Annotated in this window: 51 protein-coding genes (2 of these 51 only partly in view); 24 read left to right on the top strand and 27 right to left on the bottom strand. The window is 43.4% G+C overall.

The annotated features are described in order from the left end of the window. The 3 genes in view from epmB to AZH43_RS09275 are tightly spaced (at most 14 nt apart) and all read left to right on the top strand, a layout consistent with a single transcriptional unit that may run on beyond the window. On the top strand, positions 1–238 hold the final stretch of the coding sequence (gene epmB, locus AZH43_RS09285; RefSeq protein ID WP_067668963.1) for an EF-P beta-lysylation protein EpmB. The gene continues 779 nt to the left of window position 1, outside the view; the window shows 238 of its 1,017 coding nt (coding positions 780–1,017); its start codon lies beyond the left edge, outside the window; its stop codon occupies positions 236–238. A 14-nt stretch (positions 239–252) separates the two neighbouring features. After that, complete coding sequence (locus AZH43_RS09280; protein WP_067668961.1) at positions 253–1,998, top strand: GTPase; 1,746 nt, start codon at positions 253–255, stop codon at positions 1,996–1,998. After that, positions 1,980–4,130 (top strand): sensor domain-containing phosphodiesterase, encoded by a 2,151-nt coding sequence (locus AZH43_RS09275; protein ID WP_067668959.1) that lies wholly within the window; start codon positions 1,980–1,982, stop codon positions 4,128–4,130. Before AZH43_RS09280 ends, AZH43_RS09275 begins: the two co-directional genes overlap by 19 nt. 166 nt (positions 4,131–4,296) lie before the next feature. On the opposite strand, the gene rpmE is transcribed toward AZH43_RS09275, so the two are convergent. The 4 genes from rpmE to AZH43_RS09255 form a co-directional block, all read right to left on the bottom strand. Next, positions 4,297–4,524 (bottom strand): 50S ribosomal protein L31, encoded by a 228-nt coding sequence (gene rpmE, locus AZH43_RS09270; RefSeq protein ID WP_004752972.1) that lies wholly within the window; start codon positions 4,522–4,524, stop codon positions 4,297–4,299. Positions 4,525–4,725: 201 nt separating this feature from the next. Further along, positions 4,726–5,706 (bottom strand): bile acid:sodium symporter family protein, encoded by a 981-nt coding sequence (locus tag AZH43_RS09265; RefSeq protein WP_162492934.1) that lies wholly within the window; start codon positions 5,704–5,706, stop codon positions 4,726–4,728. 169 nt (positions 5,707–5,875) lie between these two features. Further along, on the bottom strand, positions 5,876–6,277 hold the full coding sequence (gene gloA, locus AZH43_RS09260; protein ID WP_067668957.1) for a lactoylglutathione lyase: 402 nt from the start codon (positions 6,275–6,277) through the stop codon (positions 5,876–5,878). A 2-nt stretch (positions 6,278–6,279) separates the two neighbouring features. Further along, positions 6,280–8,433, bottom strand: a complete 2,154-nt coding sequence (locus tag AZH43_RS09255; RefSeq protein WP_067668955.1) for an AmpG family muropeptide MFS transporter — start codon at positions 8,431–8,433, stop codon at positions 6,280–6,282. A 180-nt stretch (positions 8,434–8,613) separates the two neighbouring features. Between AZH43_RS09255 and AZH43_RS09250 the strand changes: the two genes are divergently transcribed. Continuing rightward, a complete protein-coding gene (locus AZH43_RS09250; RefSeq protein WP_067668953.1) occupies positions 8,614–11,259 on the top strand; it encodes a Lon protease family protein in 2,646 nt (881 codons plus the stop codon). A gap of 66 nt (positions 11,260–11,325) precedes the next feature. Here AZH43_RS09250 and grxD read toward each other — a convergent pair whose 3' ends face one another. Beyond that, positions 11,326–11,667 carry a Grx4 family monothiol glutaredoxin gene (gene grxD / locus AZH43_RS09245; protein ID WP_067668951.1) on the bottom strand — a complete coding sequence of 114 codons (342 nt, stop codon included), beginning with the start codon at positions 11,665–11,667 and terminating at the stop codon, positions 11,326–11,328. Between the two features lie 200 nt (positions 11,668–11,867). Here grxD and AZH43_RS09240 point away from each other — a divergent pair, with 200 nt between their 5' ends. Then, a complete protein-coding gene (locus AZH43_RS09240) occupies positions 11,868–13,079 on the top strand; it encodes an aspartate aminotransferase family protein (RefSeq protein ID WP_067668949.1) in 1,212 nt (403 codons plus the stop codon). A 92-nt stretch (positions 13,080–13,171) separates the two neighbouring features. On the opposite strand, the gene AZH43_RS09235 is transcribed toward AZH43_RS09240, so the two are convergent. The 3 genes from AZH43_RS09235 to surE all read right to left on the bottom strand — a co-directional run bounded on the left by AZH43_RS09235 (position 13,172) and on the right by surE (position 15,900). Then, the gene (locus tag AZH43_RS09235) at positions 13,172–14,101 is read right to left on the bottom strand and encodes a LysR family transcriptional regulator (RefSeq protein ID WP_067668947.1); all 930 of its coding nucleotides are present in this window, start codon (positions 14,099–14,101) and stop codon (positions 13,172–13,174) included. A 92-nt stretch (positions 14,102–14,193) separates the two neighbouring features. Next, on the bottom strand, positions 14,194–15,015 hold the full coding sequence (locus AZH43_RS09230; protein WP_067668945.1) for a peptidoglycan DD-metalloendopeptidase family protein: 822 nt from the start codon (positions 15,013–15,015) through the stop codon (positions 14,194–14,196). 108 nt (positions 15,016–15,123) lie between these two features. Beyond that, on the bottom strand, positions 15,124–15,900 hold the full coding sequence (gene surE, locus AZH43_RS09225) for a 5'/3'-nucleotidase SurE (RefSeq protein WP_067668943.1): 777 nt from the start codon (positions 15,898–15,900) through the stop codon (positions 15,124–15,126). A gap of 109 nt (positions 15,901–16,009) precedes the next feature. Here surE and AZH43_RS09220 point away from each other — a divergent pair, with 109 nt between their 5' ends. The 9 genes from AZH43_RS09220 (at position 16,010) to purB (ending at position 23,627) form a co-directional block, all read left to right on the top strand. Next, entirely contained in the window at positions 16,010–16,384 is a 375-nt protein-coding gene (locus AZH43_RS09220; protein WP_067669143.1) for an MCR_0457 family protein, read from the top strand. 172 nt (positions 16,385–16,556) lie between these two features. Continuing rightward, positions 16,557–16,937, top strand: a complete 381-nt coding sequence (locus AZH43_RS09215; protein ID WP_067668941.1) for an MCR_0457 family protein — start codon at positions 16,557–16,559, stop codon at positions 16,935–16,937. Positions 16,938–17,054: 117 nt separating this feature from the next. Further along, positions 17,055–18,203: a D-alanyl-D-alanine carboxypeptidase PBP5/6 gene (dacC, locus tag AZH43_RS09210; protein ID WP_067668939.1), complete on the top strand. Its 1,149-nt coding sequence runs from the start codon at positions 17,055–17,057 to the stop codon at positions 18,201–18,203. A 107-nt stretch (positions 18,204–18,310) separates the two neighbouring features. After that, the gene (locus AZH43_RS09205; protein ID WP_067668937.1) at positions 18,311–18,850 is read left to right on the top strand and encodes a gamma carbonic anhydrase family protein; all 540 of its coding nucleotides are present in this window, start codon (positions 18,311–18,313) and stop codon (positions 18,848–18,850) included. A 97-nt stretch (positions 18,851–18,947) separates the two neighbouring features. Continuing rightward, positions 18,948–19,487: a hypothetical protein gene (locus tag AZH43_RS09200; RefSeq protein ID WP_067668935.1), complete on the top strand. Its 540-nt coding sequence runs from the start codon at positions 18,948–18,950 to the stop codon at positions 19,485–19,487. 323 nt (positions 19,488–19,810) lie between these two features. After that, the gene (locus AZH43_RS09195; protein WP_067669141.1) at positions 19,811–20,296 is read left to right on the top strand and encodes an NUDIX hydrolase; all 486 of its coding nucleotides are present in this window, start codon (positions 19,811–19,813) and stop codon (positions 20,294–20,296) included. 4 nt (positions 20,297–20,300) lie between these two features. After that, positions 20,301–21,434, top strand: coding sequence for a tRNA 2-thiouridine(34) synthase MnmA (gene mnmA / locus AZH43_RS09190; RefSeq protein WP_067669139.1), 1,134 nt, complete (start codon positions 20,301–20,303; stop codon positions 21,432–21,434). A 15-nt stretch (positions 21,435–21,449) separates the two neighbouring features. Then, entirely contained in the window at positions 21,450–22,181 is a 732-nt protein-coding gene (gene hflD, locus AZH43_RS09185; protein WP_067668933.1) for a high frequency lysogenization protein HflD, read from the top strand. A 57-nt stretch (positions 22,182–22,238) separates the two neighbouring features. Continuing rightward, positions 22,239–23,627, top strand: a complete 1,389-nt coding sequence (gene purB, locus AZH43_RS09180) for an adenylosuccinate lyase (RefSeq protein ID WP_067668931.1) — start codon at positions 22,239–22,241, stop codon at positions 23,625–23,627. Positions 23,628–23,682: 55 nt separating this feature from the next. Here purB and AZH43_RS09175 read toward each other — a convergent pair whose 3' ends face one another. Next, the gene (locus AZH43_RS09175; protein WP_067668929.1) at positions 23,683–23,922 is read right to left on the bottom strand and encodes a hypothetical protein; all 240 of its coding nucleotides are present in this window, start codon (positions 23,920–23,922) and stop codon (positions 23,683–23,685) included. A gap of 307 nt (positions 23,923–24,229) precedes the next feature. On the opposite strand from AZH43_RS09175, the gene AZH43_RS09170 reads away from it, so the two are divergent. Beyond that, complete coding sequence (locus AZH43_RS09170) at positions 24,230–24,859, top strand: DUF2238 domain-containing protein (protein ID WP_067668927.1); 630 nt, start codon at positions 24,230–24,232, stop codon at positions 24,857–24,859. 572 nt (positions 24,860–25,431) lie between these two features. On the opposite strand, the gene sohB is transcribed toward AZH43_RS09170, so the two are convergent. The 5 genes from sohB to AZH43_RS09140 all read right to left on the bottom strand — a co-directional run bounded on the left by sohB (position 25,432) and on the right by AZH43_RS09140 (position 31,660). Beyond that, positions 25,432–26,394 (bottom strand): protease SohB, encoded by a 963-nt coding sequence (gene sohB / locus AZH43_RS09160; RefSeq protein ID WP_067668925.1) that lies wholly within the window; start codon positions 26,392–26,394, stop codon positions 25,432–25,434. Positions 26,395–26,823: 429 nt separating this feature from the next. Then, on the bottom strand, positions 26,824–27,750 hold the full coding sequence (gene pstB / locus AZH43_RS09155) for a phosphate ABC transporter ATP-binding protein PstB (RefSeq protein ID WP_067668923.1): 927 nt from the start codon (positions 27,748–27,750) through the stop codon (positions 26,824–26,826). A 13-nt stretch (positions 27,751–27,763) separates the two neighbouring features. After that, positions 27,764–29,155: a phosphate ABC transporter permease PstA gene (pstA, locus tag AZH43_RS09150; RefSeq protein ID WP_067668921.1), complete on the bottom strand. Its 1,392-nt coding sequence runs from the start codon at positions 29,153–29,155 to the stop codon at positions 27,764–27,766. Then, positions 29,155–30,534: a phosphate ABC transporter permease subunit PstC gene (gene pstC, locus AZH43_RS09145; RefSeq protein WP_067668919.1), complete on the bottom strand. Its 1,380-nt coding sequence runs from the start codon at positions 30,532–30,534 to the stop codon at positions 29,155–29,157. The genes pstA and pstC overlap by 1 nt, the downstream gene beginning before the upstream one ends. 100 nt (positions 30,535–30,634) lie before the next feature. Next, complete coding sequence (locus AZH43_RS09140; protein WP_067668917.1) at positions 30,635–31,660, bottom strand: substrate-binding domain-containing protein; 1,026 nt, start codon at positions 31,658–31,660, stop codon at positions 30,635–30,637. A 691-nt stretch (positions 31,661–32,351) separates the two neighbouring features. Here AZH43_RS09140 and AZH43_RS09135 point away from each other — a divergent pair. The 5 genes from AZH43_RS09135 to AZH43_RS09115 all read left to right on the top strand — a co-directional run bounded on the left by AZH43_RS09135 (position 32,352) and on the right by AZH43_RS09115 (position 37,866). Continuing rightward, the gene (locus tag AZH43_RS09135) at positions 32,352–33,290 is read left to right on the top strand and encodes a SphA family protein (protein ID WP_067668915.1); all 939 of its coding nucleotides are present in this window, start codon (positions 32,352–32,354) and stop codon (positions 33,288–33,290) included. A gap of 46 nt (positions 33,291–33,336) precedes the next feature. Continuing rightward, positions 33,337–34,149, top strand: coding sequence for a hypothetical protein (locus tag AZH43_RS09130; RefSeq protein WP_067668913.1), 813 nt, complete (start codon positions 33,337–33,339; stop codon positions 34,147–34,149). 44 nt (positions 34,150–34,193) lie between these two features. Next, entirely contained in the window at positions 34,194–35,213 is a 1,020-nt protein-coding gene (locus AZH43_RS09125) for a DUF1214 domain-containing protein (RefSeq protein WP_081406797.1), read from the top strand. Positions 35,214–35,271: 58 nt separating this feature from the next. Beyond that, a complete protein-coding gene (locus AZH43_RS09120) occupies positions 35,272–36,678 on the top strand; it encodes a DUF1254 domain-containing protein (protein ID WP_081406796.1) in 1,407 nt (468 codons plus the stop codon). A gap of 138 nt (positions 36,679–36,816) precedes the next feature. Next, positions 36,817–37,866 (top strand): Rieske 2Fe-2S domain-containing protein, encoded by a 1,050-nt coding sequence (locus tag AZH43_RS09115; protein ID WP_067668909.1) that lies wholly within the window; start codon positions 36,817–36,819, stop codon positions 37,864–37,866. Between the two features lie 47 nt (positions 37,867–37,913). Here AZH43_RS09115 and AZH43_RS09110 read toward each other — a convergent pair whose 3' ends face one another. From AZH43_RS09110 to AZH43_RS09100, 3 genes are all read right to left on the bottom strand, one after another. Then, positions 37,914–39,284 (bottom strand): MFS transporter, encoded by a 1,371-nt coding sequence (locus AZH43_RS09110; protein WP_067668907.1) that lies wholly within the window; start codon positions 39,282–39,284, stop codon positions 37,914–37,916. A gap of 159 nt (positions 39,285–39,443) precedes the next feature. Continuing rightward, positions 39,444–40,976, bottom strand: a complete 1,533-nt coding sequence (locus tag AZH43_RS09105) for a pyridoxal phosphate-dependent decarboxylase family protein (protein WP_067668904.1) — start codon at positions 40,974–40,976, stop codon at positions 39,444–39,446. 2 nt (positions 40,977–40,978) lie between these two features. Beyond that, the gene (locus tag AZH43_RS09100) at positions 40,979–42,352 is read right to left on the bottom strand and encodes a diaminobutyrate--2-oxoglutarate transaminase (RefSeq protein ID WP_067668903.1); all 1,374 of its coding nucleotides are present in this window, start codon (positions 42,350–42,352) and stop codon (positions 40,979–40,981) included. Positions 42,353–42,837: 485 nt separating this feature from the next. Here AZH43_RS09100 and AZH43_RS09095 point away from each other — a divergent pair, with 485 nt between their 5' ends. The 3 genes from AZH43_RS09095 (at position 42,838) to AZH43_RS09085 (ending at position 46,648) form a co-directional block, all read left to right on the top strand. After that, positions 42,838–43,539 carry an SIMPL domain-containing protein gene (locus AZH43_RS09095; RefSeq protein WP_067668901.1) on the top strand — a complete coding sequence of 234 codons (702 nt, stop codon included), beginning with the start codon at positions 42,838–42,840 and terminating at the stop codon, positions 43,537–43,539. 179 nt (positions 43,540–43,718) lie between these two features. Then, entirely contained in the window at positions 43,719–45,917 is a 2,199-nt protein-coding gene (locus AZH43_RS09090) for a TonB-dependent receptor family protein (protein WP_067668900.1), read from the top strand. A 134-nt stretch (positions 45,918–46,051) separates the two neighbouring features. Continuing rightward, entirely contained in the window at positions 46,052–46,648 is a 597-nt protein-coding gene (locus AZH43_RS09085; protein ID WP_067668898.1) for an undecaprenyl-diphosphatase, read from the top strand. Positions 46,649–46,717: 69 nt separating this feature from the next. On the opposite strand, the gene proB is transcribed toward AZH43_RS09085, so the two are convergent. The 4 genes from proB to AZH43_RS09065 all read right to left on the bottom strand — a co-directional run bounded on the left by proB (position 46,718) and on the right by AZH43_RS09065 (position 50,928). Further along, the gene (gene proB, locus AZH43_RS09080; protein WP_067668896.1) at positions 46,718–47,851 is read right to left on the bottom strand and encodes a glutamate 5-kinase; all 1,134 of its coding nucleotides are present in this window, start codon (positions 47,849–47,851) and stop codon (positions 46,718–46,720) included. Positions 47,852–47,896: 45 nt separating this feature from the next. After that, positions 47,897–49,111, bottom strand: coding sequence for an Obg family GTPase CgtA (cgtA, locus tag AZH43_RS09075; RefSeq protein ID WP_067668894.1), 1,215 nt, complete (start codon positions 49,109–49,111; stop codon positions 47,897–47,899). A gap of 257 nt (positions 49,112–49,368) precedes the next feature. Then, positions 49,369–50,493 (bottom strand): GGDEF domain-containing protein, encoded by a 1,125-nt coding sequence (locus AZH43_RS09070; protein WP_067668892.1) that lies wholly within the window; start codon positions 50,491–50,493, stop codon positions 49,369–49,371. Between the two features lie 57 nt (positions 50,494–50,550). Next, positions 50,551–50,928 carry a winged helix-turn-helix transcriptional regulator gene (locus AZH43_RS09065; protein ID WP_067668890.1) on the bottom strand — a complete coding sequence of 126 codons (378 nt, stop codon included), beginning with the start codon at positions 50,926–50,928 and terminating at the stop codon, positions 50,551–50,553. 129 nt (positions 50,929–51,057) lie between these two features. Between AZH43_RS09065 and AZH43_RS09060 the strand changes: the two genes are divergently transcribed. Then, positions 51,058–51,912: an SDR family oxidoreductase gene (locus AZH43_RS09060; protein WP_067668888.1), complete on the top strand. Its 855-nt coding sequence runs from the start codon at positions 51,058–51,060 to the stop codon at positions 51,910–51,912. 196 nt (positions 51,913–52,108) lie between these two features. On the opposite strand, the gene AZH43_RS09055 is transcribed toward AZH43_RS09060, so the two are convergent. The 6 genes from AZH43_RS09055 to uvrB all read right to left on the bottom strand — a co-directional run. Next, a complete protein-coding gene (locus AZH43_RS09055) occupies positions 52,109–52,789 on the bottom strand; it encodes a hypothetical protein (RefSeq protein WP_067668886.1) in 681 nt (226 codons plus the stop codon). Then, positions 52,789–53,532 carry an MFS transporter gene (locus AZH43_RS09050; RefSeq protein ID WP_067668884.1) on the bottom strand — a complete coding sequence of 248 codons (744 nt, stop codon included), beginning with the start codon at positions 53,530–53,532 and terminating at the stop codon, positions 52,789–52,791. The genes AZH43_RS09055 and AZH43_RS09050 overlap by 1 nt, the downstream gene beginning before the upstream one ends. 318 nt (positions 53,533–53,850) lie before the next feature. Beyond that, positions 53,851–55,308, bottom strand: a complete 1,458-nt coding sequence (locus AZH43_RS09045; protein WP_067668882.1) for a glyceraldehyde-3-phosphate dehydrogenase — start codon at positions 55,306–55,308, stop codon at positions 53,851–53,853. A gap of 452 nt (positions 55,309–55,760) precedes the next feature. Next, positions 55,761–56,696, bottom strand: a complete 936-nt coding sequence (gene rarD, locus AZH43_RS09040; RefSeq protein ID WP_067668880.1) for an EamA family transporter RarD — start codon at positions 56,694–56,696, stop codon at positions 55,761–55,763. A gap of 129 nt (positions 56,697–56,825) precedes the next feature. Then, positions 56,826–57,413, bottom strand: a complete 588-nt coding sequence (locus tag AZH43_RS09035) for a lipocalin family protein (RefSeq protein ID WP_067668879.1) — start codon at positions 57,411–57,413, stop codon at positions 56,826–56,828. Between the two features lie 140 nt (positions 57,414–57,553). Beyond that, on the bottom strand, positions 57,554–57,671 hold the 3' portion of the coding sequence (gene uvrB / locus AZH43_RS09030) for an excinuclease ABC subunit UvrB (RefSeq protein WP_067668877.1). 1,904 nt of this gene lie beyond the right edge of the window; only the last 118 of its 2,022 coding nucleotides appear in the window; the start codon falls outside the window, past its right edge; its stop codon occupies positions 57,554–57,556.

The following is a 57,671-nucleotide window of genomic DNA, read 5'->3' as shown; positions in this document are numbered from 1 at the left end:
TGCTGATGTATTGGTCAATTTAAGCTACCGCTTATTTGACGCTGGCGTAATGCCATATTATTTGCATGTTCTTGATAAAGTTAAAGGCGCTCATCACTTTGATCGTACGCCAGAGGACATAAACCAAATTTACACAGAAGTTTTAGCCAGACTTCCCGGATATTTGGTGCCTAAGCTAGTGCGGGAAATTGCGGGCGAAAAAAACAAAACACCGCTTTTTGGGGTTTCAACTTTTTGAGTTAAATAATAAAGATGACTAAGCATACTTCAGATATTTTTCAGAATCCGACAGAACTCAAGCTGGATAAACTGAGTTTTTGTCCGACCAATGCTAAAGGCCTGCAAGAATGGTTAAGCAATATCTCCATTCTGCAATTAGGCACGTCATCCCAATCCCTATTTAATGCCCTGCTGGAAATTTCCGAGCTGAAATGCCAAGAAATGCTCCGCTTTGATTTGGTTCAAATCCTGCATCCTACACTTGAAAGCATTTTAACCAGCCTAGAAAAGCATTTTGCCAATCAAGGCCTGATCACCTCAGACCGCAATGATCAGATTATTGAGTTGGCCATGCTGCTGCGCAGCCACTTTGCAAAAATCTATATTGATATCGCTAAACGCTGTGATCAGCAGCTGAGCCAGCAAAAGTTTTCTTTTTTTTCTTTTGGCCATAAAAAAAGCCTGCAAACCGCACGCATGGCATCTACCTATTATGCTATTCAGCAATTGATGATGCTGCTGTATCAGCAGCAGATGCTGTACACCACACCTATGCCGGGCCAATGGATGGCGGCGCATCAGCTGCTGGAATATGCAATCCATAATAATTTTTATCAAAGCAACTTAAATCAAATTTTAGGCACACAGCATCAAATTTCAACGATTTCTCAAGCCTATTCACAATTGATTCTGCTGGATATTTTTAATACCAATCAAATCCGTCCAGCTGAAATTCAAGGCTTATTCCTTTGCAGCACCGACTGGGCCAAATTGGTACAAATACTGCCAAAAGAAACAACCCTATCACGCTATACCGTTGATACATCAAAAGATCATCCGCCAGTGTTCAACACGCATCAGCCAGGCCACTATCAAGCCAGCATTTACATATCGACCCAAAACCTGTTGGACCATTTAACAGAAACTCAAACCAAGAATGGGCAATATTTATCTAAAAACGAGAAATTATTCCTAACCCCTGCCCTGCATTTTCATATTCATAATCTGCTCACCAACAATACCGAACGCCGTCATGAGCGTTATGAATACTCTGCGCAAATCAATATCTGTTTTGGCTTATCCGTGGCCCACTTCTATTTGTCCAATGGCAAAAATTTGCAAGAAACGCTGGACTTGGAAGCGAATTACAACTTCCATAATGAAAGCAGCTTTGTCAATTCAATGGATAACAGTATGCAGGTGTCATTATCCAATGCAAAAGCATTAGACAGGGAAGCGAAACAGATTCACTCCGCAGAAGTTTTAGATATCAGCGTCAATGGATACCGCATTAAATGGACAGGAGAAACGCCCGCCCAGCTTAAAACCGGTGAATTCATCTTAATTCAGGAAAATGCGCAAAGCCAATGGCGCGGCGGTGTCATCCGCTGGATTAAGCAGTCTACGGATAAAAGCCTGGAAATCGGCTTGGAAGTCTTGACGCAAGACATGTACCCTTGCGCCGCGCATATCCGCACAGACCGCAACACCCATAATTATCAGCCTGCGCTTCTGGCTCAAACCACTCAGCTAGACCTAATCACAACAACATTAATTTTGCCCGGGTCACATTTATTCAGAGAAAAACAAACAATTCATTTGCGCTTAGGCAAAGAAGAACTGAAGGTTTATTTAACAAAGGCACAGCTGATTACTCAAAGCTTCATCCGCTTTGAATACGAATTATTAAATGATCAGCAAGAAAGCACTGTGAACGATTTTATTAACAAACAAGTCAATGAAATCAAGAATCACGATTTATGGGAAGCATTGAAGTGAGAAATCCATTATTGTCTAAAAAGTTAAAACGTACTGAAACACGTTTGCTCATTATCGATGATAATCAAATCCGTTATAACCAGATCCGTGATCTTTTGACTGCCAGCGAACATGTCGTTCAAGCCACACTGTTAGATGATCTGCAAAATTTCGAGAAGCAGCTGAACTTAGCTTGGGATCTAGTTATTTTCGGCAGAGCCTATGATTTAAAATATGATCAGGCGCTCAGCTTAATCCGTTTATCTAAACAGCCGAATTTACCGCTGATCTTAATTGAACCTGAAGATTACAGCCCAGATCAATATGCAAATTATGTGCATAAAGGTATTTACGATATTCTCAATTTAGAAAATCTAGACTATTTCTACATTGGCTTTATCCGCGCGCTTTCTTTCAGCCGATTAACGCAGACTCAACAGCATTTAATGGATGAATTAGAAACCGCTCAAACTCAAGCGCAGTCTTTTGTTGAAGACAGCAATAAAGCGGTTGCAGTTATTCAGGAAGGCATTCATCTAGAAGCCAATGATGAATATTTAAAACTTTTTGGCTTTAAATCGGATGATGATATTATCGGCTTGCCATTGCTGGATCTTCTGCAACCAAAAGATTTAAATGATTTCAAAGCCCGCTTTAAAAAAATCAATCAGGGCCAGCTGGACTTTAGCCGCTTCGAACTGAATTCACTCAACAGCCATATTACAATTCAAAATCCGCTTAAAATTGAGTTCATTCCTGCTGCCGAAGATGATGCCCTGCAAATAGCCATTGATATTGGCAATGACAGCTCAAGCCAATCATCAGCCGACAAAGCGCCCTCGAAAGCCAATGCGTTTCAATTGCTGAACCGCACAATGACAAAACAGCCCTCTAATATTAATGCACTGGTCACGTTTTCAATGTCTTCTTGCAATGAAGACATTCTGCAAGCAGATTGGAATATCTTTACTGCCTATTTTCAGGGCATGAATAACTTCCTAAAAGAACAAACCAATGCACCTTTATTTAAGCTGGACAGCGGCATATATGCCGGCCTATTCCAAGCGGAATCTACAGCCAAACTCGAATCAAAATTGATTGGATTAAATTCATTAACCAAGCCACAGCTGATTACCGTTCATAATGACAGCTATCCGCTTAATTTGCGGATTGGGTACAGCATTCTTGACGGTGATATACGCGATGAATCACAGCTGGATCAATATGTGGCAAAAGCATTTTCTACTGCTTTGCCTAAAAGCCAGCCAGCGCCTGAATTAGACCTGTCTATACCGGAATTGCAATTTTCCATTCAGGAAGCTGAAGCGCCTAAAGCGGAACCGCTCAACATTAACTTTACAAAGCCTGAAGTTGAAGCTCCAGCGGTGATTCTCAATGAACCGGCCGTAATCAAAGCACTGCGCACCAGCCTAGAACGCGGTGAAATTCATCTTAAATACCAGCAGTTATATGATAAAGAAGACCTGCACCTTTATACCTATGAAGTAACCAGCGGCTTTATCTTTGAAAATAAATGGAAGGATATTACTTCACTGCGTGAACTGGCAGAGGATGAAGAACTCTCCATTAAACTAGACCGCTGGATATTAGTTGAATCATGCAAGCAGTTGCACAATTTCATTACGCAGTATCCAGATGCTAAATTAATCGTCAATTTAAATAAAGAAGTGCTGCTGCAAGACCGCACCTTCCCTGAATTTATTTCAAAGCTCATCACTATTATCAGAAGTAAATTGCAGTACCCGCTAATTTTGCAGTTCTCAGAATTAGACATCAGCCAAAACACTGCCGAAGCGCAGAAAGCGATTATTGAACTGCGTAAAAATGGCGCTGAGATTTCATTACGGGATTTCGGGCATTCAATGTACAGTGAAAATCTGCTGCGTCAGCTTGAAATTAACTGCCTAACACTGCATCAGAGCTTAACGCAAATGCTGAGCTCAGATAAGCAATGCGAAGAGCTGCAAGCAAAAATTACGGCCTATCATGAGATTCGACCTGTTCAAATTATGCTGCGTGAATTGAATGACATGACCTTATTTGCCAATGCTTGGAATGTAGATGCCCGCTTTATTCAGGGTGATTACTTCCAGAAAAAGCTGGACCATCTTATTGATGTGCAGGATCAGTAATAACTAAGCATTAAAAAAGGCCGATTGGTTTTCATTCGGTCTTTTTTTTATATCTTTTTTATTTTCACAATTTAGAACTTATTTAATATGCAAGGTTCAAACGCACTTAAGCATAAATAACAGACATAAAAAAACGGGCAATAAGCCCGTTTTTTCATTCTGATGATTAGTCGCGTTTGATAGAACGTGACATACCAGCAAAACGTTGTTTGAACTTGTCGATACGGCCGCCAGTGTCAACGTTCTTTTGCTTGCCAGTATAGAATGGGTGGCAAGCTGAGCAAACGTCTAGGTAAAGAGTTTCTTTACCAACAGCAGAACGAGTTTCGATAACGTTACCGCATGAACATGTAGCAACTAATTTTTCGTATTTTGGGTGAATATCGGCGCGCATCGTCGATTACTCCATAAAGTTTAAGAAGGTTTTGCTGCCATCGCAATTGACCACTCTCCTGCATGCAGGAGGAAATGCTGTAAACAGCAGATCAACACCATAACAGACCATTCTTTTGGCCCACCGAGACGGATGCCGTCAGGGCTAAGCGCAACAAGTGGACTGATTATACGCAAGAAACATCTACAAAGCGAACTATTCTTACAGCTTGCCCGAAGATTGTTTAGCCCAATAATTCGCAATCACCCCGCAAACCATTAATTGGATTTGATGAAAAATCATAATTGGCAACACAATCATTCCCAATGGCTGGCCAATAAATAAAATTTGCGCCATAGGCACTCCGCTGGCCAATGTTTTCTTTGAACCGCAAAAGAATATTGCCTTTTGATCTGCTCGGTTAAAGCCCATCCAGCGCGGTACATACAGCGCCAGCAGCATAATAACGGTCAAGAACACAGAACATGACAAGATTAAAAGAAAGAGCGTCATCCCGCTGACTTGTTGCCATAATCCGGCTACAACGGCACTGCTGAAAGCGCCATACACCACCATCAGAATAGAGCCTTGATCGAAAACCTTCACAATCTTTGGCATTTTCTGCATATAAGAAAAAACGTAAGGGCGCAAAATCTGCCCCAAAACAAATGGAACCAGCAGCAGAAGCGTAATTTGGATGATCGATGCTGTCGGGTCAAAGCCATGCTCAGACTCGCCCAAAATAAAAAAACTCACCAAAACCGGGGTAATGAACATACCCACAATATTAGAAAAAGAAGCGCTGCAAACAGCCCCCGCAACATTACCCTGCGCAACAGATGTAAATGCAATTGAAGACTGCACAGTGGATGGCAAAAAGCACATGAACAGGAAGCCCCAGTACAGCTCCTGCCCCAGCATAGGCACCAGCAGCGGTTTTGCCATAAGCCCTAAAATAGGAAATAGCGCAAATGTGAATGCAAAAACCAATGCATGCAGTTTCCAATGCATCAGCCCTTCAAGCACGGCTTCACGCGACAGCTTAGCGCCATGCAAGAAAAAAAGCACGGCAATGGCTGCTGTAGTAATGACGCCAAAAATTTCTGCAGCTTGCCCCGAAACTGGAATAATAGTTGCCAGAACAACCATCACGATCAGCAATATAGTGAATCTATCCAGCGCAAGCAGTTTCAATATATTCATATGCAACATCCTGTTTTTTATTTGAAAGTCATGATTTCACATCAGGGCGTAAAAAAGCCCAGTGCGATGAATTTACCTATTGATAAGTATTCATCTTACTGGGCTAGGACAATTAAGCCAGCCTTCAGAAGAAATGTTCAGTATTTACTTTAAACACTTAAGAACTTGCTTAATTGTTTTTTGCTTCACTGTCCTGCTGAATCAGCTCAATTTTATAGCCGTCCGGATCTTCCACAAAAGCAATGACGGTTGTACCGCCTTTCATTGGCCCTGCTTCACGCACCACATTGCCGCCGCGCGCTTTAATTTCTTCACAGGCTTTATATGCATCATCTACTGCAATCGCAATATGTCCATAAGCATTGCCGAGCTCATAGCTGTCTGTATCCCAGTTATGCGTCAATTCCAGCACGGTATGGCTGTCTTCATCACCATACCCCACAAAAGCCAATGTAAAACGACCGCCTTCATAATCACGCTTACGAAGTAAAGTCATACCGAGTACTTCAGTGTAGAACTGTAAAGAACGTTCTAAATTGCCTACACGTAACATGGTATGCAGCATGCGCATTGTTATTCACCTTTTTCATTCAATTGTGCGTTGTTGTGATCACGCAGTAATTTTCCAACCCAAACCACCAAGACTAGAATTGGAATGCCAATTAAAGTCGTCATGAGAAAGAATTTTGGATAGCCGATATTGCTGACTATAGTACCCGAATAGCCGCCCAAAATCTTAGGCGTCAAGGTCATTAAAGAGCTGAAAATTGCATACTGAACCGCAGTGAATGAGACACTGGTTAAGCTGGATAAAAATGCAATAAATGCAGCGCCGGCCAAACCTGAAGCCAAATTATCAACAATAATGGCAAAATACAGCCACAGTGAACTGTAGGATTTAATCACCTTGCCTTTGAGTTCAATTTGCCCCTGATCAGCTGCAGCTAAATTAATCGGCTGAATATCAATATCCAGCACGCCCGCCATATTGGCAGATGTATTTACTTGATATAGCCGCTCAATGCTGTTCTGAACTTGATTATCCTGAAGCAATTGCGCCGAGACTGAGCGGCTTGATGATTTTGCCAAGACTTCACCGGGAACCGCTGCACTGAAAATGCCATCTTTATCCAATTTGGCTTCAAAAGGCTTCCCATCCAAAACAACTTGAATCTTTTGATTTTCATTCAATGTCTGTGCAAACTGCCCGCGAACAACCACACTGTTTTGGCTTTCATGCGCATTAATCACGTTGTCTGCCGTAATCGGCAGCAGCAATAGCGGCTGCGCATTTATTCCATTCAAATACGGCATAGTGACTGTTACAGGGGATGATGTGTCGTTCTGATAGCTGGCGCGGGCCTGTATAGCTTGACCAGTTTTTAAATGCTCTGCCGGAACCTTTATTTTCCAAGCGCCGGTTTCATCTGGATGAACTGTATATGTCTGACCGCCTGCGGCAACTGTCACATCGCTTAAAGGCTGTCCTGATTTAACCAAACCGATGAAAATCAAATTTGTAGAACTCGCAAGAACTGCGCCCACAAACATGAGCTTCATAATATTCATGCGCTGCGCCAGCAACCCGCCTAAAAAGCCCCCGACCAAGCTGAAAATCACCCCGTAGACTTTGACGGCTTCAGCAATTTGTTCTTTGCTGAAATTCAGGTCCTGATAAAAAACATTTGAGATGACACCCGCAATAATATCTGAAATACGGTAAAAACCGATCAGCAACAGCAAGACCAATGCCAGCTTCATACCGTAGCGTTTAAAAAAATCAGCGATAGGATTGACCCATGTTTCATAGGCCATTTGCTGATTCACCGCCCCCATTTTCACCAAGAAAGCGCCGACTGCTAAAGCTACGGCGCCTGAACCGATGAATCGAACTGCTTCAAAACAAAACAGCAGGAATGAATCATTGATTTGCAGCAGCGCTTTTAAGGCTTCAACAGCTGTTCCTGAATAGATATAGCTCAACACAAAGCTGATCACAGCAACAAAAAAGACGGCCACCAAACGGTAATAATCTACCCGCTTATAATGTTTATGTATGCGTTCAACTTGAGGCTCACGAATAATCAGCGTCGTGATAATACCGACCAGCATGACACCTGCCATGGCAAGATAGGTGGTTTTCCATGCTTCGTAAATATAGTTGCCTTTCGCTGTGCCTAAATACGCAGCCAGAAATAAAGCGCCCGCTCCAGCGACAATCATGCCGATGCGGTAACCGGCATTATACGTCGACGCCAAAACAGTCTGCATTTCAGTTTCTGCCAGCTCGATACGGTAAGCATCGATGACAATATCCTGCGTCGCGGCAGAAAAACCCAGCAGCACAGCCCCAGCCGCCATTTGATATAAATAGCTTTGGCCTAACGATGGGTCTGAAAACGCCATAATACAAATGGCGCAAATGATTAAACACTGTGCAATGAGCAGCCAAGCGCGCCTGCGGCCTAAAATTTTAGTCAGAATTGGTACAGGCAGTTCATCAATCAAAGGCGCCCAAACAAACTTGAATGAGTAACCCAGTGCCGCCCAGCTGAAAAATGTGACAGCGCTTTTATCAATGCCAGCCTCACCCAGCCAAAGCGATAAACTAGAAAAAATCAGTAGAATCGGGATACCGGCAGAAAAGCCTAAAAACAGCATAATCAGTGCGCGACGGTCTAAAAATGCTGTGAATGCTGACTTCCATCCGGATGCTTGTGTTGTCATTACATTATTTTTGTCTAAATACAATTGCTGCTATTCAAACGCTTAATAAGATTTGTTTCAACTAGATTTACACAATCATTGTTTTATTTTATCGAGAAAAGTAATGCGCTTGCTTGATCTTTCTGATGAATCCAGTATACCTTTAAATTCTGCCGTCATTTATTTGTTTTGGATTTAACAGTGCCGCAAAAACTCGATACTATTCACCCTTCACTTTCCACTCAACCTTCCGACCAAAACAACACCGAAAAAACTGCACAGCCAACGCAAAATCAATTGCACAGCGTATTCGATCGCCCAGAAATTCAAACAACATTAAGTAAAACAAAACTCAATGCTGAACAGCTGACCCACCCTACAGATTTAAAGAAGATTCCCACTTCGACCAAGCGTATTAAGCCTCTCAATGATTTTTTAGGTCAAGACCGGGCCCGGGCTTCTGTAGAGGCTGGTATCGCGCTGCCCTATTCAGGCTACAATATTTTTGCCGTCGGTACTGCAGGACTTGGCAAGCGCACGATGATTAAGCGCCTGCTGCAGCAGCACGCTAAAAATATGAAAACCCCGAATGACTGGGTTTATGTCTATAATTTCAAGCACCCGCGCCAACCCATCGCCTTGCAGCTTCCTACAGGCCAAGCTCCAAAATTTCAAGCGGCGCTGCATCAAACGTGGCAAATTATTTTAAAACAGCTGGAACGTCGCTTTACGGCAGAAACCTACCATAACCGTATCGAGCTCATTCGCCAGCAAACTGGAGATGTGCAGCAGCAGGCGCTGGTAGAACTGACTAAAGAAGGTGAAGAGCTGGATTTAAAACTGATCACGCAAGATGACGAACATTGCTTTGTCCCGATGCATTTGGTCGGCAACACATTTCAGGAAATGACCAAGGACGAAATCAACGCCCTGAACAACAAAGAACGGGCTGAAATTGCTTCCAATATCCGTTACATGAACAAAAAGCTGGAACGGCTTGGCTTGCATTTAGGTGATCTGGAAGATGATGCCCGTGATCAGGTGCAAGAGCTTAATCGGGATATCGCTAAACAGGTTGTTTTGCCCCGTATAGATTTGATGCTGAATAAATACAGCAATGTCGATGGGCTTGAAGATTATCTAAAATTCTATGCGGAAGACATCATCAATAATGTCGAAATTGTTTTGGAACAAGAAGAAGACGATTTCACTCCTGGTGTGTTCAGCCGCGTACCTTCACGCTATCAGGCCAATATTGTCATCTCGCACAAACCGAATGCCGGCGCGCCTGTAGTCTTTGATGACTTTCCTACGCATTACAACCTGCTGGGGCACGTCGAGCAGCTTACACAAAACGGTACAATCACCACCGACTTCACTTTAATCCGGCCTGGGGCGCTTCACAAAGCCAATGGCGGCTTTTTAATGCTTGAAGCGGCGCAGCTGCTGGAACAGCCTTATGCATGGCAGGGTCTAAAGCGCGCTTTGAAATCCGGCCAGCTGAAACTGTCATCCCTTGAGCATATGCTGACCCTCACCGGCAGCATTTCTATTGAACCGGCAGCGATTCCTTTAGATATTAAAGTTATTTTGCTCGCAGAGCCTGAAATTTATTATGAAATTTTAGAGCTTGAACCTGAGCTGGGCAGTGTTTTTAAAATCCGCGCAGACTTTACCGATACCCTGCAGCGCAATGAAAATAACGAACAGGCATATATGCAGCTGATTGCGGACTATGTACAGGCCGACAAACTGCTGCCCTTTGACCGTTCAGCGTTGGCGGCTTTATTAACTGATTCAAGCCGCCAAGCGGAAGATCAAAGCTCGTTGTCATTGCATGCGCTTACATTAGGCGACTTGATCCGAGAGGCGCATCATCATGCGGCCAAAGCTGGCGATGCCATGGTAACTGAGCAGCATATCAATATGGCGCTGGATCACCGTAAATACCGCTTAGGCTATTTACGTGAACTCTACTGGCAAGACTTGTCTCGGGGCACTCAGCTGATCGAGACCAAAGGCCACCGTCTTGGTCAAATCAATGCCCTTTCAGTGATTCACTATGCGGATGTCGAATTCGGTTTACCATCCCGACTGACCGCCTCCGTCTATCAAGGCGGCGGTGATATTTTAGATATCGAACGCAGTGTAGAGCTCGGCGGGTCATTGCACGCCAAAGGCGTATTGCTGATGTCCAGCTTCCTCAAAGCGCATTTTGGCCGTGAACAGATTTTACACTTCTCCGCAGCTCTTGCCTTTGAACAAAGCTATGGTCAGGTTGATGGCGACAGTGCAACCGTCGCTGAACTGTCTGCACTGATTTCCGCTATCAGCCAATTGCCCATTGACCAATCATGGGCCATTACAGGCTCTATGAACCAGCTGGGGCAAGTCCAGCCGATCGGCGGTGTAAATGCCAAAATTGAAGGCTTCTTTGATGCCTGCAAGCTGCAAGGCTTAACCGGTAAACAAGGCGTGATTATCCCGCGCCAAAATATGCAGCATTTAATGCTGCGCAAAGATGTGATTGAGGCGGTGAAAAATGGTCAATTCCATATTCATGCCATTGATACCATCGCCCAAGCCTTAGAAATTTTAATGGCGCGCCCAGTAGGCAGTTTGGACAAAAAAGGCCGTTACAGTAAAAACTCCATTTTTGCTGCTGTTATGGCCCAGCTGGAATACTGGCAAGCCATTGAAGATGGCGCGGAACTTGAAGAAGCGCCAAAGAAAAAAAGCAAAAAAAAGAAAAAAGCGAAAAAAAAGGCCAAAGCAGAAAAAGAGGCACTTGAGCTAGCTAAGGCTGCAGCAGATGCGCTGCAAGCAGAACAGGATGCTCAAAATTGATGCTTTTGACATCCATCCATAAAAAAAGCGCCTCTTAAAGGGCGCTTTTTTTATATTCGGTCTGAATTAAGCTTCAGGAGCTGCGCTGTACTGTTCTACCAAAGTTTTTAACTCACCTTTTTGGAACATATCAAGCATAATGTCGCTTCCGCCGATCAATTCACCATTGATCCATAATTGCGGAAAAGTTGGCCAATTTGCAATTTGCGGCAAAATTGCGCGAATATCTGGATTTTCCAAGATATTTACATATGCAAATGGACGGCCAATTTGACTGAGTGCTTCTACTGCACGTGCAGAGAAACCGCATTGCGGGAATTGTGGAGTGCCTTTCATGTAAAGCAGAACTGCGTGTTTAGCAATTTGGTCACGAATTAACGCTTCTGTATCGCGTGCTTGTTCAGTCATTGATATATCCTCAATAAATCTGCATCGCATTATACCCAAAACTGAGCAAAACAGTATGACTAAAGCAATAAATCCAATTTTATTTGCAATCGGGCTTTAAATCTCAGGAAGTTTTTGCTTATATAGAACGTCTTGGCGCATAAATATATATTGTGGCCAACCGCATTATTTTCAATCCACCTAACAGATAAGAGTTAGTCATGAATAACATTACCCTTGCCCCTGTGCAAACTGATCAACCATCTCATTTGATGCCCGTGTTTGGCCGTCAGCCGATCAGCTTTGTCCGAGGCCGAGGTTCTTATCTTTATACTGAAGACGGCACTGAATATTTCGACTCACTTACAGGAATCGCAGTTTGCGGCTTAGGCCACGCGCACCCAGCAGTTACTGAAGCAATCGCCGATCAGGCTGCAACATTAATTCACACCAGCAACATTTTTGAAGTGCCTTGGCAAACTGCTGCGGCGCAAAAACTGGCTGAAGTAGCTGGCATGGAAGAAGTATTCTTCTCGAACAGTGGCGCAGAATCGAATGAAGGCGCAATTAAAATTGCCCGTAAATTCGGCCATATGCAAGGCATTGCCAGCCCGAAAATTATTGTTGCAGATCACTCTTTCCATGGCCGTACACTGGCAACCCTGTCAGCAACAGGCAATAAAAAAGTCCAAGACGGCTTTGCTCCTTTGGTTGAAGGCTTTATCCGTGTTCCATTTGGCGATATTGAAGCCATTGAAGAAGCCGCGATTAATCACCCGGACATCGTTGCCATTTTAGTCGAACCGATTCAAGGTGAAGGCGGCGTCAATACTGCACCGCAAGGTTTCAGCTATCTTGAAGAAATCCGTCAAATCTGCAACCAGCATAACTGGCTGATGATGCTGGATGAAGTGCAAACAGGCAACGGCCGTACAGGCAAATACTTCGCCTACCAGCACACCAACATCATTCCTGATGTTTTGACCACCGCTAAGGGTCTGGGCAATGGTTTCCCTATTGGCGCAGTGATGACCCAAGGCCGCGGTGTCGGCGTTTTGACTGCCGGCAATCATGGTTCTACGTACAGCGGCACTCCGCTTGGTTCACGTGTGGTTTATACCGTAATTGACACCATTCAAAAAGAAAATCTAGTGGCCAATGCCGCTGAAAAAGGCGCCTATATTGTGCAGCAACTGTCTGAAAAGCTTGCTGAACAAAATGTGACTGTCCGCGGTTTTGGCTTAATGATCGGCATTGAGCTGCCTAAAGCATGCGGTGAATTGGTTGAAATTGCCCGTGATGAATATCATTTGATTATTAATGTAACTGCAGGCTCTGTAATCCGTTTACTGCCCGCTTTGAATATTACTCAAGAACAAGCGGATCAGCTCATTGAGCGTATTGTGACGATGGTTAAGGCTTATTTGGCTTAATCGGCCCTAAATAAAAAAAGCCGCATCAGCGGCTTTTTTTATTTTCATAAGTGTCTATTTAAAATGCTTTTTAAACATAAACTGTGTTTTGGCTAAGATGCTTCCAGATAAACCCGCCCGCCCGGCAGCTGACTGAAATACTGTTTTAGCGCATCTAAACAGCGCTGAATTTTTGCTGGCTGCTGTTCCCGTCTTGCGACAACAGCATACAGTGTGAAAGCAGGCAGCTTCCATTCTGGCAATACCTCAATCAGCGAACCATTCATTAAATCTTTTTGAGCATCTAAAAATAAAATGCGGGCAATGCCCTGCCCTTGCTGGCACATTGATTTCGCCACAAGAATACTGTTGGTAGATAAGCGTGACGTCATCTCGATATTAACTTTTTCACCCGTCACTCTATGGTTAAATGCTATAATATTATGATTTTTCACAAAATTAAGCACCAAAAGATCATGCCCAGTCAGATCTTCGGGGCGTGAAATCAGAGTAGAATGATTAATAAAACTTGGAGATGCCACCAGAACTTGTCCTATCTGGGCTAACGGCACAGCATAAACGCTTTGCTCATCAATAGATTCACTGATGCGCAGCGCAATATCAATACGCTCATCAATAAGGTCGATATATTGATTGTCTGCATCAAAATGCACGGAAAGACCACGGTGCGCAGTCATCCAATGCGCTAATGCCGGCGCAATATGATTTGCGCAAAGCTCAGGTGTAGACGCTATGCGCAGCTCCCCGACTAAGTCATCACGCAATTCATTGATACGCAGCTTGCCTCGCTGCGCGGCAGACAGCATTTCTTGACAGCTGTGGAAGAAAGCTTGCCCCGCTTCGGTCAAACTCAATTTTCGAGTCGAACGATGAAGCAACACAACATCCATATCCTGTTCTAAAGAACGGATTTGCTGGCTTACTGCACTGGTTGTAATACCCAGTTCCCGAGCTGCTCCACTAAACGAATTTTTTTCTACAACGCAAGCAAAGACACCCATTGCCCGTAGCTGATCCAACATAAATTCCCCTCTAAATTTATGAAAAAGCTAATATTTTAATAAAAGCAACTCATTGTATTATACGGGGATATTCATGTATTTGCATAATATATTTAATTCATAGGTAAAACAGTTGACGGATTGATCGGCTTGCCGTCTAAACGCACCTGAAACTCAAGCATCGTGCTGGATGCACCGCTGGAACCCATGGCTGCAATCTGCTGTCCGGCTTTTACATTGTCACCGCTTTTCACAATCATTTTACTGTTATGCGCATATGCCGTAATGTAGCCGTTAATATGCTTCAGCAAAATTAAATTGCCGTATTCCTTCAAGCCGTCCGCAGCATAAACAACTTGGCCGTCGGCTGCCGCATAAACAGGATCGCCGGCATTGCCGCCATAGCGCGTGCCTTTCACATTTGAAGCAAGATCAAAATTGGCAATCACCGGACCATTAGAAGGCTTCACCCAGCGCAGCAAAGAAGATTGCGCTGAAACCGCTGGTGCTGGCGCAGTTACCGCAGGAGCTGTAACAAGCGGAGTTGCAGGAACAGTATTTTGAGGCAATGGCACAGTTTGACGCTGAATAGGCGCTGTCTGGCTCATGGCTTGGGTTGAAGCCGCACGACGGGATGCGGAAGTTTTTAAACGAATAGATTGGCCCACATAAATTCTGTATGGCGGCGCAATGTCATTCATTTCAGCAATGCTGATATAGCTCAAGCCATAACGGCCGGAGATACCGCTCAGCGTATCGCCTGAACGCACAGTATAGAAATCTGGCGCGGCCGCATAGCGTGTCGCATTATTGATTTGCGGTTTAGAGGCACAACCACTCAAAATAACGGCGGATACAGCAGCCACGGAAAGTACCAATGACTTGATGAAAACTGCTGGAGATGCACTTAAGCGATATTGCGACACCAGGGACATTACCTTCCTCTCTAACGATATATAGGATGCTGTGATTGCGCTAAGATTAGCAAAAATTGCCATTAAAAAAGCGCCATCATCTACATTTTCACAAAGTTATAACACTACTTACGCTTTTTTAGAAAATTGTATGTGCAAGTTATTCAAAATTTCATAATTAGTTGCATCCATTTGGATGGGCGTAATGCTGACATAGCCATTCGCCACCGCAAAAAAATCAGATTCAATCTCTGTTAAGCCTTTTTTAGGGTCTGCAACAGCTTCGCCGGAAAGGCCGATCCAATATACTTGACGGCCGCGCGGGTCGACATGGCTGGTAATTGGTTTAGACTGCCTGCGACGCCCTTGATAGGTGATTTTTGCGCCCTGCAATTCAGCGACATCCGGAATGTTAATATTTAAAATATGGCGTGCAGGCAACGCAGGCAAGCCAGCCGCAATGAAATCATGCACCCACGATGCGGCTGCGGCAAAACCTTCAGGTGTTTCATAAGAGCGTACATTAGGCCCGGCAAGCGATACTGCAATTGCGGGCTGTTTCATTAAACGCCCTTCCAAAGCCGCCCCCACTGTGCCCGAATACAGCACATCATCGCCTAAATTAGCGCCGCTGTTAATTCCGCTGACAACAAGGTCAAACTCAAAATCAAACAGCCCATTCATAGATAAATACACACAGTCAGCCGGCGTCCCGTTGACGGCCCACATATCGGGTGCAATTTGTATAGGGCGCAGCGGGCGGTCTAAGGTTAATGCACTGGAAAAACCGCTGCGCTCCGCTTCTGGCGCAACAACGACAACACGGCCTAATGGGCGCAGCGCATTGGCTAAAGCTTGAATACCGGGAGCAAAAACACCATCATCATTGGCAATTAAAATATTCACTGACTAAATCTCATAAATAAAAAATGACTGACCAGAACTTTTCATTGAAAAATATCAAGAATTATATATATTCAACGTTCAACATCCATCATAAATGTGTGATTTTAAAATGATTAAAACTATATCATTTCGCAGCTTATTAGGTTTAGGTTTTGCTGCTGTTTTTTCTCAGGCTGTCATCGCTGATGAGGGGTTAACGCAAGCGGAAGCAAATACCATTGTGAAAGAAGATATTGCATCTGCGCAAGTCATGGCTGAAGTCTGCCCTGCTGTCCTTGGTAAAAATGCAAAATTTGACGGCAACATCAAAATGCTGGTCCAAGGCTATTTAGCGGATTACTCAGATAAATCGATGACTTATGAAAAGATTCAATCTGACAGCGAATATAAATCAATTTTAAATGAAGCGCGTGAAACTGCCAAAGAAACTTCGGCAGATGAGCAAAAATCTGTTTGTGATGATGTAATCAATTATCAAGCATAATTCAGTTACAGCTGAAACCGAAAAAGGATAATGTTTTGGGGCATTATCCTTTTTTATTTCACAATTCCTTAATTTTTCAACAGCTTCAATACAAATTGGTACTTTTAATTCTCTGAAATAGTTTTAATCTAGCGCTATTGCTTAACTTATTTAATTATTCAGGTTGTTTTTAATGAAGAATTCTTTACTCAAATCTTTGGCGGCATTCTCGCTTTCTGCTTTTGCATTGACTGCAGGTTCAGCTTATGCTGCAGATGAAAAAATTGAAGTAACTCCGACACCTCAAGTGACCAATCAAGAACTGGCCGCTATTTATGTACTGTCAGAAGTTTGCCCTAAATTAGTAAAAGATGAAGCTAAATTTAACCAAGGCTATGCCAAATTGGCCAAAGAATATTTACCCAATGAAAAATCACCTGTTTCCGCTCTAGAAAAGCTGAGCAAGCAAAAAAGTTTTGCTAAAATTTTAAAAGAAGCGCAATCAGATGCTAAAAAAGCCGGCAAGGCAAAAAATACAGAAATATGCCAAGAGCTCAGCACTTACGCAAATTAATTTCACTTGGTTACAATACTTTTAAAATAAGCCATTCCCCCCCATAGAAGTCAGCCTAGCTTTGTCCTAAAATGCTAGGCTCTTTGCGCTTATAACAAGTTATTGGAACCACCCAGAATGACCCGAAAAACCGCCCTTGCCGCATTACTACTTACACCTAGTTTTTCTTTCGCGGCAACTGTCTTATCTGCACCTCCAGAATTGAATAATAAATCTTATGTGTTGATGGACTATGAGACAGGGCAAATCCTTGCTTCTAAAAATGAAAATGAAAAATTAGCCCCTGCTTCAATGACCAAAATGATGACCAGTTACATCATTGAGCAAAAGTTATTGAGCGGCGACCTGACAGAAAATGAAAAAGTACGCATGAATGAATCTGCATGGTGCCGCGGCAGCAGTTCAGAATCATGCATGTACGTACCATTGAACGGTACAGCAACTGCGCTGGAAATGCTTCGCGGCATCATCATCCAGTCAGGCAACGATGCTTCAAAAGCAATGGCGGAGCATATTGCCGGCAATGAAGGCACTTTTGCCCACATGATGAACCAAGAAGCCAAGCGGATTGGCATGGTGAATACTCAATTCATCAATGCAACCGGTATGCCTGCAGAAGGTCATTTTTCAACTGCAAAAGATATGGCTGTACTGGCGCAGCACATCATTCATGACAGCTCAAAATATTATCCGATCTATTCTGAAAAAGAATTTTCATTTAACGGCATTAAGCAAGGCAACCGCAACGCCCTGCTGTATACAGACCCGAGTGTAGATGGCTTGAAAACTGGCCACACTGAAGAAGCTGGCTATTGCTTGACTACTTCTGCCAAGCGCGGCCCGTTGCGCCTGATTTCAGTGATTTTTGGTGCGCCAAGCATGAATGAGCGCGCATCTCAAACCCGTGAAATTTTAGCTTGGGGTTATGCCAACTTTGAAACGGTAAAAGTACAGCCTGCCAACCAAGTTTTAGCTAAAGCAAAAGTTTGGTACGGCAAAGAAGGTGAAGTTCAAATTGGCTTGCCTGAAAACTTTAACGTGACCATGCCTAAAGGCGATGCCAATGCCATTAAAACGCAATTGGTTGTTCAGCCAAAACTTACTGCGCCATTAAAACAAGGCCAAGTTGTCGGTAAATACGTTGCTACTTTAAATGGTAAAGTGATTGCTGAAAAACCGCTTGTAGCGCTTAAACCTGTCGAAGAAGCTGGCTTTTTTGCCAAAATGATTGATCACATCAAACAATTCTTTGCTAACTTGTTCTAAGAATTTTCTCGGCTGATTTTTCAGTTTAGACTAAAGCATCCCCGCCTCGGCTTGGATGCTTTTTTATTTTATACTGTATACCATATACAGTTTTACGATGGACCGTCATGAAAAATAATATCCGCCCGTATTTAGAACATCATCCTAAAATTGACTCGACTTGCTATATCGATGAAATGTCCGTAGTGATTGGCGAAGTCACGCTGGCTAAAAATGTATCCGTCTGGCCTTTTGCCGTCATCCGCGGAGATGTTAATCATATTAAGATTGGGCAGAATTCGAATGTGCAGGATCACGCCATGCTGCATGTGAGCCATAAGAAAGCTGATAAGCCTGAAGGCTCCCCTTTGATTATTGGTGACGATGTCACCATTGGCCATCATGTAAAATTACATGGCTGCACCATTGGCAACCGCGTATTAGTCGGCATCAGCAGCATTATTTTAGATGACGCCATTATTGAAGATGATGTGATGATTGGCGCTGGATCTTTGGTTCCGCCGCGCAAGCGTTTGGAAAGCGGTTATTTATATGTCGGCACTCCTGTGCAAAAAGTCCGCCCACTGACCGAGAAAGAAAAGGCTTTTTTACCGTATTCAGCACGGCATTATGTGAAGGTTGCGAATAATTATTTAGAGCAAAATTAATCATTCACACTTTTCTTATTTTCCTACTTTTTATAAGCTCATTTAATAGGCCTTGTCTATATAGACAAATATTGACTCAAATTCCGAGTAATTTTTAATGCTGTATAAATTTAATACGTCACAATTTATAAAAATTCTTTTCACAGGAATGATTTTATCTTCAACCACTGCTTTTGCTGATGAAACTCGATGCAAAAAAGATTATGACAACGTTATTTCTAAAGAAATGACACAAATGAGCACCGCTTTAAATAGTGAAAATTATCAATATATTGCAGATAAATCAGATTCATCCATTATTGAGCTTGCAGGCGGTCAAGAAAACTATAATGCCATGCTCGTACTTGCAGCTGACTCCTTAAAGAAAGGCAATATCCACGTTGAAAAAGTCGATATTCAGCCGCCGCAAAATAGCTATATTTTTGGAAAAAAAGAATTTTGTATTATTCCTAAACAACTGACTATCTTAATGAATGGCAAAGCCATGACGGGAGAGAAGTCCTTTACGCTCGCAGTACGCCCTCTTGAATCTCAAGAGTGGAAGTATATAGATGGCACTGGCTTTAAGAAAAATCCAGATCTGCTATACACTCTATTTCCTGAAATCCCTCATGATAAACATATAATCCCTGAATAGTTTCATTTTAAATAAGCTTTATCTGTGGTCTTCTTGCAATTCAACTCATGTACAGCTTATCAATTATTCTTATTGCTCAAGCTATTTTGCATTGTAAATTCTGGATTAAGCATTGAGGGCTATTAAAATTTTTTAGGCATTGATTCCTAAATAACTTTAATCAGCTGTTAAATCTAAAAGCGTGGCAATGCCTCGCAACGAATGAGCTTTAAACTTATCTCTATTCCTGACTCAGCTAAAGAAATGACATTTCATCCTCGTTCAACATAGCCACACACCCCAAAATTTTATACAATAGCCCATCCCTTACCATGGTGCTGGTCATGACCTCTTGGACTCCTCACGTTACTGTCGCTACAGTTGTAGAAAAAGACGGAAAATTCCTGTTTGTAGAAGAACATACAGAAGCCGTGATGCATACTGTGTTTAACCAGCCTGCTGGGCATGTCGAATGCGGCGAATCCATCATTCAGGCTGCCATTCGTGAAACCATGGAGGAAACTGGCCACGCAATAGAAGTTGATGCTCTCCTTGGCATTTATACCTATACGCCGCCCATGTACCCGGACCGCACCTATTTCCGGTTCTGTTTTTTAGCGCATGTACTTGAATATTTTCCAGAAGCTGAACTGGACAAAGGCATTGTCGGGCCAAAATGGATGACGCTGGACGAATTGCAGGAAACTGCCCGCGCGCGCAGCCCATTGGTCATTAAAGCTGTTCAAGATGCCTTGTCTGGACAAAAATATCCTTTATCGCTCGTTTATGAGCACCAAAACTCTCCCTTAATTTCAAATTTGGATGCTTAATCCTATGCAACAACGTGTCATCGTCGGTATGTCTGGTGGTGTAGATTCTTCTGTTTCTGCAGCGCTGCTTCTTCAACAAGGCTATCAGGTTGAAGGCCTGTTCATGAAAAACTGGGAAGAAGATGACGGCACGGAATACTGTACGGCTATGGAAGACCTTGCCGATGCACAAGCGGTGTGCGACAAAATTGGCATCAAACTGCATACCGCCAACTTTGCCATGGAATACTGGGATCGTGTATTCGAACATTTTTTAGCAGAATATGCCGCTGGACGCACACCCAACCCAGATATTCTGTGCAACAAAGAAATTAAATTCCGTGCATTTTTAGATCATGCGGTGAATTTAGGCGCAGACTTTATTGCGACTGGCCATTATTGCCGCCGCGGTGAAACTGCCAAAAATTCACGCGGTGAAGAATACGCCCCATTGCTGCGCGGTCTAGACCAAAATAAAGATCAAACGTATTTCTTGCATGCAGTACACGGCCGTGAAATCAACAAGACTTTATTCCCTGTCGGTGAAATTGAAAAACCTCAGGTTCGTAAAATTGCGGAAGAACTAGGCTTAGCGACAGCAAAGAAAAAGGACTCAACCGGTATCTGCTTTATTGGCGAACGCCGCTTCAACGACTTTTTAAAGCAGTATTTGCCTGCACAGCCCGGAAAAATATTGCTGGATAACGGCAAAGAGGTTGGTGAACATCACGGCTTAATGTACTATACGCTCGGTCAGCGCGGCGGTATTGGCATTGGCGGCCTGAAAGGCGCAGAAGAAGGTGCTTGGTTTGTGCTGCATAAAGACATTGAAGGCAACCGTCTGATTGTCGGCCAAGGCCATGAACATCAGCTCATGCAAAGTACTATACTTTGGAGTGAAGCGATTGACTGGGTGGCCGGTGAACAGGATATTCCGGAAACAGGCTTCCGCTGCACGGCAAAAACCCGTTACCGTCAGTCAGATCAGGCCTGCACGCTGTATAAAGACCCGAATACCCCGAATGGTGTCCGTGTTGAGTTTGATGAACAGCAGCGCGCGGTAACACCAGGTCAAAGCGTTGTGTTTTACTCAGGTGAAGTTTGCTTAGGCGGCGGTGTGATACATCATACCAACGCACCTAAACCGGATTTTATTTAAAAGGATTGTTTCGGCATGACAGAGTTACCGTTTCAACAGTCTCAAACTCTGAATGCTCGTCAAAACCGCGCATTGGCGTTAGCGGGCGTTTTTCAAGCGACCCAGCTGACGCACATGACTGCGCTGACTGGGCAAAAGAGCATTGGCGAAAGCGGTAACTTTTATTTAGAACAAATGATTAAAGCCAGTTTAAATATCCGACCAAGCGGAAAATGCAGCTGCCAAACTTTAGACTTCTTTAATCAGATGGCCGATATTTCCCTAGGTTTAAAAACCTTGGAAAGCAGTATTAACCAGCCCTTTAATACCTCTCCGACTTCCAGATTACCCAAACTTTCCAGTGCAAAGCTCCCCATGAACTATGCACTGGCTTTGCTGCAATTAGAAAAAAAAGTCTACAGCAATCCTAAATTTGTTGAAATTATTGAACAGTCGCAGCAGAAAATTTTAAGACAGCTGTCTTTCTTTGATCATAATTACCTGCATCCCAGTGTTCTGGCCAGCCTTGCGCAAACCTATGTAGACACAGCTGGACAGATCAATCCGCGCATTATGGTGCGCGGCAATGCAGAAGCCTTTAAAGATTCTTCGCACACTGACCGTATTCGTGCTTCCCTATTTACCGGCCTGCAAATGGCGCATTTATGGCGTCAGCTTGGCGGCAGTTCATGGGGCATGATTTTCAGTAAACGCAAGCTGCTTAAAGATATTCAAGATCTTGCTCGATTGCAGTATCAGGTGGTGTAACTTGAACTGCATCCTGCTCTTTGTTTTACGTTTAATTCCAAAGTTTAAGGAATCGCTATGAACGCTTTAACCGCACTTTCTCCACTCGATGGACGCTATGCAAGCAAATGTGATGCTTTGCGCCCTTTCCTCTCTGAGTTTGGTTTAATCCATGCTCGTGTGACTGTTGAAGTGCGCTGGTTACAAGCGCTTGCAAACCGTCCTGAAATTACAGAAGTTCCTGCGTTTTCTGCAGCAACCAATGCTGCTCTAGATGCAATTGTGGCAAATTTCTCTGAAGACAATGCAAACCGCATTAAAGAAATCGAACGTACTACAAACCACGATGTAAAAGCGGTTGAGTACTTTCTGAAAGAACAAATTGCCCATATTGATGAACTGAAAAATGCAGGTGAATTCATTCACTTCGCATGTACTTCTGAAGACATCAACAACTTGTCTCATGCTTTAATGCTGAAAAATGGCCGTGAAGTTTTAGTTGCAGCAATGCAGCAAATCATTGACTCGATTGCGGCTTTGGCTGAAACGCATGCTGAACAGCCAATGCTGTCTCGTACACACGGTCAAACAGCAAGCCCAACAACCTTGGGTAAAGAAATGGCGAACGTGGCTTACCGCCTTGCACGTCAAATCAAGCAATTTAAACAAGTTGAGCTTTTGGGCAAAATCAATGGCGCTGTAGGCAACTATAATGCGCATTATTCTGCTTACCCTGAAATCAACTGGCCTGCTCACTCGCAAGCTTTTGTTGAATCTTTAGGTTTAGAATTCAACCCGTACACTACTCAAATCGAACCGCATGACTACATGGCGGAACTTTTTGATGCGCTACGCCGTTTCAATACAATCTTGATCGACTTTAACCGTGACGTTTGGGGCTACATCTCTCTTGGTTTCTTCAAACAGCGTTTAAAAGAAGGTGAAGTTGGCTCTTCTACAATGCCGCATAAAGTAAACCCAATTGACTTCGAAAACTCTGAAGGCAACTTAGGTATTGCAAATGCAGTATTGGCTCACCTTGGCGAAAAACTTCCAGTTTCGCGCTGGCAGCGTGACTTAACAGACTCTACTGTTCTTCGCAACATGGGTGTCGGTTTTGCTCAAAGCCTGATTGCTTTTGAAGCGTGCTCTAAAGGTATTGGTAAACTTGAGCTGAATGCTGCCCGCATTGCAGAAGACCTTGACCATGCGCAAGAAGTTCTAGCTGAACCAATTCAAACGGTTATGCGCCGCTATGCAGTTGAAAAACCTTACGAAAAACTGAAAGCCCTGACTCGCGGCCAAGCAATGACCCGTGAAATGATGGTTGATTTCGTGAATGGCAACGAACTTTCAGCAGTACCTGCCGAAGATCGTGCACGTCTAGCGGAAATGACACCTGCGACATACACAGGCAACGCAGCTGAACAAGCAAAACAAATCAAAGACCTGATTGCTAAAATCTAATTTAACTTAGGTGTAAAAAACGAGGCGTTATGCCTCGTTTTTTTATACTTCATGATTATGGCAAGGGGCAGTATCTCGCCCAATCCGCTTTCATTTTTACCAATTCATGACCCGTTAAAATATCGCTGTAGTAAATATAATAGGTCGCATCTGGATATTGAATTTCATGTCTATACAGCATGCCGCGCAAAGAAACAGACAGCTCTTCTGGAAAATTATCCGCGAGATATAATTCCTCAAAGTCATAATTAAAATAGCAATTCTGTTTTGCTTCGAATGCTTCTGCAATGGCCATATATGCAACCTAAAATATTCTAAAAATATAAATGCAGTTTAACCAATTCATTCATCAAAAGCTTTATATGCGGCAGCATCATGATTCATAACATAAAATTTATTTAGAAAATAACAATGCGTTTTAAGCTATTTTAAAAGCCAGTTCGGCTGAACAAGCATCCCGGTAATCTCGCATTGCAGTTCCCTCGCTGCAAATAAACAGACAAAAGCTGACATTGCTTAAATTTTATTTACCATTACACTTAAACAGCAGAACTTAAGCCTCGCCGTTTATACCTTATGATACTTAACATTGAACATAATAAATGATTGAAACACAGCTTAGCATCAAACATTGGATTTGCCTTGCAACACTCTTACTGGCTGCCGCAATCGCCAGCATTCACCCGCTCGAGTTTGATTCATACTTGCTGCATCAGGCTGGCACAGTGTTTATGCTTGCGGCACTTCTGTTCTGTCAAAAAAAAGTGGGCTTTACCTTTTACAGCTTTGCCCTCTACATTGCTTTTTTATTGATTCATATTTTAGGCGCGCATTACTTATATTCTTATGTGCCCTATAACGAATGGCTCATTCAGTATTTCAATATAGATTTAAATCAAACCATGGGCTGGTCACGCAATATGTATGACCGCTTGGTGCATCTTGCGTCGGGCTTATTGCTCTATCCGGTATTTTATCGCCTTTTTCAAGTTTGGCTGCCAAGCCTTAAACCGTTCACCCTATTTTTGCTGGTCATTCAATTTGTCATGGCCACCAGTTTAATTTATGAATGGATTGAATGGCTCATTGCTATTGGACTCTCACCAGAAGAGGCGGAAAATTACAATGGTCAGCAAGGTGACATCTGGGATGCGCATAAAGATATGCTGTTGGCGGCAGTGGGTGCACTCATAACAGGCATCATCTGTTTATGCAGAAATCCGCATAAATAAAAGCTTAAATTGAATGATCACGTTTTGCTTCAGAATCTGCGGCACAATCCATCGAATAATTTCAGAAGCACTGATTGCTTGATTTTAAATTTGTCATACAGCTCAAAACAGACACATTCACCTTTTTGCTTACGCGCTGAACTTTCAGCCAAGCCTAAATGCCGATCATATTTTGAATCATCAAAATAACTGGTTATTCTTTCGAATTGTTCACGCTCAGTTGTGTGCAGTGTATAAAATTGAATGATGCCGTACGATTGCAAAAGTATTCAGGGCTTGTCTTCGCTCTAATAAGCGGCTCAAACTAAGATTAAAAAGCTGAGCAATAAAGTACAGTCAGCCGCAGTAAAGATAAATATCCCGATGATTTTTATCTTTTAACCAAGGCACAATAAAAACATAGGCTTAAAATGGCAAAAATACCTAACGTAGAATTTTGATAAAAACTAAAAATGTATTCATTCCTCGTTTATCAAATCGTCTTCCGCCTTCTCTAAAATAACCTCATCGGCTTATCTGCAAATAAAAAAGCTCACCGCAGTGAGCTTTTAAGCATCAGAGTATAATTCAAATCAAAGTTTTGGATCGCGAAGCTGCACCATGCTTGAATTGGCTTTACTCAAACTTTCCATTACTTTGTTCATTACTGCCGGCACTAAAGAATCTGCTATCTGAGCAGCCTGCAGGCCTAACTTTTCACCTAAAGTTGGCTTCTTACGCGTTTCAATCACATAGACATCATGCTGCTGAAGCAAGCCCAATAAATATTCATCCGATGTTTTAAGCTGATCCACTAGATTTAAATCCAGTGCATCTTTGCCATACCAATGTTCGCCGGTTGCGACCTTTTCAACATTTAATTTCGGACGGTATTTTTCAACAAAATGCTTGAACAGCTCATGGGTCTGCTGCAGCTCTTCTTCAAACTTCGCTTTGCCTTCTTCAGTGTTCTCACCAAACATGGTCACAGTTCGCTTAAATTGCCCTGCTGTGTACAGTTCAAAATCAATATGCTTTTCTTTCAGCAAGCGGTTAAAGTTCGGTACTTGCGCAACAACACCAATAGACCCCACGACAGCAAATGGTGCAGAAATAATTTCAGAACCGATACACGCCATCATATAGCCGCCGCTGGCCGCAACTTTATCTACACAGATGGTTAAATTAAAGCCTGCGTCACGCAAACGCACCAGCTGCGCAGCAGCCAAACCGTATCCATGCACCATACCGCCCGGACTTTCCAGACGTACAACCACGCGGTCTCGGCCAGATTTTGCCGTGGCTAAAATTAATGTGATTTCTTCTCGCAGCTGTTCGACTGCAGAAGCGGCGGTATCGCCTTTAAAATCGAGGACATAAATTTTTTGATTGTTCTTTTTACGTGCGCGGGCTTCTTTTGAAAGTTGCTGTGTCAGCTGGAAAAATTCCAATTTTGATCCTGCTGATTGAGCCATTTTTTTTCGCTGTTCATTAATACGCGCATTGAGATGATGAACGCGGATTTCGGCAGGCAGTTTAGGAGTATGAAATAGCATATAAATTCTTTTCTCAAATTGGCTCTAAGCTTATCTTTTAGATTAGGACAATTGCACGGTTTTTCAATAGCTGTTTTGCGATTAATCCGGTTTTATCTGTCCTTGCCTTGCAAACTCATTTATGAATGCCATGCTGTCAGAAATCCACCGCCTGCCCATCGTTTACTATCTGTATAAACATTTGAATTAACGTCCAACCGTTAACGATACAATTAGTTAACAGGCTATTTAATTTTTTAAGATTCCGATATTTGCACATGATGTCATCCTGACTGGCACCCGCAACAATTCATCATACCTGTGCTTTTAAGCTTAAGGAAAAGCCGCTATTCAAAACAAAAATAACAAACAATGTGCTGAAACCGGGATACAAAACAAAAAAAACAGAGCACTAAGGCTCTGTTTTAAAGACGTTCCAGAAATGCTTGATTAACCGAAACGGCCTGTAATATAGGCTTCAGTCAACTGATGATCCGGCTGGGTAAAGACTTTTTCTGTCGAGTTGACTTCAATCAAGTCACCCAAATGGAAGTACGCAGTACGGTCAGAAACACGCGCCGCCTGCTGCATCGAGTGCGTCACAATCGCAATGGTGTATTGATTGGATAATTCTGAAATCAGCTCTTCCACTTTTGCAGTGGCAATCGGGTCCAGCGCTGAACAGGGTTCATCCATCAGAATCACTTCAGGACTGACCGCAATGGTGCGCGCAATGCATAAACGCTGCTGCTGACCGCCTGACAGGCCTGTACCCGGCTGGCTTAGTCGGTCTTTAACTTCATCCCATAACCCTGCTTTGCGCAAGCTGTTTTCAACTATTTCTTCCATGTCATATTTGTCACGCGCCAAACCATGCAGTTTTGGACCATAAGCAACGTTATCGAAAATAGACTTAGGAAAAGGGTTTGGCTTTTGGAAAACCATGCCGACTTGAGCACGAAGCAAAACCACATCCAAATTCGGATCATAAATATCTTGATTGTCCAGCATAACTTTGCCTGTCACGCGGCAGGTATCAATAGTATCGTTCATGCGGTTCAAAGTACGCAAAAACGTCGACTTGCCGCAGCCAGATGGCCCAATAAAGGCGATCACTTCGTTTTCATAAACCTGCAGATCAATCCCTTTAATCGCTTCAGCTTCGCCATAATAAACATGCACATCTGAAGTGCTCAGTTTTACATTTTTGGCTTTTTCATCTTTTTTAGGATGAGACTGAGTATCAAACTGAGATACGAAAGATGTTGAAGGCTGTTTTTGAGCATCCGAAGAAGCCGTAAAGTTTTTTTGCTCTGGATTCACTGATTTATCCTGATCTAAGGAATTCGTTTTAGATGTTGCGGTTACAGTATTCATATCATGCCCTCACTTACCAGCGGACTTCAAATTTCTTTCGTAACCAGATGGCCAAGCTGTTTAGGCCAATCATAAGTACAAGAAGAACAATAATGGCAGCCGCAGTCCGGCCTTCAAAGAAGTTGCGCAATTCATTGCCCTGCCACAAGAAGATCTGCACCGGCAATGCGGTTGATTGATCTAATGGTGATGCAGGAACACTTGCTACAAAGGCGCTCATGCCAATCAGCAGCAATGGTGCAGTTTCACCCAATGCCTGCGCTACCCCAATAATTGCGCCTGTTAAAATACCCGGCAAAGCCAAAGGCAATACGTGGTGAAAAACAGTTTGCAGCCGCGATGCCCCCAAACCCAACGCCGCTTGGCGAATAGATGGCGGTACTGCTTTTAAGGAGGCGCGGGTCGTAATAATTACGGTCGGCAAAGTCATTAAGCTCAGAACCAAACCGCCAACCAAAGGTGCCGAAAGCGGCATATGCATCCAGCCAATAAATATTGATGCGCCTAACAGACCAAACACAATTGATGGAACAGCGGCCAAGTTATTAATATTCACTTCAACAATGTCAGTAATATAATTTTTCGGCGCGAATTCTTCCAAATAGACTGCCGATGCCACCCCAATCGGGATTGCGATCAGAATCACAATGAACATCATGAACAACGAGCCCATGAATGCGCCTGCCAAACCCGATGTGGCCGGTGAGCTGCGCGAATCCGGATTCGTAAAAATACTGGTATTAAAGCTGTTGGTGATAATGCCTTGCGCTTTTAACTGATCTGCCAATTGACGCACTTCAGGACTCAGCTGCTGCTGTTCATCCGGTAAAGAACGGTCAATATTGCCAGCCAGCCATACGTCCACATTCGCATCTGCAAGAATCTTAATATCTTGTTTTTTACCAATTAAAGACGGATCTGCAAAAACCATATCACGCAGACGGTAGGCTTCAGAACTAGTATACAGTGAAGTCAGATCATCACGCTTTGATGCCAATGCCTTATCTTCTGCGATGAGGCCGTTGGCGATTAACGCATCCCAATCGACCATGCCCATTTCTGTTTGCCAAGCGACATAACGCTCTTGATATTGCGCTGGCGATTCGCCTTCTTTTTGAACCGGTTTAGGCCCCACATTAATAATGGACGGATCAAAGAATACCGGAACTGTCATGCTGCTTTGCCAAAACGACGGCAAACCTTTAATTAAAATACTGCCGAACAGCAATGCGACAAAAAGCAAACCAGTGATCACGGCAGAAAAACCGAACAATCTGAATATTTTTTCTTTGCGGTGGCGTTTTCCCAAAGATTTTTCAATGGTTTTTTTACGCTTTTCGCGCAATTCAGCCGCCGCTCGAGGATCGAGGATCTGATCCATAGATGTCGTGTTTGAAGTACTCATTAGTCGTATTGCTCACGGTATTTGCGCACGATGTACAGCGCCACAATATTTAAACCTAAGGTAATCACAAATAGCGTCAAACCAAGTGCGAATGCCACCAGAGCCTGCGGGCTGGCAAAGTCAGTATCCCCTGTCAGCTGGTTCACAATCGTAATTGTGACTGTCGAAATCGCTTCCAGCGGGTTGATATGCAATAAAGGGCTGTTGCCGGCGGCCAGAACCACAATCATGGTTTCTCCAATTGCGCGCGAAGCAGCCAACAAAAATGCGCCGATAATCCCGGGAAGCGCCGCGGGTACAACAACTTGACGGATTGTTTCTGATTTAGTCGCGCCCAAACCCAATGAACCGTCACGCAGTGACCGAGGCACCTGCGTAATAATGTCGTCAGATAAGGACGATACAAATGGAATAATCATGATGCCCATAACAAAACCGGCTGTTAGCGCACTCGTCGCATTGATTTCCAAGCCAATATACGCCCCCATCTGCTTGATGAATGGCCCTATAATCATTAAGGCGAATACACCGTAAACGATGGTTGGAATACCCGCTAGAATTTCAATTGCAGGTTTAGCCCATGAACGGAAGCTGGAAGATGCATATTCAGCCAAATAAATTGCAATCATCAGACCAATCGGCACGGCTACCAAAAGCGCAATACCGCTGACCATCAACGTGCCCCAGAGTAAAGGAAGCAGGCCATAGCTGCCTTCTGCATTGCCTGATGTACTGAACCCCGGGTTCCATTCTGTACCAAAAAAGAAATCCAATGGGCTGACAAAACTAAAGAAGCGCATCGCTTCACTGAACATTGACATCACAATGCCAATCGTTGTTAAAATTGCGACGCCTGAACATAGCGCCAGTGCGACATTAATGACTTTTTCTACTTGGTTCCGCGCGCGGTATTGTTTTTCGACACGGCGTTTTGCCCAAACTAGGCCAATTAAAGCCGCGCAAATCACGACTGCCAATTTGGCGAAAGAAGCAATATTTTCAAACTTCGCCAGCTGCTGCGCAGCCGCAACTTCATACGCAGCAGGCTGGTCACTGACACCAAAGCCAGAAGCAATCGCCTGCACCCGATCAATCAGGACACTGATGCTGGCCGGATCCATCGTCGCTTTAATTTGTGCCGGCACATTGTCCAGCACCACATGCTTTAAAATACTCGGCTCGACAATATTCCAAACAATCAAAATTAAAAAAGCAGGGATACCGCACCAAAGCGCAACTAAAGCGCCGTAATATCCTGGGCGCGAATGCAGCATTGCAGAGTTATTTCCCTTGCCTGCCATATTCCGGCTTTTGGTTAAGCCTATTTGATAAGCGATAGCAATTATTGCAAGCAGCACGCCTATAAGCAGCAGATTCATGTATTCTCCACCGTTTTTTCAATTTTCATTCTTTGAAAAAACATATTCTTTGCAAAAAACTGATGGCAGGATCATCCTGCCATCAGCTCTTTTACCCATCTTATTTAACCGCTTTGCCTGCTTTAAAGTCTGCTAGAACTTTTGCACGCTCTTTATCTGACATTGAAATCAGACCCGCTTTTTCCAATTTAGAACCTTTACCAGAAACTTTCTTGCTGATGAAAAATTCTGTGTACTGCGGCAAGCCTTTGATTGATTTCAAATGTTCACCTTTAACATAGAAGAACAATGGGCGAGAAACCGGGTAAGAACCATTCAAAATTGTTTTTTCAGATGGCGCTACGTTGTTAACAGTCGCTACACGCAATTTGTCACGGTTTTGATCATAGAAGCCTAGACCAAACACACCTACCGCGCTTGGAGATGTTTTTAAGCGAGCCAGTGTTTCTGTATAGTCGCCAGAAATTTCAATGACACGGCCATCTTTACGGAAAGTTGAACATGCTTTCTTCTGCGCATCTTTATCTAATTTTGCGAAAGCTTCATACGTTTCACAGCCAGCATCAACCATTTTTTCTTGGAACACTTCACGTGTACCGTGGTTAGAAGCAGGGATAACTAAAGTAATCGGCTCATTTGGCAATGACTTGTCAATTTGATTCCAGCGAGTATAAGGGTTTGCAACCATTTTACCATTTGATGGAAGCTCTGCTGCCAATGCAGCAAATACATGCTGAGGACGCAATTTAAATGCCGCTTTATGAGAGTTAGAAGCAAATACGATGCCGTCATAACCGATTTTAATTTCTAAAACTTGATTAACGCCTGCTTTTTTACACGCGGCTAATTCTGTATCTTTAATTTTGCGGGATGCGTTCGCGATATCAATAGTATTGTCGCCTACACCGTTACAGAACTGCTTCAAGCCGCCTGACGTACCGCCAGAACCGACAACTGGCGCTTTAAATTGCGGGAAGGTATTGCCGAATTCTTCAGCAACAATACTTGCATAAGGTAAAACTGTAGAAGAACCAGCGATTTGGATCGTGTCACGTGCTGCATTTGCAGTTGTTGCTGCAGCCGCCCCAGTCAGTGCCAATGCAATTGCGATGTTATTAAAGCGCATTCTCATCTCTCTTATTTGATGCAGTTTAGGAGTACGCCACTTTTTATTAAGTTTTGTACTTATTTCGATAACTGCATTTTGATTTTAGAATATGACAGTGAAGTTACAGCTTTATGACGCTTTTATGATAATTATGAAAGCAACCTTGATTTAATTTAATTTTGTTATATTTCAATATGTAACAACATTTTTATATTAAAGTGTCCGTACCTGTTTAAACAGCGGAATTGTAATAATTCATGTTTATGTCACAAACTTTATGGCTTCCATGTCTATTTTTAAACGGCAGCAGGCCTTTTTTATTACAGGAATTAAAAACTCACAGCTAAATGACATCATTCAATTTGAGGATAAATCAGCCAAACGGATATCAAGATGGACACCTTAGATTCTCAGATATTCTTGTGTTCACCCTTTTACAGCCAATTAAGCTTACTAAGTTCCAGAACTGGTTTTATTTACTTTTTTATTTAGCCCCAAAACAACATGCCAATCGAACATAAAATAATCATGATACATATCTCATAAACAGGAATATATGAGTAATTATTAATCGTTATTTTTGGTAACAATGATATTTCAGGATATTGAACATAAATATCTTCCTATGTATAAACAATTAATTACCCTTTAAAAACGATTTGCATCTTTTCAATACAAATATATAAACATCAATAACAAGGGCTTTCATATGTTAAAAAAAGCAATATGGACAATTTTAATCGGTTCTTTAACTACAACTGCTTTTGCTACAGAAGGCGGAATTGGCCGCCCAATCACCGGGATGCAGGTACAGCCGCTAAATGGTTTATTGCCCGTTGAAGAAGGCGGTGTGCTAACACTTTCCAGTATTTATTATGACGGCAATTTTGAACGTTCACGTACAGTTCCAATTGCAGGAGAACTTACCGGCGGCCTGAATTATGACGTTTCGTATAACTTTCTGAATAGTATTTTTGTTTGGAAAACCAATGAAAAATGGAGCTTAGCAACAGCTGTAGGCGTTCCTGTGCAATACACCAAAGTAGGCGCATATTTAAATAATTTTGAAACAGAGCAAAGTTCTACAAAAATTGGCGATGTGATGTTTTCACCGCTGATGGTCAATTATCATCTTAACCCCATCATGCATGCGCTTTTTAATGTTGCAGTCTATGCGCCAACGGGCAGCTATGATGCCGATCAGCTCAGCAACGCAGGTCAAAACACTTGGACTTTTGTCCCAAATCTTGCTTTTACTACCATCCTGCCGCGAATGAATGCCGAAATCACCACCAATTTGGCCTATGAGTTTTATACCAAAAATGATGCAACAGACTATACCAATGGCGACATCTTCCGTTTAGACGTTTTAGGCTTAAAACGCTTTGGAGAGCTGGGCGGCGATGGCTTAGGCGTTGGCGCCGTTTTTGGATGGATTGAACAAACCACTGACGATAAAGGGAAGCTGGCAGAGCGTTTAGATGGTTTCCGCGGCAAAGCTTTAGGTGCTGGCCCCATATTAACTTATGACAAAAAACTCAGTAAAACGGCAGGCATTTCAGCTTCTTTCCGCGGCATTTACGAATTTGATGTCAAAAACCGTCCTGAAGGTGAGGCATATCAATTTGCAATAAATTACCAATATTAAGCATGCCCCATAAAGCATGCTAAAAACAAAAATAGGAAATTACATTATGAATAAAATACCTGCTCATCTGTTTAAAATATGGATGCTTTCCAACGGCTTCTTACTCAGCTTTTCTGCAATGGCCGACGATGCGGCGGAACTGGCAAAAAAGCTCTCTAACCCCGTTGCAGATGTGATCAATTTGCCTTTTCAGCTGAACTATGATGACAACATTGGCGCGGCTGAAAATATCGAACGCTATCAGCTCAATATTCAGCCGGTCATTCCGATTAAGCTGAATGACAACTGGAATCTCATCTCACGAACTGTCCTGCCTGTGATTGTTCAGCAATATGAAGGAATTGATAAAGATACAGACTGGGGTGTAGGCGATATCACCCAGAGCTTCTTTTTCACCCCTACCCCGAAAAGTCCGGATGGCTTAATTATCGGCTTCGGCCCTGTAATTTACTTGCCGACTGCATCTGAAAAAACATTAGGCCCTGACCAATATGGCTTAGGCCCTACCGCTGTCATTGCAAAACAAAGCCATGGCTGGACTTATGGAGCGCTTGCCAATCATATTTGGGCGGTAAAAAAGAAAGACGGCGATGAAGGCATAAACAATACGTTTTTACAGCCTTTCTTGAACTATACAACACCGACCAGTGTGACTTATTCCTTAAATACTGAAAGTACTTATGACTGGAATACAGATGACTACACCATTCCCATCAATTTAACAGCAACAAAAATTGTCAAAGTAGACAAGCAATTAATTAGTGTCGGCGGCGGTGTCCGCTATTGGGCGCATGACACCGACTCCAGCGCTAAAGATTTCGGTGTACGCCTGATCGCATCATTCATTTTTCCAAAATAATGTTAACCCGTTTTGACCAATAAACACATTAGAGAAAATTTAATATGGACCATTCTAAAAAATTAATACTCGCAGCTTTAGTTACCGCTTCTATGCAGCTTCATGCAGCTCCAACAAAGGTCAATACAGACAACTTTGTACGCGCTGAGTCAGACCTGTACTTCAAATCTTTTGCATCTCAAGAAGGCGGTTTTGGCGGCCTCAATCATACTCGCCTTCCTTCGCCTATTGACGGTCAAAAAGTGATTCGGCTTAACCGTGACACACTTTATTCTTCAGGTGTATTTGACCTGAAAGCCGGCCCGGTCACAGTTACATTGCCTCAGGCCGGCAAACGCTTTATGTCAATGCAGGTGATCAACCAAGACCACTACACGCCTATGGTAAACTACAAACCGGGCAGCTATACGCTGACTGAGCAGAATGTCGGTACGCGCTATGTTGCGCTTGCAATCCGTACATTTGTAGATCCGAACAGTCCCAAAGACTTAAAAGAAGCGCAAAAGCTGCAGGATCAAATTAAAGTGTCGCAGCCAGGCGGCCCGGGCAAGCTTGAAATGCCTGAATGGGATCAAGCCAGCCAGAAAGAAACCCGTGATGCTTTACTGAAGCTGAATAACGGTCTGCCGGATACCAACGATATGTTTGGTAAAAAAGAAGAAATCAAACCGGTACGCCACCTTATTGGTGCGGCATCCGGCTGGGGCGGCAACCCGCAGCGCGATGCGACTTATCTCAACGTCTATCCAACTAAAAATGACGGAAAAACTGTTTATACCATGACTGTACCGAAAGACGTTCCAGTGAATGGCTTCTGGTCAATCAGCGTATACAACAAAGAAGGCTTCTTCCAAAAAAATGATCTCGAAAGCTACACACTGAACAATATCACTGCAAAACCAGCAAAAGACGGCAGCTATCAAATACAGTTCGGCGGCTGTACAAAAACCACAGTGAACTGTTTGCCAATTAGCGCTGGCTGGAACTATATGGTTCGCCTATATCAACCGCAAGAATCCATTTTGAAAGGCACTTGGAAATTCCCTGTTGCTCAAGCTAAATAATTAAATATAGGGAGGCTGAAATAGCATCCCTTTTCTTTTTTTAATGAGGATAAACAGCATGACCATTTCCAAGAATAAAATTCTGTTTAGTGCGTTAGTCGGTCTAGGACTCAGCATGAGCCAGCCTGTTTTTGCTAAATTAACATCCGCACAAGCAGAAGAATTAGTAAAAAAAGCCTATATCTATGGCTATCCGATTGTAGACAATTATCGTGTTCAGTATTCTTATTTTGTGGATAAAAATAGCCCTGAATATAAAGGCGCGTGGAATGAACCGCATAATATTGCGCGAGTTTACACACCGAAAGATACAGCGATTCAAACCCCGAATTCAGATACGCCTTACACTTTTGTCGGTGCAGATCTGCGGACTGAGCCGCTGGTGCTGAGTGTTCCTGAGATTGATAAAAAACGCTATTACTCTATTCAATTTGTAGATATGTATACGCATAACTTCGCCTACGTGGGCAGCCGCGCTACTGGTAACGGTGCAGGAAAATTCTTGCTGGTTGGCCCGAACTGGAAAGGCGCCAAACCGGCCGGCATTAAAGATGTCATTCGCTCAGAAACAGATTTAGCCTTCTTGGTTTACCGCACCCAGCTTTTTTCTGATAAAGACCTAGAACAGGTTAAGCAAATTCAAAGCAAATATAAAATCAGTACCCTATCTGAATATCTTGGTACAAAAGCGCCAAAAGCCGCGCCTGCAATCAACTTTATTAAGCCATTGACGCTAGAAGAGCAAAAAAAATCGCCAGAATTCTTTAATGAGCTGAATTTTGCTTTGCAGTACACACATGTACACCCTTCAGAAAAAGCCATGCTGAAAGAGTTTGAGCAGATTGGCATCGTACCGGGCAAAAAGTTTGAATACAGCAAACTGGATCCTGTTGTTCAAGCGGCCATCCCTAAAGGTATTCAGCAAGCGTGGGCGGATTTGCAGTATCGAAAAACCAATTTCTTAGACACGGGCAAAATTTCTTCTGCAGACGGCTTCGGAACACGCGAATTTATTGATGGGCGTTATCTAGACCGCATGATGGGGGCTGTATTCGGCATCTATGGCAACACGAAAGAAGAAGCGCTTTACCCTTCGTATTTTGTTGATGCTGAAGGCAAACCTTTAGATGGCAAAAACAGCTATCAATTGACTTTTCCAGCAGGCCAATTGCCACCAGCTAAATCTTTCTGGTCACTTACCATGTACAAACTGCCAGAAAGTTTACTCTACGAGAATGAGCTGAACCGCTATCTGATTAACTCGACCATGACCGATCAGCTGAAAAAGAATAAGGACGGTTCAGTTACGCTTTATATTCAAAACAAAGCGCCTGCAGCAAATCTGAAATCAAATTGGCTTCCAGCGCCTGCAGGTCCATTCCTCGCGCTGATGCGTTTGTATTGGCCAGAACAGGCTGCTTTAGACGGTACGTGGAAAGAACCTAAAATTGTCAAAGTGAAATAAGCCCTCTTTCATTAAAGCAGTCTGACCTCAGGCTGCTTTTTTGTTTCCGCTTTTTAGAACAGCTGATCCCAAAAATTGAAATATCCCTATACACAGGGCTGTCCTATATTCATATGAAGAAATCATGCTGATGAAGATATGAATAGCAAAATAAAGACATATAACCCTGACCTGCCTGTTCACATGAGCTTTGATGAACATGATTGGCATTTATTAGCAGAATATTGGTATCCGATTGCACTCGCCCGTGATATTAACGAGCAACCCTACGGTACGATGTTACTCGATATGCCTTTGGTTATTTATAAAATGGGCGAGGAACTGATTGTCGCACAAGATGCCTGCCCGCATCGCGGCGTACCGCTCAGCTTAGGTCAAAATGACGGACAAGGCATCGTCTGCCGCTATCACGGTTTACGCTTTGGCAGCAAGGGCCACTGCAACCGCATTCCTGCTCACCCGGAGCATAAAATTTCAGCGCGCTTCAACCTTAAAACCTATGCTGCCGTGGAGCGCTATGGTCTGATTTGGTGTTCTCTGACTGCCCAACCTGATGCAGCGCCTAATATCCCAATAATGCCGCATTGGGATGATGCAGAGTTTCAGCAGTTGGTCTGCCCTACAGTCGACTTTAAATGCTTCGCTGGGCGTCAAGTGGAAGGGTTTATTGATGTTGCGCATTTTGCATGGGTACACCCTGATACCTTTGGTGATCCTGAAAATGCAGAAGTACCCGATTATAAAACCATAGAAACTGAAACAGGATTTAATGCTGACTATTGGAGCAGTGTCGGACGTTACCCGATTGGTCTAGATCAACGAGGTAAAGACGGTTTCCAATGGTTACGCCATTTCGAGATTCATTTGCCATTTACAGCAACGCTGACCATTCATTTTCCGAACGATGCAAAACAAGTCATTATGAATGCTGCATCACCCATGACTGCTCGTTCTACACGCTTGTTTGCGCCCATCTGCCGTAATTATGACATGGAGTTACCTGTAGAAGACGCTTACGACTTTAACATCAAAATATTTGAAGAAGACCGCTTAGTCTCTGAATCACAAAAACCTGAATACTTGCCATTGGATTTAAGCATTGAAGCGCATTTCCCAGCAGACCGCAGCTCGAGCATGTACCGTAAATTATTGCGTAAGAAAGGCTTTAGCCCGCTGTTTGCATCATAAAAAATACAGTAAAAAGAGGTCTTAGGACCTCTTTTTACTGTATTGGCTTAATGAACAAGTTCAATACTGCCAACCGCTTGCGCTGAATTTTTATTACTGCCTTTAATCAATAAAATACAAATGAATGCCGCAATTAACGGTACTCCCAATGCAAAAAAATAACCTGAAATGCCAAATTTATTTAAGATAATTCCACCAATTGCCGAACCGATAATTGCGCCAAAACGCCCCATGCCAATCGCCCAGCCTGTTGCCGTTGCTCTAATTTGAGAGGGATAAGACTGAACAACCAAATAGTTCAATGCTAATTGCTGACCGCCAATACCGAAACCGGCCAAAGCAATTAAGGCAAAAATATACATCCATTGCTGCGAATGAATCAGCAGACCTAAACCGACCACTACGCCTAAACCAATAATCAGCATAAAGGACAAAATCTTAGCGGTATTTAATTTAGGCAGAAAATACGCCAGCGGCAATGCAAACAGAATGAATGCCGCATTGACTGTTACTGATGCGTAAGGCGCTTGCTCAGGCGCTAAGCCTGCTTGTTTTAAAATAGTCGGGAGCCAAGACAGCAGCATAAACCATGCAATCCAATTAAAGAAATATACGCCCCATACCCCTGCTGTCGTTCTTGCCAGTCCATTCTTGAACAGCATGGAGAAATGCATTTTTTCTGTACGTGCAGGACTTAGATTTGCCAAATCCTGATCTGAAATATCCGTGTTTTTCGCATTGATCCTTTCAATAATATCAGTAATTTTTTGCTTAGTTTCAGCGCTTTTCTGCTGCGCCAAATATTCCAAAGACTCTGGCAGCATAAAGTACAATACAGCTAAAAAAACCAGCGGTAACGCGCCGCCAATAATATAAATCCCCTGCCAGCCCCAAATTGGTAAAATCTTGGCCGCTAACAAACCGCCAATCATGGCGCCTGCTGGCAATGCTAAAAGTACACCAGTCGTAACTGTACCTTTATATTTTTGCGGTGAATATTCAGCAGCCAAAGCCAAAAGGACGGGGGTTGCTCCCCCCATCCCCAAACCGGCAATAACGCGCAGAATCAGAATTTGATCAACATTGCTGACCAATGCAGTGAGCAGCGTTGAAATTGAAAAAATAGCAACACAGAACAGCAGTGTTTTTCTGCGGCCAAGCTTATCCCCTAAAATCCCTAACAGCATCGCGCCTATGGTCATTCCCACAATGCCAGCAGTTAAAATAGGCGCCAATGCGCCTGCTTCTAATTTAAAATGTTCCAATAAGGCTGGCGCAGTAAATGCAACCGCTTGGGTGTCAAAACCGTCAAATAGCGCAATGACAAAGCATAGAATAATCACCCGCCATTGAAAGCCTGATATTCCTTGGTTCAGGGCTGTTTTAATTACTGAATCTTCTTTTAAAACATGATCCATACACTGTCTTCAATTATCCATAATCACCCCTACTGTAGAAATGCTTTAGATCCGGGTCAAGGATCGATAAAGTATAAAAATATACTTTTAAGGATATGCTGCAAAATTCAGGCATAAAAAAGGAGCTCATAAGAGCTCCTTTTTGACACACGCCATTGATTAATCAATTGCAGGTGTATAAGTGCCATCCGCAATTGGACCTTTGATGCGGTCAGCTTCTGCAAGCACCAGCGCCAGCAAGTTCTTCACATTATCTAAAGTCGCTACTGGGCTTAAAGTGGTCATTTTCAATGATTGAACTTGACCGACTTTAGTCACACCAATATTCGCTTCACCGCGCGCAAACAATTCGTCTGCGACGTTTTGGTTCAGCGTATCCAGCAATTCGGCTGGGTAGCCAGCAGGAATGACACGGAACAATACAGATGCGAACTGTGGATCAACCAGCATTTCCAAACCGTCAGTTGCAGTAATATAATCTGCAACATCACGCGTCAATTTTACGCCATGGTCAATCATTGAGCCATAAAGCTCTTCACCCAATGCTTCTACTGTCATCCACAATTTCAACGCGTCAAAACGGCGTGTAGTTTGCAGCGACTTAGACACTAGATTTGGAACGCCATGCTCTTCATCATAAGCAGAGTTTAAATACTCAGCTTCGTAGTGCATGAAACGGTAGTTCGCTTCGTCTTTCAACAAGAACGCGCCGCATGAAATCGTCTGGAAATAGTGCTTATGGAAATCAAGCGTTACTGAATCAGACAGCTCGATACCGTCCAGCATTGAACGATAGTCATTTGAAAGAATCAGTGCACCGCCCCACGCTGCGTCGATATGCATCCACGCGCCATATTGGTTGGTGATTTCACGGATTTCTTTCAGTGGATCGATTGCGCCGGCATCGGTCGTACCTGCAGTTGCCACGACACATGCCACAATCTTGCCTTCAGATTGAAGGTGCGCCATAGTTTTCGCAAGTGCGTCAACATCCATCTGCGCATTGCCGTTCACAGGAACAGTCACAACAGATTGGAAGCCCATGCCCATCATCGCCATGTTCTTTTGCACAGAGAAATGCGCATTTTCAGAACAGATGACTTTGACATTACGCATCGCATCCGCTGGAATGCCATCACGCTGAACTGACCACGGATTGCCGTTTTCATCTTTCCAGTTTTTTGAGATGCACGCGTCACGCGCCAGCAAAACACCCATCAAGTTAGATTGAGTGCCGCCAGAAGTGAATACACCGGCTTGACCCGCCCCGTAGCCTACTTTTTGACGAAGCCAATCAATCAGCTGAACTTCCATCAGTGAACCTGCCGGGCTTTGATCCCATGAGTCCATAGATTGGTTAGTCGCGTTGATAAGCACTTCCGCAATTTGACTGGTCACCATCGTTGGGCAGTGCAAATGCGCAAGTGAATGCGGGTGATGCACTTTTAAGCTTTTATTTAAAAAAAGCTCAACCATGCGCTCTAAAGATTTTTGCACACCAATACCGTCTTTCGATGGATTGAACGCAATTGCGCTGCGCAGATCTTTAATGCTGCCGCCGGTGTACATTTTGTCATTTTGCAACCATGCAGAAACGGCTTTCACCGCCTCGCCCATAGCTGACTGATAGTCAGCTATGGATTGTGCATCATTGCAGAATAACGCTTTACGATGTTCTGCAAAATCAACCATGTTTACGCGCCTCGAGTTGCAACAAGTGCTTCAGCCAATGCTTTTTTGAAGCGTACAATCACTTCTTCACATTCGGCTTGATTGATGATCAGCGGGCAAAGCAAACGAATTACTGTGCCGTTACGGCCGCCTTTTTCCAACAGCAGCTTGTTATTAAAGCATGCTGCTTGAATCGCCGCTGCCAATTGAGAATCAGCCGGGAAAGCACCCATATGATCCGCTTTTTGGCGTTCATCAACAATTTCTACACCAATCATTAAACCGCGGCCGCGAACGTTGCCGATGCACGGAAATTCTGTCGCTAATTTTTTAATTTCAGCTTGCAGGAAATCACCGCGCTCTTGCGCATTTTGAGCAAGATTCTGTTCTTTGATTGTTTTGATCGTTGCAAGACCAGTACCCATCGCCAATTGGTTGCCACGGAAAGTGCCCGTATGGCCAGCCGGCTGCCATGCATCAAACTTACGCTTAATGGCCAGCACTGCCAGCGGCAGGCTGCCGCCGACTGCTTTAGACATCACTACAACGTCCGGTTCAATACCAGCATGTTCAAAGGCGAACATTTTGCCTGAACGCGCAAAGCCTGCTTGAACTTCATCAAGAATCAGCACAATGTTGTGCTTTTCAGTCACTTCGCGGATTTTTTTCAGCCATTTTACTGGAGCTGTTACCACACCGCCTTCACCTTGAATCGCTTCAAGAATCACAGCGGCCGGTTTTGTGACGCCGCTTTCTACGTCTTCGATAAAGTTTTCAAAGAAATAAGTCAGCGCATCTACACCAGCTTCACCGCCAATACCCAGCGGACAGCGGTATTCATGCGGATAAGGCATAAACTGAACGCCAGGCATTAAGCCATTCACAGCATTTTTAGCAGACAGGTTGCCTGTCATCGCTAAAGAACCGTGAGTCATACCGTGATAGCCGCCTGAGAAGCTGATCACTGAACTGCGGCCTGTATATGTTTTGGCTAATTTAATTGCTGCTTCTGTGCCATCTGCACCAGACGGTCCGCAGAACTGTAAGCAGTATTCTTCTTGGCCGCCCGGAAGCTGTGCAAGAAGCGCCTCAGTAAAAGCATCTTTTAAAGGCGTTGTTAAATCTAAAGTATGCAGCGGAAGACCACTGGCTAAAGTGTCCTGAATACTTTGAATTACCGCAGGATGATTATGGCCTAAAGCCAATGTTCCTGCCCCAGCTAAACAATCGAGGTACTCTGTACCTTCAACATCAGTAACCCAGCACCCTAAGGCTTTTGCTATCGCTAGCGGAAGTTTGCGCGGATAGCTACGAACATTGGATTCCATCTGACTTTGGCGAGTCAGGTAGTATTCGTTAGTAGAATTAGGGGCAGGATTTACAGAAGAAACGCTCATATCGAATTACCATCTCTGATATGGGTTGAAAGAAATAAGTCGGGTGACTTGCGGTCCTTTGACTCGGTGCTTTATGGATCCAGTTCGACTATATCTGTTAGTCATGACTAGAGGGCGGATGATACAGATTTTTTCAATAAAATAAACAAGTTTTGCATCATAAAATAGCTAAAACTGATTGAAAAAAAGGATCAAGACCAGCCGAAGTTTGAATTATCATATTACAACGTGACAATTCAAAGAAAACCCCTTTATCTTATGCTTTTTTAAACCTTATGCAGGTTTATTGTAATTTTCAATTATTTCAAAAGCTAAGATCATATTTTAAAATGTTTTTTTATTTCCAAAATAATTGAAAAAATCTTAGAATTTTACAATCTCGCCACATATTTTCCTTTAATCCGACATAATCCGCACTTAAGATAAGTGCATAACACAAATCCGTATTTTTTAAAGACGTTCTTGCAGAAAAACAGGCCTTAAGCATGAAAAAAATTACCTTATCAACACTGCTGCTTACTTCCGCCCTGAGTGTTCCCGCTTTTGCACAGCAGGCGGAATCCTTGAATTACAACATCGTCAACATTCAGGCGGATGCAGCCCGTCAAGTGTCTAATGATGAAATGAATGCGGTATTGTATATAGAAAAATCAAATAAACAGCCTGCGGAACTGGCGGCGCAAATTAATCAGCTGATGTCTCAAGCCGTGAATACTGCGCGTAAATACCCAAATGTCAAAATTGAAACCGGTTCGCAAACTACGTATCCGATCTATGACAATGACAGCCGTAAACTGAAAGAATGGCGCGGACGTGCGGAAATCCGTTTAGAAAGTACCGATTTTAAAGCTGCCAGCCAGCTGGTCAGCGAACTGCAGCAGAATTTCCAAACTCAATCGATCAACTTTTCCGTATCTGACGCTCAACGCAAAAAGGTAGAAAGTGAATTAATGATTGAGGCTTCAAAGAATTTCCAGCAGCGGGCGCAAACGCTTTCACAGGCATGGAATAAGTCTGGCTACAATTTAGTTAACTTAAATTTGAATACCAGCAATTACGGAGGCCAGCCTGTTCCGCGCTATGCGATGATGAAAGCAGCAGCAGCCGATGCTGTTCCAGAACAGGAAATGGCTGGCGGCGAGTCTAAAATCACTGTGAATGCAAACGGTACAATTCAGTTTAAATAAAAGGTTTTATTCACATAAAAACCGTACACATGTGCGGTTTTTTTATTGAATCCGTTCTTAATCTGCCATTCAAGCAATCCCCATAAAACAACAGTATCAATTGATAATAATTATTATTTATATTTGCATCACGCATGGTTATGATATCCGCCTCTCTCCAATCAATTGCTCACAATACAATGTTTTTTTTAAGCCCCACCCCGTTTCACAATCTAAATTTTAAGGTGACCCAGCTGAGTCTAGCTGTCGGCCTTTCAATGCTCTGCCTATCCGCCGCGCATGCTGAAGAAAAAACAGCTGACAGCAGCAATGTTTTGCCGACCATTACCATTGAAGCGCAAGGCAACTGGCTTAAAAATGCCAATGCCGAAAAAGTTCAACAGCATGCAGGCGCTCGAACAATTATTGACCGAAAGTATTTAGATGAAACTGCATCGACCTCGCTTAAAGACGCTTTACGGCAGGTTCCAGGCGTGCAAGTTCAGGAAAGCAACGGCACTGGCGGCAGCGATGTATCATTAAATATTGGTGTCCGCGGCTTAACTTCGCGCCTTTCCCCGCGTTCGACTATCTTAATGGATGGGGTACCGCTATCTTTTGCGCCTTATGGTCAGCCGCAGCTGTCTTTAGCGCCTGTCTCTTTAGGCAATATTGAATCTGTAGATGTAGTCCGCGGTGCAGGCTCTGTACGCTTTGGGCCGCAAAACGTCGGCGGTATTATTAATTTTTCAACCCGCAGCATCCCAGAAACTTTTTCAGGTTCTGTCGGCTTAACCACAGAATATGCGTCGGGTACAGATCAAACTAAGCTCAGCCCGAATTTATTTGTGGGCGGCACACTGGACAATAGCTTAGGCCTTGCCTTGCTTTACTCGGGAACCAAAGGCAATGGTTACCGTGAAAACAACAATAAAACAGATATTGATGACGTATTGCTGAAAACCGCATATGACTTCAATGATCAAGACAAAATTGCGCTGAACCTCCATCACTATGAAGGTACTGGAGAAATGCCGGAAGGTTTAACGTCTGAGCAGTATAAAGCCAATCCATATCAAAGCGCTCATCAGCGCGATTATTTCAGCGGCCGCCGCTCGGATGCCTCACTGCGCTATACACATAAAGATGACGTCAATAATTTTGAGCTGCTCAGCTATTACATTGACTCATTCCGCACCAGCAATCTAGAGGTAGAATCCAGCGCAACGCAGCGCTATTTGGATATTTCCCCTCGCGATTATCAAGTATTTGCTGTTGAACCCCGTTATTCGCGTGCGTATCAATTAGGTAGCCTCAATAGCGAAGTAACCGTCGGCTACCGTTATTTAGAAGAAGAAAGTTCAGAACTTTCCGGCCGTTCAAGCACTTATGCAAAAGGCGCAGCTGTACCTAAAATCAACACCAGAACGACCAGTAACGGCGGTACCAAAGCGCATGCTGCTTATATCGACAACCGGTTTGAATTAGGCAAATGGAGCATCACACCAGGCGTACGCTACGAATCGATTGATACCCATAATAATTTCAGTGCATACAAAAACGGGGTTTTAAACAATACTGTCAATGCTTCGATCAAATCTGAAGAATTTTTACCCAGCTTAGCGGTCATGTACAAAGCTACTGAACATTGGAATATCTTCGCCAACGCTGCGGTTTCATTCGGCCCGCAGCAATACAATCAATTGGCTCGCGCGGTAAACAATGTTGCCCAAACAACAACGGATGGACTGCATCCTGAAAAATCAAATAACTATGAAATTGGCACCAAATATTTAGGCCATGGTTTAAATGCAGAATTAACCGCCTTTTATTTAGATTTTGAAAAGGAGCTGGTTTTAGAGCGCGATGCTCAAAACAATGGCATTTGGACAGATTTAGGCGCAACCAGCCACAAAGGTATTGAAGCGGGCCTCAGTTATGATTTTGGTCAATTCAGTGATGTACTTGAAGGCCTAACAGCTTACGGCAATTATACCTTCACCAAAGCGGTTGCTGAGGCAGGCAATTTTAAAGGCAAAGATTTACCGTTTTATTCACGCCATGTCGCCAATTTAGGAGTCGGCTATCAATATGATGCATGGAATATCAATGCAGACATGTTCGCTCAGTCCAAACAGCATTCCCCTGGCAATCAAGACTCAGGCATCTATCAAACTGAAGAAACAGCGAATGGGAAATTAGGAGACATTGCCGGCTATTCAACTTTTGCTGTACGCGCTGGCTATGATTTCAATCAGCAGCTGAATGGCCTAAAAGTTGCGGCAGGCATAAAAAATGTTTTCGATAAACAGTATTACACCCGTTCAACAGACAGTACAGGAGGCAAATATGTCGGGCAGCCGCGTACCTTCTTCCTGCAGACATCTTTTGATTTTTAACCGTTCATGATTCTGTAAAAAACCTGCCTATGGGCAGGTTTTTTTATTTCAGTTTTGCTGCATTAAATTACATAGCCCGGTTTTTTATTTGATAAAGTTCTCGTCAATTTTTCATTATTATTCATGTTTTTGTCATGCCGATTGACCACTTAAATTTATATTTATTCAACTTATTGAACGCGCCTGAACAGGCCTCTTCCATCATGATGCATTATGCAATTTTCATCGCGCATGATTTAATTTATGTAATGCTGCTGATTTTCGCCATCTTATGGCTGCGCGGCGGCTATCAAGTTAAAAAACAGATTTTAAAAGCATTCATTTTTACTTGCATCACCTTATCTATCAGTGAAATTGCATCTGCTGTATTCAGTACCCCCCGCCCTTTTGTGATGGACCTTGGGCGCACACTGATCGAGCACTCTCCTACAGGCTCATTTCCCAGCAATCACATGACTATTTTCAGCAGTATTGCCTTTGCTTATTATTTTTCTGCACAACGTGAAGTTGGAAAATTCCTGATTATTCTTGCTTGGCTGGTTGCATGGTCACGTGTCTATGTTGGTGTGCATTTTCCCATCGATATGGTCGGCGGTTTTTTGCTGGCGCTGCTGGTCAATGCATCCGGGCTCACGCTATGGAATAAATATAAGGAGCAGCTGATGGTTTGGGTGATGGCTATTTATCAAAAACTGTTTCAGCCGCTCATTGAAAAAGGCTTCATAAAATAAAATCCGCTTCAAAACAAAATCCCGCTCGAAAGCGGGATTTTTTGAAGATGCAAAACCAAACGATCGGCTTCAGTAAATCGCCATATGGTTGCGGTGGATCATTTCCAGCGAACGCGCCTCACCCAGCACTTGATGCACTTTATCAGACGCCAAGCCTTTCACCAGCTCAGCTGAACGTGAACTGAAATTCACACGGCCCACCGCAACGCGGCCACCCTGTGTATCGACACATTCCACCACATCACCGCGTTCAAAATGGCCTTCTACCGTACGCACGCCTACCGGCAGCAAACTGCGGTGATTTTCTTTAATTGCCTTCACGGCACCATCATCAATCACCAAACGGCCAGCAGTCTGCAAATGCGCAGCCAGCCATTGCTGATGCGCTGTCATACGGTCATTGTCTGTAATAAACAATGTGCCCAGCAGCTCACCTGACATTAAACGCGCCAATACATTATCGCTTTCGCCGCTGGCAATCAGGGTTGGACAGCCTGATTTAGCCGCTAAGCGCGCAGCGCGGACTTTCGTCAGCATGCCGCCGCGGCCGAATTTACCGCCGCCGCCAGCCATATCAAACAGGCTTTCATCCAAAGCGCGAACTGTATGGAACAGTTTCGCATTTGGATTAGAACGCGGATCAGAATCAAACATCCCTTGCTGATCGGTCAAAATAATCAGCAAATCTGCATGAACTTGACCTGCGACCATAGCCGCTAAAGTATCGTTATCGCCAAAACGGATTTCATCTGTCGACACTGTATCGTTTTCATTGATAACAGGAATCACCCGCCAGTCAATAAGATGCTGCAAGGCATCGCACGAGTTTAAATAACGGCGGCGGTCAGCTAAATCATCATGCGTTAACAGAACTTGCGCACTGCCAATGTCATGCTGTTCCAGAACGCTAGACCAAGTCTGAATAAGCCCCATTTGGCCAATTGCAGCGCACGCCTGAAGACTGGGCAGATCTGTGGGTCGGTTTTCAAGCTTCATGCGAACCATGCCTTCAGCCACAGCGCCGGAAGAGACAAGAATAATTTCATGCCCCGCATCATGCAGATCTGCAATTTGTTTCGCCCAATGCGAAATTGCATCCAGATCCAGACCTTTTCCATTAGCTGTGAGTAAAGATGAACCGATTTTAACTACAATCCGTTTACAGCCATTAAGCTGACGCTGCCCATCTACCACTTCTATCATCCTGTCCTCAGTTGCTCTTAGATATTCGTTACTCTAAATAAGAGATTAGCGTACGTAGAATACTTCCGCTTCACCATCATCTTCGTCATCATCATCTTCGTCATCCGCCAATAGGCCTTCAAGACGCTGCTGACGGCGCATTTCACGATATGCTTCTTTCGCGGCGATAGTCTGTTCACGTGTTTCAGCCTCAAGCTGATCACGGAACGCTTTCATTTGCGCTGCGTATTCAGGATCTTCCGCTTCACGTTCACGCTGTTCTTCAATCTGATCCATCAGGTAATACACAACCGGCTTGGTTCCTTCAGACAATAAGCCCGAAGTTTTAAATACCGGACCATCCCATTCCAATTCTTTCAGAATGTGGCTGCACCACTCTTCGCGCGTGTCTTCAGGCAGCTGATCCAGCTTGTTCAATACCAGAACTATCGGAAGTTTTGCCAATGTTGGAGAGAATTTCTCCAATTCAGCCAAAATCGCTTTTGCATTGTAAGCTGGGTCGGAGCCATCAATAGGCTGCACATCAACAATGTGAAGCAAAATGCGTGTACGCGCCAAATGCTTCAAGAAGCGGATACCTAGACCTGCGCCATCAGATGCGCCTTCAATAAGCCCAGGAATATCAGCCATCACAAATGAACGGTGGCTATCCGCATCAACAACACCAAGGTTTGGTACCATGGTTGTAAATGGATAGTCCGCTACTTTTGGCTTAGCCGCCGATACTGCGCGAATAAAGGTTGATTTACCTGCATTCGGCATTCCCAGCAAACCGACATCCGCAAGCACCTTAAGCTCTAAACGGATTTCACGGTATTCGCCTTTCGCGCCGGTTGTGCATTTACGCGGTGAACGGTTCGTCGATGATTTGAAGTGTGTATTCCCCAACCCACCTTCACCGCCCGCAGCAACCAGCACACGCTGTCCATCAGCAATTAAATCGCCGATGATATCGCCAGATTCGGTATCGACGATTGTTGTTCCAACTGGAACCATTAATACGGTGTCTTCACCGCCACGGCCTGAACAGTTCGCACCGCGGCCATTTTTAGCGCGCTCTGCACGGAATCTTCGTGTATAGCGGTAATCTACCAGGGTACTTGTATCGTCATCAGCTTGAATATAGACACTGCCGCCACGGCCGCCATCGCCACCGTCTGGACCGCCAAACGGTACGAATTTCTCACGGCGAAAACTGGCTACGCCATTGCCACCGTCGCCAGCCTCTACGGTAATGACTGCTTCATCAACAAAGCGCATATTGCCAATCCTCTAAAAACTTTAAAACCGCCTATTCTGCCATATTTTAAAGAATTTCTCGAATAGAATTATTCATGTTCCTTAGATATTTGCTCATTTTACTGGACTTGATGCATCTGCATTGGCCCTTGATTCTTAGATACCTCAATTTCAAATCCGCCATTTGCTATTTTTAACGGCATTGTTTGAGAATCAATAATGATCCTTTTGCTGAAAAGTCCCGACGCCAGCTTCATTCAGAAATGATTGAGCTATCGCTAAATCATGCAGATTTGGTTCTTTCCAAGCGATTTGGCCAAATACAGCTGTTCATCTGCAGCTTTAAACAGTTCATCAAAATTTTTAAAATTGTCATGGCTATGGCTCACCCCCATGCTTGCAGTCACAATCAGGTTCTGATGCAGATTCAGCTGAACCGGCTCTTGATTCAAAGCGCTTAAAATCCGCCCTGCAATTTGATGGCATTCATGTTTAGATGTATTTTTCAACAGCAGCAGAAACTCTTCACCGCCATAGCGGATAGGCAAATCATCAGCACGTGATTTTTCTTTTAATATTTTAGCCACATGCTTCAGCACCTGATCACCGAAAAAATGACCGTGCTCATCATTTATTTGCTTAAAATTGTCCAAATCTAAAATGATCAAGCCGCAATTTTCTGGAACGCCTGACGCTGTAAAATTGTGCTGCGCTTTTTCTAGAACCCTGCGGTTATATAGTTCCGTCAAGCCATCCATTAAAGACAGCTGTTTAATCTGTTCATTTTTAAGATTCCAGTTCCGCAGGCAAATATTCAGCACCCATATCATTAGGGCCGAATAAAAAACCATATAGATACTTGAATTAATTAAATAAAAATTCTGTATATCTGCAGAGAAAGTAACGTATGGCTGGAAAATCGGGGCATAATGAATGCTGCCGTTCACGGTTAGGCATATCAATACCAAAAATAAAACCGCTGTATTTGCAATTCCCCAATACACCACTTTTTTAGGCAGCAAAATCATCAAAATCAGGCAGGAGCCAATAAAAATAACACCATTGGTGATATTGATTATGCCTAAGGCAAATGCCGACAGCAGCATAGAAATTGCGTTATAGTTCACACCTAAATGTGCATAAAAATTACCGAACTTATTATATTTTTTCAGCCAAAAACCCAATAAAAACAGCATGCTCCCTATCAGCAGATAAACATACAGCACTCCATTTGCGGCTTTTAAAAACTCTATGTTCGCTAAAGGCTGCGCCATCACTTTGAATGACATATACAGCAAGCCTAAATCCATGTGCACAGAGGATGCCATAATCAATTGAATTTTAGAAAAGATGCTCCAATCAATAATTTTCAAAAGGCTATTCTGAATATTCAATACGTCCATTCCTTTTGCTTTATGCACTTTACCGCATAGCGCAGCATTCCTGCTCAAACATTGAGTTTAAGCGCTTTTACTGCTGTTTTTATTGCTTAATATTTCCGGAATATTCTGCTCAATCCAGCCAATTAAATACATAATTTTTTCCGCCGCCTGTGAGCCTATAAAAGTCAGCTGGTATTCAACTTTTGGCGGAACGACGGGATATACAGTACGCAAAATCAAGCCGTCCTGTTCCAATGTTTTTAAGGTTTGCGCCAGCATTTTTTCACTGATGCCCTCTATGCGTTTCTTCAGCTCACTGAAACGGTGTACGCCTTCACTCAGGCACCGTAAAACTAGAACAGACCATTTACTGGTGATGTGCTCTAAGATTTCCCGTGAGGGGCAATTTGCGGACAACACTTGCCCTAATAATTTACTCGAAGCATATGTGCTCATTAAATCTCTCCAATCCGTAACAAACTAACTTTTTGGTACGTACTTACATTTTGTAAGCTATCAGATTATGATTTGATCATCAAGTATATTTTATAGACATGTCAGGCAGACATATCCAGAGGAAAGAAGATGAAAATTGCAATTACTGGCGTGACAGGCCAACTCGGTCAATTGGTGATTAAAGCGCTGCTCAATAAAATCAACGCCAGTCAAATCATTGCTCTCGTACGCGATGAAGCTAAAGCTGACGGCTTGAAACAGCAAGGCATAGAACTTCGTCATTTTGATTATGATACGCCCGAAACATTAGTTCCGTCCCTGCATGGCATAGACAAGCTGCTGCTGATTTCCGCCAATGAAATTGGGCGCCGCACACCGCAGCACAAAGCGGTTATTGAAGCTGCTGTACAGGCCGGCGTACCTTACATTGCCTACACTAGTTTACTGAATGCAGCGCATTCACCATTGGGGCTGGCACAGGAGCACCGTGAAACCGAAGCCTTAATTAAAGCAAGCGGATTAGACTATACATTCCTGCGCAACAACTGGTATAGCGATAACTATTTAGCCACTGTGGCACAAATTGCGGAATCCGGCATTTTGTATGGCGCCTCCCAAACAGGTAAAATCAGTTCAGCATCCCGCACAGATTACGCTGAGGCCGCTGCGCAAGTCTTGGCAAGTACAGGACATGAGCATAAAACGTATGAACTGGCCGGTTCCGAAAGCTTTACCAAAGCGGATCTGGCGCAATTTATTGCAGATGCATCCAGTAAAGCGGTTATTTACCAAAACTTAACGGCTGCAGAACTGACTCAGAGCTTAGCCCAAGCTGGATTGCCCGCACCGTTAATTGATGTAATTGTTGATGCTGATGTACAGACTGCACAAGGTGCAATGTTCAGCAGCAGTAAAGATTTAGAACAGCTGATTGGCCGTAAAACCACCCCAATTGCAGAGCAAATTAAAACGCTGTTCCATTAAGTAAAGCAAACCGTTCATCTTGAATTGCTTGCTCCGCCATAGCGCTGGCTAAAGGTTGCCTCGACCTATAGCGCCTTGAAAAGAAACCCTTTGCTTTACGGCAAAGGGTTTCTTTGAAGCCTGATGGATATATGGAATCCCTTCTTTATAAAATCATACGAATGACGTTCATCATTTAATTCAGCTAAGCTGATAATTATGGATGAATATTTCTCAGCGGCAGCTGCATATTCATATTTAAGTTGGCTTGAGTATTACGCTCGGCGTTATACATCGTTGCACGGAAAGAGGCAATTCTGCGCATGGTCATCGCATCATTGATATTCAGCTTCGGCGCGAACTGATGCAGCACATGCAGCTGAATGGTTTCGTCAAAAGCCAGATGGACCGGCCCATCAAACAAAATTTTAATCGGTATCCGGTAGGTTTTCTTTAAATGAAATGGAACATCTAAGCGAATAGGAATATCCATATTCAAAGGAAACTTGGGCAACAAGGTATTTTTTACCACCAAATCGGTTGATGCCTTCAAAGGCATCATCTGATCAATTTTAATCACCGTTTCATAATCAAGATCTACAGAGACGGGGACTTCTACAGTAAACTGCAAATTTGCCAAATATTTGCCCTGCAGCGGCAAAGCCAATTGCCGGTTAATCTCAATTTTTGTGCCTAATGTGCCTACCGATTGGGTTTGCAGATAATTGCCGACATGAATCCGCGTGGGCAGCGAATGCGGCAGTTCTATATCTGCGCGCTGCGCTGCGACCTGCATAGATGCCTGCACGTTCAAATACAGCCAAAACAAGAGCGCTATCAGGCATGTTGCCGCGCTAAAACTCAGCATCATGCGCTTGGCGGAATTGAAGATCCGCATCACGGCTGCCCCGTATTTTGCGCTTGCTCAGCATCTGGAGCAGATGCAGTAGGCGGATGGCTACGGGCGACACGCATGCTGTTCAACGGAATGACCAATTGCCCCTGCTTAATTTTAACTGGCAAAGTGTTTTGCACATCCACAGAGGCTTTCAGTGCCGTTTTAACCGGTACGTTTAAATGGCCTTCAATTGGAATATTGGTTTTTAGCGTTGCCTCTAGCGGAATACGCAGATTTTCTTTTAAGACAGTCTTTACTGGCGCATTAAACTTCAGATGAATTTTTTGCTCTAAGGGCACATTCATCGTAATCGGCACATCCAGCTGAATAGGTATAGTGCCTTTTAGCGGCAGAGTAATATCCTGCCCCATCACTTTAACTTTGACCTGTGTATCAACCGCCAAATTTTGATTAACCTTCAGTATTTCCCGCACAGGAATAACCGTTTTAATTGGCACTTGATTGTCAAAATATACACGCGGGGTCAGGGTCTGGCTTAATGGAATATTCAGCTGTTCTTTAATTGGAATTTCTGCATTGACCCGCCCCGAAACATCCACATCCAGCGCGTCATGAATTTTCACTTCTGCCTGCAAAGGCTCCTGCAGATCAATATTCACATTTTGATTATTCAGCGGAATATAAATATTAAAATGCTTGAACACCCAAATGGCGATCAGTACACCACACAGAGCTGCAAACACAATAAACGCCAATCCGCTGAGCACGTGCTTTATTTGCAAAGTTAATCCTTAACTTCTTTTTAATTTACCGCTATTGTTTCAAAACTTACTGATTTAATCTGCATTAATTCGTCAACTTTTGTAGCATTTTATTTATTTATTTCATGTACTTATTATAAAAGAAAAACCCTATAAAAGGCTGTTTCATCATATCCGCTATTTTTAAAACAAGCAGTGGCCAATAAACCCGCTACAGCTGTGCATTTTAATCAATTGGGTGTTTTTGCCTTGCAATGCTATAAGCTGAAAAACAGCCTGCCATAAAAAAAGAGCCTCAATTGAGGCTCTTTTTTAGCTAAAAACTAAAATACAAAAGAATTATGCATTTGTTTCAGCAGGAATTTTAGGATAGCTCACGCCGCCCATTTGTTCAGCAATACGCAATACTTGGCAGCTGTAACCCACTTCATTGTCATACCAAACATAAGCAGTTAAACGGTTGCCTGAAGTAATTGTTGCTTGCGCATCAAATACGCCCGCAGTACGCGAACCGATAAAATCAGACGATACAACCTCTGTAGAGTTGGTATAGCCAATTTGACCTTGAAGGCTTGAGCTGATTGAAATTTTACGGATGTATTCATTCACTTCGTCGCGATCAACTTCTTTATCTAAAGTTAAGTTCAAAATCGCAAGCGATACGTTTGGAGTAGGAACACGTACAGAGTTGCCAGTCAATTTACCTTGAAGCGCTGGAAGCGCTTTAGCAACTGCTTTAGCCGCGCCAGTTTCCGTAATTACCATGTTCAATGTTGCAGCACGGCCACGGCGGTCAGCTTTATGGTAGTTGTCAATTAAGTTCTGATCGTTAGTGAACGAGTGAACTGTTTCAACGTGGCCATTCAGCACTGTGTATTTGTCATGTAGCACTTTCAGTGTTGGCGTGATGGCATTTGTTGTGCAGCTTGCAGCAGAGATAATGGTATCTTCATCAAGAATGTCTGCTTGGTTTACACCAAACACCACGTTCTTCATGTCGCCTTTACCTGGTGCAGTCAAAATCACACGTGCAGCGCCTGGGCATTTCAAGTGCTGCGCAAGGCCTTCAGCATCACGCCATTTACCTGTGTTGTCGATTACCAATGCATTTTCGATGCCGTAAGCTGTGTAATCCACTTCTGCCGGGCTAGATGCATAAATTACTTTGATGAATTGACCGTTTGCAATAATTGCTTCGTTTTCTTCATCGACAGAAATTGTGCCAGAAAATGGACCATGAATAGAGTCACGGCGCAGCAAAGATGCGCGTTTTTCTAAATCGCCATCAGAAGATTTACGAACAACAATGGCTTTAATGTTTAAGCCGCGGCCTAAACCTGATTGACCAATCATTAAGCGCGCAAGAATGCGGCCAATGCGGCCGAAACCGTAAAGAACAACATCACGGCCTTCTACTGAAGTCGCACGGCCTTCCACAGATTTCACTGCGTCAGCAACAAAAGCAGTTAAATCGCCGCCCTGTTCTTTCAATGCAACAGCCAATTTGCCAAGATCAATTTCAGCTGTACCAATGTTTTCCACTTTAGCCAAAGCTTCAAGAATTGGGAAAGTATGAACAACAGAAAGCTCAACGTCCATCATGCGGGTGAAGCGGTGCGCTTTTAAAATCTGAATCACTGAACGGTTAACTAAAGAACGTCCAAAAACTGAAACAACGATATTTTTTTCACGGTAAAGCTGACCGATCAAGGCGATCATTTGTTCCGCGATTTCTTCACGGTTTTTCCAGCGACCTTGGTGCTCTGCATGTAAGGCGATGATAGTGTCTTTGCTCACAGATACGTCCTCTAATTAATTGTATATCTAGGCATAAATTTCAAAACCCGACAATTGTAATGGAATTATCCGAAAGATTGAATCTAAAACAGGTTTTGAACAGCCTATTTTCCTATATATTCATTATAATTTTATAAAATAGTTGTAATTATTTTTATGATTTCACTTTTAAAAAGAATTTAATCAGCAAGTTAAAAGTTTTTTTATATTTTTGTTTATTTGTTCCTTTATCAAACAAATTGATAAACATAAAATTTTCACAAGCGCATTATTCCAGCTTTTTAATCCCAATAACCGTTAGGCCTATCCATTCAGCCTGCCTAAATTTTGCTGAAAATGAACAGCGCAAGCATTGCATTGTCCATTTTAAGCATTCAAGGCCAGCCTATTTTATTTAAACAAAAACTAAAGCGGATTCAAAAGCCGGCATAACAATAAAATTTGATAGCCTTTCAATCATCGCTTAAGCGTTTTTGAAGGTTTTCAATATTCTGATCCAAACTTTCAGCATTGCGCTTTTGCTTGAAGATATGAAGGCAGCCTTCAATGACCAGCAGCACAACGGCCAGCCAAATTGGAATATAAGTCAGCCATTCAGCATCCGTTACCCGTTCTCCCATCATCATAGAGGCGAAGGCCAGCAATACCGGCTCTAAGTAACTCAGCAAGCCGAAGATCACAAAAGGCAAATAGCGGCTGGCTAAAATATAGCTGCCTAATCCTAATGCGCTGAAAAACCCTAAACCAATAACCGCCCAGATTAAATGGGTGTAATTCAATATTAAGCTGATGCTGTCACTGTAAATAAAGCCCAAATACACGGCTGCCGGCAGAATTAAGAAAAGATCCCACCAAAAACCGCCCAAATGATCTGTTTTCAAGACACGGCGCATGAAGAAATAAAGCGGATACGCCAGCGCCACATAGGCAGTTTCCCATGCAATACTGCCGACACGCCAGAGTTCGTGCCCCACCCCCAGCACAGCCAGCACGACGGCTGCCAGCTGCCATCTGCTCAGTTTTTCTTTATAGAGAACACAGCCCACCAGCACCATCACCAACGGCAATAGAAAATACCCCAATGAAACTTGCAAACCTCGGCCGTTAATCGGCCCCCATAAGAAAAGCCAAAGCTGTGTCGTGCAAAGCACAGAACTGAATATCAGCCACGGCAGCATCCAAGGTTCTTTAAAAATTCGTTTAAAAATATCGGCAACATGCTTTAAGTCCCCTGTCCACCACATAAATAAGGTCAAAAATGGAAGTGTAGCCAGCATACGCCAAGCAAATGTCTGCTCACTGTCCAAAGGTTTCAAAAACTGTGTATAGAAATACAGAACACCAAAAGTGACAGATGCCAATATAGACAATGCTACGCCTTTATACATCTTTTACCTCGAGTTGGATTCTTCAGTCATGCCGTCTTAATACTTGAATTTTCAAGATGTTTGAATGTTTGCATACTCCTCAAGAAAAAACCATGCCTGAGCATGGTTTTTGAATCATCATTGAAATGTTTATTTGGCCGTCTGTTTGGTATGAATCAAATCATTCAAGTCGTAGCCAACCGATTTGGCATACTCCAAATATTCATTAATTACAGTTTGATCGGGATGCGGCGTGCGTGAAAGCACCCACATATAATTGCGGCGTGGCTCACCGACCAGTACAGTCTGATAATGATCGTCGATTTTTAAAATCCAATAATCGCCGCGGCCTGCCGGAATCCAGCGGATCGCTTCAGGTAAAAAGCTGACTTTCAACTTGCTGTTAAAGGGTGCATTTTGAACAAATGCTTCACCCACCGACTGTGCAGTCTGCCCATTTTTCTGTACGCAGCGGTTGTCTACCTGCACATTGCCATTTTCATTCAAGGTATAGGTTGCCGTTACATCACGGTCGCATTTGTTTTGAAATGACATGGGCTTTCGGGCAACTTCATACCACACGCCTAAATATTTATCCAATTCAACTTTATCGACGACCTTCAGCGGTTTACTTTGCGCATAGGCCATGGTCGCCGCACCCAAGCCAATTAAAATAGCGCCGCCCACGGCTATTTTCGCCAAGGTGTATCCAGATTTCGGGAGATTCTCTTTGGTCATTACGAATACCTTTAACTGTCGCGTTTTCACGTTTTAATCATTAGCGTTCACTTAAGATACTGCGTAAATATCACTCAAACTGTCTATGTTATGTAATGATTTTCAATGATTTTTATTACTTCCACTTAGACAGTTTGCGTTCATTGCAGCATCTGCGCTTTTAACCGCAGAATCTCATCACGCAATCCGGCAGCCTGCTCAAACTGCAGTTCTTTAGATGCTTTCAGCATCTCTTTTTCCAGCTTGCTGATATGTTTA

The organism is Acinetobacter pragensis, from assembly GCF_001605895.1.
Lineage (GTDB): Bacteria > Pseudomonadota > Gammaproteobacteria > Pseudomonadales > Moraxellaceae > Acinetobacter > Acinetobacter pragensis.
Note: the sequence above shows the minus strand (reverse complement) of the source record. Positions and strands in the feature narration are given on the sequence as shown.

Bases quoted from the DNA above. Each gene is read 5' to 3' on its own strand.
- mnmA (WP_067669139.1), top strand. From the start codon at position 20,301: ATGCAACAACGTGTCATCGTCGGTATGTCTGGTGGTGTAGATTCTTCT.
- gloA (WP_067668957.1), bottom strand. From the start codon at position 6,277: ATGCGCATGCTGCATACCATGTTACGTGTAGGCAATTTAGAACGTTCT.
- proB (WP_067668896.1), bottom strand. From the start codon at position 47,851: ATGATAGAAGTGGTAGATGGGCAGCGTCAGCTTAATGGCTGTAAACGG.
- pstB (WP_067668923.1), bottom strand. From the start codon at position 27,750: ATGAATACTGTAACCGCAACATCTAAAACGAATTCCTTAGATCAGGAT.
- AZH43_RS09085 (WP_067668898.1), top strand. From the start codon at position 46,052: ATGCCGATTGACCACTTAAATTTATATTTATTCAACTTATTGAACGCG.
- AZH43_RS09140 (WP_067668917.1), bottom strand. From the start codon at position 31,660: ATGCGCTTTAATAACATCGCAATTGCATTGGCACTGACTGGGGCGGCT.
- pstA (WP_067668921.1), bottom strand. From the start codon at position 29,155: ATGAGTACTTCAAACACGACATCTATGGATCAGATCCTCGATCCTCGA.
- AZH43_RS09240 (WP_067668949.1), top strand. From the start codon at position 11,868: ATGAATAACATTACCCTTGCCCCTGTGCAAACTGATCAACCATCTCAT.
- AZH43_RS09205 (WP_067668937.1), top strand. From the start codon at position 18,311: ATGAAAAATAATATCCGCCCGTATTTAGAACATCATCCTAAAATTGAC.
- AZH43_RS09090 (WP_067668900.1), top strand. From the start codon at position 43,719: ATGTTTTTTTTAAGCCCCACCCCGTTTCACAATCTAAATTTTAAGGTG.
- AZH43_RS09195 (WP_067669141.1), top strand. From the start codon at position 19,811: ATGACCTCTTGGACTCCTCACGTTACTGTCGCTACAGTTGTAGAAAAA.
- AZH43_RS09110 (WP_067668907.1), bottom strand. From the start codon at position 39,284: ATGGATCATGTTTTAAAAGAAGATTCAGTAATTAAAACAGCCCTGAAC.
- AZH43_RS09220 (WP_067669143.1), top strand. From the start codon at position 16,010: ATGATTAAAACTATATCATTTCGCAGCTTATTAGGTTTAGGTTTTGCT.
- AZH43_RS09100 (WP_067668903.1), bottom strand. From the start codon at position 42,352: ATGAGCGTTTCTTCTGTAAATCCTGCCCCTAATTCTACTAACGAATAC.
- rpmE (WP_004752972.1), bottom strand. From the start codon at position 4,524: ATGCGCGCCGATATTCACCCAAAATACGAAAAATTAGTTGCTACATGT.
- AZH43_RS09065 (WP_067668890.1), bottom strand. From the start codon at position 50,928: ATGAGCACATATGCTTCGAGTAAATTATTAGGGCAAGTGTTGTCCGCA.
- AZH43_RS09135 (WP_067668915.1), top strand. From the start codon at position 32,352: ATGTTAAAAAAAGCAATATGGACAATTTTAATCGGTTCTTTAACTACA.
- hflD (WP_067668933.1), top strand. From the start codon at position 21,450: ATGACAGAGTTACCGTTTCAACAGTCTCAAACTCTGAATGCTCGTCAA.
- cgtA (WP_067668894.1), bottom strand. From the start codon at position 49,111: ATGCGCTTTGTTGATGAAGCAGTCATTACCGTAGAGGCTGGCGACGGT.
- AZH43_RS09115 (WP_067668909.1), top strand. From the start codon at position 36,817: ATGAATAGCAAAATAAAGACATATAACCCTGACCTGCCTGTTCACATG.
- AZH43_RS09230 (WP_067668945.1), bottom strand. From the start codon at position 15,015: ATGTCCCTGGTGTCGCAATATCGCTTAAGTGCATCTCCAGCAGTTTTC.
- AZH43_RS09055 (WP_067668886.1), bottom strand. From the start codon at position 52,789: ATGCGGATCTTCAATTCCGCCAAGCGCATGATGCTGAGTTTTAGCGCG.
- AZH43_RS09235 (WP_067668947.1), bottom strand. From the start codon at position 14,101: ATGTTGGATCAGCTACGGGCAATGGGTGTCTTTGCTTGCGTTGTAGAA.
- AZH43_RS09120 (WP_081406796.1), top strand. From the start codon at position 35,272: ATGACCATTTCCAAGAATAAAATTCTGTTTAGTGCGTTAGTCGGTCTA.
- pstC (WP_067668919.1), bottom strand. From the start codon at position 30,534: ATGAATCTGCTGCTTATAGGCGTGCTGCTTGCAATAATTGCTATCGCT.
- AZH43_RS09125 (WP_081406797.1), top strand. From the start codon at position 34,194: ATGGACCATTCTAAAAAATTAATACTCGCAGCTTTAGTTACCGCTTCT.
- rarD (WP_067668880.1), bottom strand. From the start codon at position 56,696: ATGTATAAAGGCGTAGCATTGTCTATATTGGCATCTGTCACTTTTGGT.
- dacC (WP_067668939.1), top strand. From the start codon at position 17,055: ATGACCCGAAAAACCGCCCTTGCCGCATTACTACTTACACCTAGTTTT.
- AZH43_RS09215 (WP_067668941.1), top strand. From the start codon at position 16,557: ATGAAGAATTCTTTACTCAAATCTTTGGCGGCATTCTCGCTTTCTGCT.
- AZH43_RS09265 (WP_162492934.1), bottom strand. From the start codon at position 5,706: ATGAATATATTGAAACTGCTTGCGCTGGATAGATTCACTATATTGCTG.
- AZH43_RS09175 (WP_067668929.1), bottom strand. From the start codon at position 23,922: ATGGCCATTGCAGAAGCATTCGAAGCAAAACAGAATTGCTATTTTAAT.
- AZH43_RS09255 (WP_067668955.1), bottom strand. From the start codon at position 8,433: ATGACAACACAAGCATCCGGATGGAAGTCAGCATTCACAGCATTTTTA.
- AZH43_RS09095 (WP_067668901.1), top strand. From the start codon at position 42,838: ATGAAAAAAATTACCTTATCAACACTGCTGCTTACTTCCGCCCTGAGT.
- AZH43_RS09105 (WP_067668904.1), bottom strand. From the start codon at position 40,976: ATGGTTGATTTTGCAGAACATCGTAAAGCGTTATTCTGCAATGATGCA.
- AZH43_RS09280 (WP_067668961.1), top strand. From the start codon at position 253: ATGACTAAGCATACTTCAGATATTTTTCAGAATCCGACAGAACTCAAG.
- AZH43_RS09170 (WP_067668927.1), top strand. From the start codon at position 24,230: ATGATTGAAACACAGCTTAGCATCAAACATTGGATTTGCCTTGCAACA.
- AZH43_RS09070 (WP_067668892.1), bottom strand. From the start codon at position 50,493: ATGGACGTATTGAATATTCAGAATAGCCTTTTGAAAATTATTGATTGG.
- AZH43_RS09035 (WP_067668879.1), bottom strand. From the start codon at position 57,413: ATGACCAAAGAGAATCTCCCGAAATCTGGATACACCTTGGCGAAAATA.
- AZH43_RS09060 (WP_067668888.1), top strand. From the start codon at position 51,058: ATGAAAATTGCAATTACTGGCGTGACAGGCCAACTCGGTCAATTGGTG.
- purB (WP_067668931.1), top strand. From the start codon at position 22,239: ATGAACGCTTTAACCGCACTTTCTCCACTCGATGGACGCTATGCAAGC.
- AZH43_RS09200 (WP_067668935.1), top strand. From the start codon at position 18,948: ATGCTGTATAAATTTAATACGTCACAATTTATAAAAATTCTTTTCACA.
- sohB (WP_067668925.1), bottom strand. From the start codon at position 26,394: ATGCTATTTCATACTCCTAAACTGCCTGCCGAAATCCGCGTTCATCAT.
- AZH43_RS09275 (WP_067668959.1), top strand. From the start codon at position 1,980: ATGGGAAGCATTGAAGTGAGAAATCCATTATTGTCTAAAAAGTTAAAA.
- AZH43_RS09130 (WP_067668913.1), top strand. From the start codon at position 33,337: ATGAATAAAATACCTGCTCATCTGTTTAAAATATGGATGCTTTCCAAC.
- grxD (WP_067668951.1), bottom strand. From the start codon at position 11,667: ATGACTGAACAAGCACGCGATACAGAAGCGTTAATTCGTGACCAAATT.